The organism is Pseudobutyrivibrio sp. 49, assembly GCF_900100545.1.
Classification (GTDB): Bacteria; Bacillota; Clostridia; order Lachnospirales; family Lachnospiraceae; genus Pseudobutyrivibrio.
In genome coordinates, this window is sequence record NZ_FNDP01000019.1 from 1 (window position 1) to 53,826 (window position 53,826).

The 53,826-nt window shown below is 38.6% G+C and carries 48 protein-coding genes, 8 tRNA genes, 1 rRNA gene and 1 pseudogene; 5 read left to right on the forward strand and 53 right to left on the reverse strand.

What is annotated here, in order from left to right; translation table 11 throughout:
• The 3 genes and pseudogenes from BLP54_RS15670 to BLP54_RS12870 all read right to left on the reverse strand — a co-directional run.
• A pseudogene (locus tag BLP54_RS15670) lies at positions 1 to 152 on the reverse strand (IS5/IS1182 family transposase); the annotation flags it as partial.
• Between the two features lie 228 nt (positions 153 to 380).
• On the reverse strand, positions 381 to 1,742 hold the full coding sequence (locus tag BLP54_RS12865) for a hypothetical protein (protein WP_090170320.1): 1,362 nt from the start codon (positions 1,740 to 1,742) through the stop codon (positions 381 to 383).
• Positions 1,743 to 1,942: 200 nt separating this feature from the next.
• Positions 1,943 to 5,170, reverse strand: a complete 3,228-nt coding sequence (locus BLP54_RS12870; protein WP_090170322.1) for a carbohydrate binding domain-containing protein — start codon at positions 5,168 to 5,170, stop codon at positions 1,943 to 1,945.
• Between the two features lie 182 nt (positions 5,171 to 5,352).
• Here BLP54_RS12870 and BLP54_RS12875 point away from each other — a divergent pair, with 182 nt between their 5' ends.
• Both BLP54_RS12875 and BLP54_RS12880 read left to right on the forward strand, forming a co-directional pair.
• The gene (locus BLP54_RS12875; RefSeq protein WP_090170324.1) at positions 5,353 to 5,952 is read left to right on the forward strand and encodes an HAD family hydrolase; all 600 of its coding nucleotides are present in this window, start codon (positions 5,353 to 5,355) and stop codon (positions 5,950 to 5,952) included.
• An 83-nt stretch (positions 5,953 to 6,035) separates the two neighbouring features.
• The gene (locus BLP54_RS12880; protein WP_090170326.1) at positions 6,036 to 6,518 is read left to right on the forward strand and encodes a hypothetical protein; all 483 of its coding nucleotides are present in this window, start codon (positions 6,036 to 6,038) and stop codon (positions 6,516 to 6,518) included.
• Here the strand turns inward: BLP54_RS12880 and BLP54_RS12885 are convergent.
• The 5 genes from BLP54_RS12885 to BLP54_RS12910 all read right to left on the reverse strand — a co-directional run bounded on the left by BLP54_RS12885 (position 6,449) and on the right by BLP54_RS12910 (position 10,704).
• Positions 6,449 to 6,856, reverse strand: a complete 408-nt coding sequence (locus tag BLP54_RS12885; protein WP_090531142.1) for a UPF0158 family protein — start codon at positions 6,854 to 6,856, stop codon at positions 6,449 to 6,451. The two genes, BLP54_RS12880 and BLP54_RS12885, sit on opposite strands and share 70 nt — an antisense overlap.
• A gap of 40 nt (positions 6,857 to 6,896) precedes the next feature.
• Entirely contained in the window at positions 6,897 to 7,676 is a 780-nt protein-coding gene (locus BLP54_RS12890; protein WP_090170330.1) for a DUF6904 family protein, read from the reverse strand.
• Positions 7,677 to 7,701: 25 nt separating this feature from the next.
• Positions 7,702 to 9,081 carry an ATP-binding protein gene (locus BLP54_RS12895; RefSeq protein WP_090170332.1) on the reverse strand — a complete coding sequence of 460 codons (1,380 nt, stop codon included), beginning with the start codon at positions 9,079 to 9,081 and terminating at the stop codon, positions 7,702 to 7,704.
• Positions 9,082 to 9,699: 618 nt separating this feature from the next.
• Positions 9,700 to 10,236 carry a GNAT family N-acetyltransferase gene (locus BLP54_RS12905; protein WP_090170335.1) on the reverse strand — a complete coding sequence of 179 codons (537 nt, stop codon included), beginning with the start codon at positions 10,234 to 10,236 and terminating at the stop codon, positions 9,700 to 9,702.
• A gap of 18 nt (positions 10,237 to 10,254) precedes the next feature.
• Positions 10,255 to 10,704, reverse strand: coding sequence for a GNAT family N-acetyltransferase (locus BLP54_RS12910; protein ID WP_090170337.1), 450 nt, complete (start codon positions 10,702 to 10,704; stop codon positions 10,255 to 10,257).
• Between the two features lie 371 nt (positions 10,705 to 11,075).
• Between BLP54_RS12910 and BLP54_RS12915 the strand changes: the two genes are divergently transcribed.
• Complete coding sequence (locus tag BLP54_RS12915) at positions 11,076 to 12,104, forward strand: hypothetical protein (protein WP_090170338.1); 1,029 nt, start codon at positions 11,076 to 11,078, stop codon at positions 12,102 to 12,104.
• 104 nt (positions 12,105 to 12,208) lie between these two features.
• On the opposite strand, the gene BLP54_RS12920 is transcribed toward BLP54_RS12915, so the two are convergent.
• The 30 genes from BLP54_RS12920 to BLP54_RS13060 form a co-directional block, all read right to left on the reverse strand.
• On the reverse strand, positions 12,209 to 12,631 hold the full coding sequence (locus BLP54_RS12920; protein WP_090170340.1) for a GNAT family N-acetyltransferase: 423 nt from the start codon (positions 12,629 to 12,631) through the stop codon (positions 12,209 to 12,211).
• Positions 12,632 to 12,657: 26 nt separating this feature from the next.
• Entirely contained in the window at positions 12,658 to 12,873 is a 216-nt protein-coding gene (locus BLP54_RS12925) for a PF20097 family protein (RefSeq protein WP_090170342.1), read from the reverse strand.
• Positions 12,874 to 12,966: 93 nt separating this feature from the next.
• Complete coding sequence (locus tag BLP54_RS12930; protein WP_090170343.1) at positions 12,967 to 14,298, reverse strand: ATP-binding protein; 1,332 nt, start codon at positions 14,296 to 14,298, stop codon at positions 12,967 to 12,969.
• A gap of 220 nt (positions 14,299 to 14,518) precedes the next feature.
• On the reverse strand, positions 14,519 to 14,668 hold the full coding sequence (locus BLP54_RS15680) for a hypothetical protein (RefSeq protein WP_176754558.1): 150 nt from the start codon (positions 14,666 to 14,668) through the stop codon (positions 14,519 to 14,521).
• Positions 14,669 to 14,887: 219 nt separating this feature from the next.
• Positions 14,888 to 15,142, reverse strand: a complete 255-nt coding sequence (locus BLP54_RS12935; RefSeq protein ID WP_090170345.1) for a PF20097 family protein — start codon at positions 15,140 to 15,142, stop codon at positions 14,888 to 14,890.
• A gap of 101 nt (positions 15,143 to 15,243) precedes the next feature.
• A complete protein-coding gene (locus tag BLP54_RS12940; RefSeq protein WP_090170346.1) occupies positions 15,244 to 16,011 on the reverse strand; it encodes a ZIP family metal transporter in 768 nt (255 codons plus the stop codon).
• Between the two features lie 138 nt (positions 16,012 to 16,149).
• Complete coding sequence (locus BLP54_RS12945; protein WP_090170348.1) at positions 16,150 to 17,361, reverse strand: lipase family protein; 1,212 nt, start codon at positions 17,359 to 17,361, stop codon at positions 16,150 to 16,152.
• A gap of 212 nt (positions 17,362 to 17,573) precedes the next feature.
• Positions 17,574 to 18,164, reverse strand: coding sequence for a helix-turn-helix domain-containing protein (locus tag BLP54_RS12950; protein ID WP_090170350.1), 591 nt, complete (start codon positions 18,162 to 18,164; stop codon positions 17,574 to 17,576).
• Positions 18,165 to 18,329: 165 nt separating this feature from the next.
• Complete coding sequence (locus tag BLP54_RS12955; protein WP_090170352.1) at positions 18,330 to 20,900, reverse strand: sensor histidine kinase; 2,571 nt, start codon at positions 20,898 to 20,900, stop codon at positions 18,330 to 18,332.
• A 104-nt stretch (positions 20,901 to 21,004) separates the two neighbouring features.
• Positions 21,005 to 21,715, reverse strand: a complete 711-nt coding sequence (locus tag BLP54_RS12960) for a response regulator transcription factor (protein ID WP_090170399.1) — start codon at positions 21,713 to 21,715, stop codon at positions 21,005 to 21,007.
• An 80-nt stretch (positions 21,716 to 21,795) separates the two neighbouring features.
• Positions 21,796 to 22,725, reverse strand: coding sequence for an AEC family transporter (locus BLP54_RS12965; protein WP_090170354.1), 930 nt, complete (start codon positions 22,723 to 22,725; stop codon positions 21,796 to 21,798).
• A 1-nt stretch (position 22,726) separates the two neighbouring features.
• On the reverse strand, positions 22,727 to 23,704 hold the full coding sequence (locus tag BLP54_RS12970; RefSeq protein ID WP_176754559.1) for an NAD(P)-dependent oxidoreductase: 978 nt from the start codon (positions 23,702 to 23,704) through the stop codon (positions 22,727 to 22,729).
• On the reverse strand, positions 23,701 to 24,771 hold the full coding sequence (gene hisC / locus BLP54_RS12975; protein ID WP_090170357.1) for a histidinol-phosphate transaminase: 1,071 nt from the start codon (positions 24,769 to 24,771) through the stop codon (positions 23,701 to 23,703). Before hisC ends, BLP54_RS12970 begins: the two co-directional genes overlap by 4 nt.
• 25 nt (positions 24,772 to 24,796) lie before the next feature.
• Complete coding sequence (locus BLP54_RS12980) at positions 24,797 to 25,633, reverse strand: dimethylarginine dimethylaminohydrolase family protein (RefSeq protein WP_090170359.1); 837 nt, start codon at positions 25,631 to 25,633, stop codon at positions 24,797 to 24,799.
• A complete protein-coding gene (locus BLP54_RS12985) occupies positions 25,623 to 27,260 on the reverse strand; it encodes a M20/M25/M40 family metallo-hydrolase (RefSeq protein WP_090170401.1) in 1,638 nt (545 codons plus the stop codon). The genes BLP54_RS12980 and BLP54_RS12985 overlap by 11 nt, the downstream gene beginning before the upstream one ends.
• Before the next feature lie 57 nt (positions 27,261 to 27,317).
• The gene (locus tag BLP54_RS12990) at positions 27,318 to 28,061 is read right to left on the reverse strand and encodes an amino acid ABC transporter ATP-binding protein (protein WP_090170361.1); all 744 of its coding nucleotides are present in this window, start codon (positions 28,059 to 28,061) and stop codon (positions 27,318 to 27,320) included.
• Positions 28,051 to 28,779, reverse strand: coding sequence for an amino acid ABC transporter permease (locus tag BLP54_RS12995; protein WP_090170404.1), 729 nt, complete (start codon positions 28,777 to 28,779; stop codon positions 28,051 to 28,053). The genes BLP54_RS12990 and BLP54_RS12995 overlap by 11 nt, the downstream gene beginning before the upstream one ends.
• Positions 28,780 to 28,784: 5 nt before the next feature.
• Positions 28,785 to 29,561 (reverse strand): transporter substrate-binding domain-containing protein, encoded by a 777-nt coding sequence (locus BLP54_RS13000; protein ID WP_330386169.1) that lies wholly within the window; start codon positions 29,559 to 29,561, stop codon positions 28,785 to 28,787.
• Positions 29,562 to 29,764: 203 nt separating this feature from the next.
• Positions 29,765 to 32,341: a PEP/pyruvate-binding domain-containing protein gene (locus BLP54_RS13005; RefSeq protein WP_090170363.1), complete on the reverse strand. Its 2,577-nt coding sequence runs from the start codon at positions 32,339 to 32,341 to the stop codon at positions 29,765 to 29,767.
• A 10-nt stretch (positions 32,342 to 32,351) separates the two neighbouring features.
• Positions 32,352 to 33,491 carry an ArsR/SmtB family transcription factor gene (locus BLP54_RS13010; RefSeq protein WP_090170365.1) on the reverse strand — a complete coding sequence of 380 codons (1,140 nt, stop codon included), beginning with the start codon at positions 33,489 to 33,491 and terminating at the stop codon, positions 32,352 to 32,354.
• Positions 33,488 to 34,771, reverse strand: coding sequence for an MFS transporter (locus tag BLP54_RS13015; RefSeq protein WP_090170367.1), 1,284 nt, complete (start codon positions 34,769 to 34,771; stop codon positions 33,488 to 33,490). Before BLP54_RS13015 ends, BLP54_RS13010 begins: the two co-directional genes overlap by 4 nt.
• 99 nt (positions 34,772 to 34,870) lie before the next feature.
• Positions 34,871 to 35,377 carry an FUSC family protein gene (locus BLP54_RS13020; RefSeq protein ID WP_090170368.1) on the reverse strand — a complete coding sequence of 169 codons (507 nt, stop codon included), beginning with the start codon at positions 35,375 to 35,377 and terminating at the stop codon, positions 34,871 to 34,873.
• A gap of 5 nt (positions 35,378 to 35,382) precedes the next feature.
• The gene (locus BLP54_RS13025; protein WP_090170372.1) at positions 35,383 to 36,372 is read right to left on the reverse strand and encodes a nucleotidyltransferase family protein; all 990 of its coding nucleotides are present in this window, start codon (positions 36,370 to 36,372) and stop codon (positions 35,383 to 35,385) included.
• 30 nt (positions 36,373 to 36,402) lie between these two features.
• Complete coding sequence (locus tag BLP54_RS13030; RefSeq protein ID WP_090170375.1) at positions 36,403 to 37,332, reverse strand: M14 family metallopeptidase; 930 nt, start codon at positions 37,330 to 37,332, stop codon at positions 36,403 to 36,405.
• A complete protein-coding gene (locus tag BLP54_RS13035; protein ID WP_090170377.1) occupies positions 37,329 to 38,306 on the reverse strand; it encodes a M14 family metallopeptidase in 978 nt (325 codons plus the stop codon). The genes BLP54_RS13030 and BLP54_RS13035 overlap by 4 nt, the downstream gene beginning before the upstream one ends.
• The gene (locus BLP54_RS13040) at positions 38,281 to 39,093 is read right to left on the reverse strand and encodes a transglutaminase-like domain-containing protein (protein WP_090170379.1); all 813 of its coding nucleotides are present in this window, start codon (positions 39,091 to 39,093) and stop codon (positions 38,281 to 38,283) included. The genes BLP54_RS13035 and BLP54_RS13040 overlap by 26 nt, the downstream gene beginning before the upstream one ends.
• The gene (locus tag BLP54_RS13045; protein ID WP_028248153.1) at positions 39,090 to 39,764 is read right to left on the reverse strand and encodes an alpha-E domain-containing protein; all 675 of its coding nucleotides are present in this window, start codon (positions 39,762 to 39,764) and stop codon (positions 39,090 to 39,092) included. Before BLP54_RS13045 ends, BLP54_RS13040 begins: the two co-directional genes overlap by 4 nt.
• Positions 39,746 to 41,104 (reverse strand): circularly permuted type 2 ATP-grasp protein, encoded by a 1,359-nt coding sequence (locus tag BLP54_RS13050; RefSeq protein WP_090170381.1) that lies wholly within the window; start codon positions 41,102 to 41,104, stop codon positions 39,746 to 39,748. Before BLP54_RS13050 ends, BLP54_RS13045 begins: the two co-directional genes overlap by 19 nt.
• Positions 41,105 to 41,220: 116 nt before the next feature.
• Positions 41,221 to 43,137: an NAD(+) synthase gene (locus BLP54_RS13055; RefSeq protein WP_090170383.1), complete on the reverse strand. Its 1,917-nt coding sequence runs from the start codon at positions 43,135 to 43,137 to the stop codon at positions 41,221 to 41,223.
• Between the two features lie 123 nt (positions 43,138 to 43,260).
• Positions 43,261 to 44,112: a YitT family protein gene (locus BLP54_RS13060; RefSeq protein WP_090170386.1), complete on the reverse strand. Its 852-nt coding sequence runs from the start codon at positions 44,110 to 44,112 to the stop codon at positions 43,261 to 43,263.
• Positions 44,113 to 44,293: 181 nt separating this feature from the next.
• On the opposite strand from BLP54_RS13060, the gene BLP54_RS13065 reads away from it, so the two are divergent.
• On the forward strand, positions 44,294 to 45,829 hold the full coding sequence (locus BLP54_RS13065; RefSeq protein WP_090170387.1) for an alanine/glycine:cation symporter family protein: 1,536 nt from the start codon (positions 44,294 to 44,296) through the stop codon (positions 45,827 to 45,829).
• A gap of 72 nt (positions 45,830 to 45,901) precedes the next feature.
• Here BLP54_RS13065 and BLP54_RS13070 read toward each other — a convergent pair whose 3' ends face one another.
• The 3 genes from BLP54_RS13070 to BLP54_RS13080 are packed head-to-tail and all read right to left on the reverse strand — an operon-like array spanning position 45,902 to position 49,402.
• Positions 45,902 to 46,390 (reverse strand): NUDIX hydrolase, encoded by a 489-nt coding sequence (locus tag BLP54_RS13070; protein ID WP_090170389.1) that lies wholly within the window; start codon positions 46,388 to 46,390, stop codon positions 45,902 to 45,904.
• Between the two features lie 47 nt (positions 46,391 to 46,437).
• Complete coding sequence (locus BLP54_RS13075) at positions 46,438 to 49,050, reverse strand: heavy metal translocating P-type ATPase (protein ID WP_090170391.1); 2,613 nt, start codon at positions 49,048 to 49,050, stop codon at positions 46,438 to 46,440.
• Positions 49,051 to 49,096: 46 nt separating this feature from the next.
• Positions 49,097 to 49,402: a metal-sensing transcriptional repressor gene (locus tag BLP54_RS13080; protein WP_090170407.1), complete on the reverse strand. Its 306-nt coding sequence runs from the start codon at positions 49,400 to 49,402 to the stop codon at positions 49,097 to 49,099.
• Positions 49,403 to 49,640: 238 nt separating this feature from the next.
• Between BLP54_RS13080 and BLP54_RS13085 the strand changes: the two genes are divergently transcribed.
• Complete coding sequence (locus BLP54_RS13085; RefSeq protein ID WP_090170393.1) at positions 49,641 to 50,591, forward strand: phosphatase PAP2 family protein; 951 nt, start codon at positions 49,641 to 49,643, stop codon at positions 50,589 to 50,591.
• 97 nt (positions 50,592 to 50,688) lie between these two features.
• Here the strand turns inward: BLP54_RS13085 and BLP54_RS13090 are convergent, their stop codons facing one another.
• The 12 genes from BLP54_RS13090 to BLP54_RS13145 form a co-directional block, all read right to left on the reverse strand.
• Positions 50,689 to 51,435 (reverse strand): HAD family hydrolase, encoded by a 747-nt coding sequence (locus BLP54_RS13090; protein WP_090170395.1) that lies wholly within the window; start codon positions 51,433 to 51,435, stop codon positions 50,689 to 50,691.
• Positions 51,436 to 51,453: 18 nt separating this feature from the next.
• Entirely contained in the window at positions 51,454 to 52,200 is a 747-nt protein-coding gene (locus tag BLP54_RS13095) for a hypothetical protein (protein WP_176754560.1), read from the reverse strand.
• Between the two features lie 46 nt (positions 52,201 to 52,246).
• The gene (locus BLP54_RS13100; RefSeq protein WP_176754561.1) at positions 52,247 to 52,525 is read right to left on the reverse strand and encodes an acylphosphatase; all 279 of its coding nucleotides are present in this window, start codon (positions 52,523 to 52,525) and stop codon (positions 52,247 to 52,249) included.
• Positions 52,526 to 52,637: 112 nt separating this feature from the next.
• A tRNA-Arg gene (locus BLP54_RS13105) sits at positions 52,638 to 52,711 on the reverse strand.
• 21 nt (positions 52,712 to 52,732) lie between these two features.
• A tRNA-Leu gene (locus BLP54_RS13110) sits at positions 52,733 to 52,816 on the reverse strand.
• Between the two features lie 20 nt (positions 52,817 to 52,836).
• Positions 52,837 to 52,909, reverse strand: a tRNA-Val gene (locus BLP54_RS13115).
• 20 nt (positions 52,910 to 52,929) lie between these two features.
• Positions 52,930 to 53,003: transfer RNA gene (locus BLP54_RS13120), tRNA-Asp, on the reverse strand.
• Positions 53,004 to 53,027: 24 nt separating this feature from the next.
• Positions 53,028 to 53,101 (reverse strand) — tRNA-Ile (locus BLP54_RS13125).
• A gap of 66 nt (positions 53,102 to 53,167) precedes the next feature.
• Positions 53,168 to 53,240: transfer RNA gene (locus BLP54_RS13130), tRNA-Thr, on the reverse strand.
• Between the two features lie 28 nt (positions 53,241 to 53,268).
• Positions 53,269 to 53,340, reverse strand: a tRNA-Glu gene (locus BLP54_RS13135).
• Between the two features lie 81 nt (positions 53,341 to 53,421).
• A tRNA-Asn gene (locus BLP54_RS13140) sits at positions 53,422 to 53,494 on the reverse strand.
• A gap of 70 nt (positions 53,495 to 53,564) precedes the next feature.
• Positions 53,565 to 53,826, reverse strand: a 23S ribosomal RNA gene (locus BLP54_RS13145); the annotation flags it as partial.

The window sequence follows — 53,826 nt, forward strand, 5'->3', positions numbered from 1 at the left end:
TCTGGAGAATATTTATCTCTGACCAAATCATAAATAAAAGACCAATCAATAGCTTTATCTATAATTCTGAGAAGATGATCTTGAGGAACCAAGTCATCAGTACATACAAATTCAATCTGCTTTCTAGCCTTCTCGTTTTGTTCTGTAATCATTATTCTAACCCCTTATTTTGATAGTATTATTATACCAAAAAAGAGGCGAAAAAGCTTGTAAAATCAAGGTTTCTTTAGACTTTAGAAGGACTAAAAATGAAAGAACTGGAGTCCGCAGACTCCAGTTCCTCCTTATAAAAAAGAAAAGGTCGCGGCGAAAGCCGCGACACTTTGTCTACAGTCTGAGCAGGTAATTGCTTACCTGCTGTCTTTACTTTATACCATTAATTAATCAACTAAATGTGAGCTAGACCAGTAGTATGATCCTGTCTCTTCGTTATAAACACCTATAGTTAAATCTGTGACATTACCTTCTGTTTCTGCTCCTATACAAACAGTGTATTCTGTATCAGCAGTTCCCTTTGGATCTACATCAATCCAGCCATTTTGGCCTCCGCTTAACCCTGTAACTGCCTTAACTTCGTCACGATAAGCATCAGTTAATGGAGTTGTAGGCTGCTCAGAAAGTAAAGTAACATTGCCGCTCTGGTCTTTGGTTCCATCTATATACCAAAGTGTAGAGTTTATGTTTCCATTCATACTAGTACCGTTCACACCTGCTGATGGACTATCTTTTACTGATATGATATTTCCAGATTCCTGTTCATTTACTGCAGTATAATGATATCTTGCAGGGTTATCTCTGTCACCACCACTCTTATAATAAATATCGTTCAATGCCTCACTTTGAGTAGCCTGTCCGTTAACTGTATTTTTTACAGTAGTAATCTCATCTACTATCGCATCAGAGTATTGTGTAACATTTACAGAAATTTTTGTTCTATAATCAGCATCTGTTACCTGTACAGAATCAGATGTTGTAAATATTGCCTGGGAATTCTCATCAATATGCTGCTGTCTATATACAGCTGTACCAGTTGTATTCTTAAATACATAATAGTAGAGTGTTGAATCTCCAACTTTTATAGTATCAACTGCTTTATATCCTTTTAGCATTTCCAAATCTTTAGAGCTGCTGAACACAACAGTACCACTTGGAGTATCAACTACTGCCATCTTATGTTCCACATATGCTCGATCTGCTGCCAAAGCAATTGTTTTGAAGTCTTTTGTACCCAATTTCTCAGAAAGCTGATAAATAGCTGGTGTAATAGAAACTGGCTGTTCACTAAGAGTAGTAACTGTAATACCAGCCTCAGCACATGCCTTTACTGTTGTAAGAGTTCTATTCTCAACTAAACCAACCTTAACATAATGTCTGTAATATCTGATGATATCAAGTCCAAATGCTTCCCTTACATCAGAATATGCACTTGCATAAGCTGCAGGATCAAAGTTTTCATTGCATGTACGTCCTTCAAAGATACCATACTTATAGAAATGCTCGAATAACTTTTCTGGGTCTGTGCCAATCAGCTTAACAATGTCTGGATTAGCTTCCATATAGTATTCTAAATCAAATAAGCCTCTTAAAAGAGTTATGTCATCTTTTGTTACTGTTCCGTAATTTACCTCTTCAGCATTTGTTGCCTGTGTAAGGCCTTCTGCATGAGAAACAATTGTTGGGGTAGCAATGCCACCTACTACAACTACAGACAATGCAACAGCTAAAAACTTCTTCATGTTCATTTCATACCTCCTTGAACATATCTCCCAACTGTTACAGATAATACCCCCCCGTCATCAAATTTTCAATATATAACCTGCAAACAAAAATGAACAATTTGTGTATTGATTAAAAATTCGTGTAAAAAAAGACAGTAGATAACTATTCATTACCTACTGTCTAAAAGAATGGGGTTTATTAGGTTTTACGATTTATAAAAGGGTTATGGAAAAAGCTTGAATATCCAGTCAATAACTTTCTTAACTATCTTAACAACTACCTTTACCACCTTCTTCACTACTGTGATAACCTGCTCAGGTGTTGGAGCTGGCTTTGGTGTAGGCTTTACTTCTGGGGTAGGTGTTGGTGTAGGTGTTACTACTGGTGTTGGAGTTGGTGTTGGCTCAACAACTGGTGCTGGATCTTCACCTGGAGCTGGAGCAGGAGCTGGTGTTGGCTCTTCTGGCTCAGGATCTGATGGGTTACTTGGTGATGGTGCAACAGGAGTTGGATCAGAAGGATCTGTTGGCTCATCGACCTCTACCTCAACTAACTCAATATCATCAATATAAACATCGTGCTTTTCTGTAATTCTAATTCCGTCAACAGAACCCATTGTGATGTTGAATCTTGTGTTAGGGTCTGTCTCATTCTCCATTGTGAATGTGTGTGTAAATGTCTTCCACTCTGGACCTATTTCTACAGAGCCTGTGCCGCTGTAGTTTGTCCAGTTTCCTTCAAATTCCTGGAGTGAGTACTTGATTACTCTTTCAATAGAAGACTTAGCTCTGAATGAAACCTTATATGTCTTGCCCTTCTCAAGATTTACTCCATCCTGATTGAGCTGTACATACCAACAGTTGTCATCTGTATCAGCAACTGTATCCTCGATTGTCATAGCGAATGTGTTGTCGTTGCCATTCATGTTGTCGATAACGTAATTCGCATTTACGGAATCATAGATGTATGGGCTGAAGCCTGCAATGCCTGCATTGAATGAACCATTCTTGATAAGAGCTGCTTCTGTGAAGAATACATTATCAAGATAATATGTGCCCGGCTTTGTAAAGCGAAGCTCTACATTTGAATCTGCACGGTCAAGGTTCTTCTCTACTACAACCTTCTTTGCAAAGTGCTTAAGTGAATCTGTAAGCTCAGGTGTTACGTCATGTCCTGCAACCTCTATAGTAATACCGTCTGATGCTCCATCCTCTGTATAAGCATCAAAGCTGATTTCGTACTGACCAGCTGAGATTGGTGAAAGCTCACCCTGGCTGATTACGATTGGCTTCTTTGCTGATGTGCCCTTAGGTGCAACCACCTTGAGCATACGTGAATTCTTCTTATTTGTAACTGAAACTGCATCCTTGTTCTTGTCATCAATATCCCAATATCCAAGTCTGCCTTCGCCCTGATCAAATCCACCGTTGTAGATGTAGTTTCCATCTGAACGAATTTCCTTTAAATCTCCATCATCAACTGTCTCGCCTGACTTATGAACAAGCTTAACATTTGAAATAGTAACAGGTGCTGTTGACTTCTGCTTTCCAAGGTTGAACTCAAGTGCTGTGTTAGGATCAGTCTTGTCATTCATTGTAAATGTGTATGTGTAAGACTGCTTCTTTGGGCCAACCTTTACAGATGTATCCTGCATGTAACGTGTCCATCCTCTGTCTGGACCTTCAACGTCAACAATGATTTCTCTCTCTTCATCTGCTACAGCATCGAAAGTAAGCTCATACTCCCAACCCTTGTACATTGGGATGCCAGCCTGTTTAAGCTGTACACTGTGATTCTGCGAACCAACATCAGATGGTGTAATCTTAATCTTGTTGTTCTTTACTTTGTATGTAGTGTCCTTTGCATCGCTTTCAAGATGAAGAACCCAATTATCCTTGTCAGCATCCTCTGCTCCATCAAAAGCGATATCCTTTGAGAAATCACCATTGATTACATAGTTGCCTTCTTCATCTGGCTCTCTGTAAGTTACAGGCTCCTTCTCAGGACGCTTGCACTTAGCTTCTTCCTTGGCATACTCTTCTTCTGACTTCTGATATACACGAACGTAATCAACATCGTAGCTATCATCATTCATGTGCTCATATACATCATCAGTAGGATATCCTACCCAGCTACCACCTACCGCAAGGTTTAAGATAACGTAGAAATCCTGATCGAATGGGGCTGGATAAGTGAGCTGGCTTGCCTCATCTGCGCCTGTGTACCAGTCGTTAGTTGTGTAAACCTGCTCATCATCCACGAACCATGTAATCTTTCCTGGCTCCCAATCCATTCTGAATACATGATACTCATCAGCGAAGTCATTCTCCCTCAATGTCTTGCTGCCCTGATTCTCCTTATGACCACTTCCCGCACTGTAACCATAATGAATTGTATGATAAGACTTTGATGTATCCTGGCCCATTACCTCCATAATGTCGATCTCGCCACATTTTGGCCACTGGCCGTAAAGTCCTTCATCTGTTGCCATGAGCCAGAATGCTGGTAAGTATCCCTTTCCTGAAGGAACCTTTGCTCTGGCCTCGAATCTACCGTATGTAAAATCGTGCTTATTCTGTGTTGTGATACGTCCAGAAGTGATTTCTCTCTTACCAGATGATGTAGCACCACCTGCTAAAGCAGAACCCTCGATAGTAGCTGTTGTTCCGCCGTACCATGCCCATCCGTTGTCTGGATCAAGCACGCTGACTTCTACACCTCTGTCTGCTGATGCTGCTGCATCCATTGAGAATGAATAGTGATGATCCTTCTTCAGCTCTACGCCTGACTGCTGAAGCTGGATGTGCCAGTTCTCATCACCAGAATTCTTAATCTCGATTACTGCCTTGCCATCCTCGAATGAGCAAGAGCCCTCTCCTGGGCTTGTAAATCCACAGTTCCACTCGCCGTTCTTGAAATCTCTGTCTGAAAGAACTTCAACATCATCTGTTGTATCTACAAGTGAAATGTTTGAAACCTTAACTGTAGCTGGTGCTACGCCTGCATCTCCAAGAGATGAAATCTTACCGAAATTTACTTGAAGAGCAATACTGCGTGAATCCTCTGCACTAAAATCAAAATCAAACGAAACATTTGTAATCTTCTCCTCTGCTGTCTCCTCATCAACTTCACCTGAAGTCTCTGTCTCAGTTACATGTGGCTTTAATGATAACTTTCCGTTTTTAACCTCGATGTTTCCCTCATCAAGAGCTGTGTATCTCTGAAGCTCTGAGTTTACCCAGCCTGGCTCGTGCTGCTCTACGTTCCAGTCTGATGTGTTAAGTGAATCCCCCTCGAACTCGTCATTCCAAACAAGACTATAGCCTTCATCGGAATACTTGTCGGCGAAGGAATTACTTGATTTTGCCTGTACCCCCATTGGCACGCTTGTCACAGCCATAGCAGCTGACATTGCCAATGCAACGGCATTAAACCATTTTCCCTTTTTCATGCCATTTTCTCCTCCTTTAACATGACTATGTTTATAGCTTAGGAGAATCTATATCAAATTTATATCGAAATTAGATATTTTTTATCAAATCCATTCAAAGCATTTTTCACAAAAATAAAGACCTGTGGCTATGCAATAATTCTAATGGTATAATCAATCTAATTAATTTGGGAGGAAGAAAAATGATTAAAACTATTATTTTTGATATCGGTGGTGTCCTAATTGGATACGATTGGACTATGTATATGATGAAGCTTTTCAACAACGACGAGGCTCTTGTTGCAAAACTGAAAGAGAATATTTTTAGAGATTGGAATGAAGTAGACAGAGGCGTACTTTCAGAAGATGAGCTTCTTGCATTATTTACAAAAGATATTCCTGAATTAAAGAATGAAGTGAAGCTTTTCTGGGATAATCTTGGTGATGCTTTATGGCAGTACGATTTTACAAAGGACTGGCTCCACGACCTTAAGAGCAGAGGCTACCAGCTTTTATTCTTATCAAACTGGTCTCACCATGTAAAAGAATGTGCACCAAAGCAGCTAGACTTTTTACCAATCCTTGACGGTGGTGTTTTCTCTTACAAGGTAAACCTTATTAAACCTGACCATGCAATTTATAAAGAAATTATCAAGCAGTACAATCTCGTTCCTGAGGAGTGTGTTTTCCTTGATGACAGACTTGATAACTGCGAAGCTGCAAAGGAATGTGGCATGAGCGCAGTGCAGGTAGTTAATCATGAGATTGCTGTGGAGAATTTGGAGAAGCTACTTACAAAATAAAATATCTTTGTCGTGTGACACAACTGTGATAATCCAATTGATATTATTACTCCAGACTATAATGAACAATAAAGAAGAACAAGATGAATATCAAAAATTATCTTATCGTTGGAACTATTACTTTAACTGCAGCTTTTGGATTTATTGGCTGTGGAAATTCTAGCCAGTCTGCTGACACATTAACACTTATGGATGTTAGTGAAGATGGCAAGACTCTATATGCAAACTTTGATAAAACAGATATTGGAACTGCTGCTGGCAGCGGCGTTACTATTGATGAGGGTGAGTATCTTATTATTGATAGTAGGATCACAGAAGGTGCTGTACACGTAAAAGTTACAGCTGGCGGTGATGATATAAACGAAGTACCATCATCTGATAATCCAGCTACTATAGACTATGAATTCTCAACGGTTGGAACTACTGAATACCAGGAAATCGCCCCTGGAAGTTATACTGTATTCGCAAGAATAATCATTAATTACATGTGCTACTTTTATTCATATTCCAAGTTGTTTTCTTCACACCACTCTATAGCTTTTCTTTTATTGGCCTCGTCTCTGTAGTTGTACCACTCATCGTCAATACCAAGCCTATTTACCGTGTCTTTAAACCGTCTGAATGCGCCACGACCTTCAATAGCTACACTTAGCATGTCTTTTTCTCTACCAGTTCTGGTATAAACAAAGTCTTCCATTGTGTCATATTCATTAAGGTCACGCTGAGTTGGAAGACGATAAAATCCATGTTCATCTAGTCTGTCATATATTTCTTCCTGTTCTTCGAAGGTCTGAGCCATATCACTAACCCATTCAATTTTTCCCGTTTCTTTATCCAATAAACACTCAGAAGATTCATCTTGCATCTCAATAGCTTCGATAATGTCATCTAATTTTACTTTCATTTTTTGTAACTCCTGTAGTAGGTTTTGAAACAAGCCATATTTACCATTCTCTTTCATCTGGAAATTCAAGTTTAGGATCATGTACCTCATGTATTGAACATCCATATTCTGCAGCACAAGCTGCTACTTCTCTATGGACTTGGTAATAGTTATAATCTGGATTTATTATTCTTTTTGCCATAGTTTTTAGTTTTCCAGCTCTCTTCTCTGGCTTGGTTTTAATAAGCGCAATATCCATCTCATCGATGTATTGGGCAGCGTAGTGAGTATAAGATTCATAAGAACATTGAGTATTTAATACATTTTCAAGACCTACTTCTCCAATGACATCTCCAAGTGCACCCCAAACTTGACCAACGAAATTTCTTATAGTGGCACAATCTCTTACATACTGATTGTATTCATGATAAATAGGCCAGTTCTCCTTTTCCTTTAACTTCTTGCCTGTTTTACCATAATATCTCTTAGCATACTCTAATAATTTTTCAGAAGTAGAAGCTACAAACAATGCCTCTGGAAAAAGTATATTTACACTATAATAAACAGTCTGCTCCGACATAATCAGTTTATGCCATTTCATAACCTCTCTGTTAAGACCGTTATCTCTTACCAAAATATTCCTGTCTCCCTGATAGGCATGGCGAATATCGTAGCATATTCCGAGTAACCTATTACAGCTAGCATAATAAGGATCTGAATAATCCTCTTCTGGCCATATACCTGTTAGCCTGTGAACAGCATCAACAACTCCCTCGAAATCATAATAGTCACCTTGAACATTGATTCCGACAAGATGTTCCGTTGGTTTTATTGTGATCATACCTTTCTCCCTTTATATACGATATTTATATGTATAACTCACTCAATTCAATATGCTTCACTTCATCTGTTTCTTTACCTGTAAAACCTGACCTGGAAATGAATACATATTTATAGCAATTAAGCCCTGTCTCTTTGACCTGATGAATTTCCTCATTAATAACTTCATCGGAAGTCTTCTTATTTCTGAATTTCACCTCATAAAAGACATATCCATTTTCATCCAAAGTAACGACATCAAATTCTCCATTGGTTCGTTCCTTTGGATTATCATAATAATACTTGCCTATCTTTTCTATGACAGGTTCAATATTTCCAAGACGATTCTGTCTGATTAAATACTGTCTACAAATCTCCTCAAATTTATGAGGCACATAAAACTCTTCGAAATCTTTATTAATATATTTCTCATAGAAAACATCTGAATCCATGATTTTTAGCTGAGATGAATACTTAAATATGTATCTGTAATAGAAAAGGGATAGATTATCACAGATATAGTAACCAGCCTTCTTTTTGTTGAATTCGTCGTTGATTGGAACTTTCTTTTCAACAACTTCCATATTCATCAGCTTATCAAGAACATCTATAAGTGTAGGTCCACTTGATACATGAGATTGAGATAAAATATCACTGTACTTTGAAAATCCTCTGGAGAGAGCCTCAAACACTTCATTTGCATTTACGATTTTTGATATCTCAGCATTAAGGTACATAGATACTTCATTTTCTAAACGTGCCCCAGATGAAGCTATAAGTTCTATAATGTTTTCCTTAACACTTCTTTTATCATCAACCAGTCTGTTGTAATATGGGATTCCTCCAAATACAGAATATATTCTTACCTTATCTTCATCAGACAAGTTAGGATAAAATAAAGCTGACTCATAATAATCCATTTGCTTAAGATCAATAACCAAATCTACTCGTCCATATAAAGGATTTGATTCTGATAGCAATGATTTCATTACATCCACATAAGAACCAAGTATAATGAGCTTTAACTTTGAATTGTCTCTATATTTATCTACAAGTGCCTGAATTATGCTATCTAGCCCCTTTACAGCCCCTCTAAGGTATGGATATTCATCCAATACAAAAACAATGTTTTCATCCTTTGAAAGCTTAAAAATGTAATCTACTATTTCCTCTACTTTTGTATATCCCAATTTAGGAAGATCCAATGTATCAGAAACTACCTCACATATGCTCTGCACATTGCTTTCTTCTGTTACCTGCTTGCATTCATAATATATTGCTTTAATATTCGCTTCTTTTATTGCCTGCTTAACAAGTTCGCTTTTACCAATTCTTCGTCTTCCATATATAAGAGTCATACGCATGTCATCTGCATTTAACTCTCTTTTCATACGCTTAAGCTCAGTAGCTCTTCCATAAAACTTCATTTTATTCGGCTCCTTTCGACTCGGTTGTCATCGAACTAACTATATTATATTCCTTACCAATGTTTATGTAAACAATATTATTCGGTTTCAATCGAGTCGAATTGTTTCGAATAAAAACAAACTGTAAAACTTTAATGAATCGTAAGCGCTTAGTGTTACCCCGTAGAGTATAAATGAAGGGGCTGTTAAAAAACTCTCCTAAAAAAGGTAAGGAGTGAAATCCTCGGTATAACTCCAGGACTATAACCGTAATTCAACCGAGTATCGTATAATTCTCGCTCTTATTCAAGCAAAAACAACCTCATTGATAGAGGTTGTTCCTGCGATTTGATATGTATTTAAATGAAAATTACTTTAATCCATACCATGTTGATACAGATGCATTGCGCGGCTGTGTCTGAATATATGCGGATATACTCTCCTAGGTATTTCATCACAGCTTTCTCGTGCCTTATCGGCATAATGCTTAAGTCTAAGGCGAACTTATGGAAAAAGAACCTCCCATCGAGGCCGTTTATGCAAACCTTTCCCCATAACCCTCTTTTTTTGAAGGTTATGGGGAAAGGTTTCGTTGATTTAAAATATTCATACATCCCTCTATAAATTTGAATTGTTAAATTACACTCCTGGTTTTTGATTCAGTATTACAGGACAGATCATCTGAAGGTCATATGGTTCCTTTTCAGCAAGTTCTTTTATAGGAATGCTTGCCAGGCCACCTCCCATTGCTCTGTAAAATGCAATCGTCTCCTTAGAAGAACAGGCAGATATGTACAAAGCCTGTGCACCAGCTTTTATTGCTTCCGCTTTTCCAAATTCAAATAATCGTCTGCCAACACCTTGGCCTCTGCATTCAGAAGATACCTGCATCATATCAAGAATCATGTAAGGACCGTTTAGTTTCTTTAATAACCCAATAAAGCCAACAACTTTATCATTTTCTAATGCGATGTATGTAATATAATCATCACTGCTTATTTGCTTTGCCACAGAACGCTTTTGGCTCAAGTCCCAATCTTCGGTATATTTGCATTCTACTAATGCATATTCTCCGTCTATTCTTCGATATACTTTATTTACATTCTGTTTTCTGTTATATGAATCTAATGATTCTAACCAGAAATTTGTCTCTGATAATAATTCGATTTTTATCAAATGATAATTCCTCTTTCATCACTCACATTTCTTAATATAATAAATGAATTCATTATCCCGACTCACTTCCACATATCCCAGCTTGGTATAAAAGGCGTTTGTTCTGACATTCCAAATGGGCGTATCTAATACAAATTCCTTTACATTTGAAAACATTGTCTCAATTTCCTGCATCATGTAGACACCATAGCCTTTGCGATAATGCTCAGGGCTTACAAAGATCCTTCCGATGTTCAACTTGTCTTTTTCCAAAAATAGAATCGCACCGCCAACAATTAGTCCATTGTCCGTGAGCTTATACAAGTGATTTGTTCTGGCCATCTTTGTGTGATAAGAAACAGACATATATCCAGGTGGCCCACCAACTGAAGGTGCTCCAACCTGAACATCGCTATCAAAGGCTCTTTTAGATATTCCATTAAGTGTCAAAGCATCAGAAGTGCTTGCTTTTACAAATTGTAGGCTCATATCTTTACCCTCTTCTTTCTATACCCATCCATGCCGGATATCATCCCTATTATTCAGCTCGACAAACTGCCGATTTGTTGAGTTTAATTATACTTGATTGGGAGATTGATAACTATATGAAATGCAAAAAAAGGGGAGAGCAGAAGCTCTCCTGAATGATATATCTTAGCAAGTTATATTAAAATACTTTTTAGTGTGAAATGTCTAATAAAGTAAGAAAAACATTAGTAACGTTGCTGATTATAAATAAAGTGAATCTGTCGATAGCATAATTGTAGATATTGTTATAAGTCTAGGGAAGCATCTATTTCAACGGAATGAAGTTGAAATAGGTGCTTTTTTATAGGCATAAATAATCTGGAGGAATGACGATGTCTGTAATCTATGATGTAAATAGAGAATCCCTATGGGCGCATCGAGTAAATGAGATTAGTTCTTTGAACTATAATGTCGAAGATAATAAAGCCGTGTTTGATATTGATGCAGGAGCTAATATTACAGATGCTTCTCAGAACACACCTAGAATATCATATTTTGATGTTCAGAACATAAACATACATGCGTGCACATTCGATGATTTTTGTGATGTGGCGGAATTTCTTAGGGGAAGCTGTAATGCATTTGATTATGATAAAAGTCTGTTAGAAAGTTTTAGAAATCAGTTTGAACCTGAGCAGATTATAGATTTTTATGAATTTTTTGATGACTATAGGCTACAGTGTGCACAAAAAGGAAACATGGTTTTGTATCACGAAGTAGTGCCATTAGCTCAGATGGCAGAAAATATGATGTGGATGAGTAATAATGAAATTATTGGCGAGTTGACGTCTGATGGATTTTTTACCACTAATATTTTTTCTGATGTCTGTAGCTTGGGATTTTACGGAAATTATCGGTTGGGTGAAGGAGCATATGATATTGGTGGTAACTTATACGATTTATACGCTGAGTATGATATAGAATCAACTGAAGAGAATCCTATTGTTGCAGTAACAATTTCGGATTTTGGTTCTGAAAATAGAATCTCAGGTAAATATGTAGTTGAAATAAATTCTATAGACCTTAAGAAAGCTACGCCTATAGAACTATATGCATATTTTAGTTACTACGACTCTAAGAGCAATGAGGATTGGTATAATGACTATAATTACGACAGTACATTTAGAAGAATATACAATAGTAATGCATTTGAGCTAGAAGGAATTGAAGATTTTACAGACAAACAGGTTAATCTTTTTGATGTCTTAACAAAAGCAAAAGCGGGGATTATATCTCAAGAAGATTCAGCTATAAAGGGGAAACTCAATTTCTCCAAATACCTAAATGCCTACACAAAAAAATATATAGAACGATGTCTTGAAATTTATGATGAAATCCTGACAAGGCTAGGAGAGGAATAACAGTCAAAAATGTAATGAGCCACTAACTCAAATCTTGAGCTAGTGGCTTATATTATGTATGTTAAGAAATTCACTATTGCATTATTTTAAGATATTAGAAATAATTATTCTCCCAATACCAGCCACTGATTCATTCCTGCACCAGCTTCTTCATTCGGCCGTTCTATGAATCCGAGTTTTGCATAGAATGGTTCTTTTCCTTTGGCAGAATTAAGATTAAGATTAACCATATATCCAGGCTTCATTTCTCTCTTAATTCTGTTAATCACAGCTTCAACTAGCTTTTTTCCTATTCCCTGTCCCTGATATTCAGGGATAACGATAACATCTGAAATAAAAGCTACATATCCGCCGTCCCAAGACAATCGTACTACACCTATGGCTCTTTCATCATCCCTGACACAAAGAACCATATAAGCTCTTTCAACACAATTCTTTGCTTCCTCGAGTGGGAAAAGCCTCCATCCGACTAATCTACGTAATTCTAAATATTCTTCAGGTGAAATATTTTCCTCGTATCTAATCACTTGTTTTCTTTCCTCCAATCCTCGATTTATCTCTGATTAAAACTTGCAAACACAGTCATGCATTCATCACAATATTGACCTTCCGCTTGCAATGAAAGTGTTACTGGTTCCTTCTTAATAAATTTGCCTGTATATTCCTCAGGATACCAGGTGACCTGTGTAAAAGCCTGCGTAAGACTTCCTGCACTCTTTGCCTCAACAAATCCTGTTCTCATTTCTTTTCCGCATTTAGGACAGTTCATAACAATTCTCCCTCCAAAATCATTTTTATCTACTATTTCTTTTTTTCTGCGTATAAAATAATGACATTGCCCATTAGGGATGCCTGTAAATAATTATATAAATAAAACAAAGTAATGAGGAAGTGTCTCCTTCACTCCTAAAATACCATTTCTATTAGCAATCAACTTATATGCCTTGCTAGGTGAAAAATCATTTATAAAGTTATTCAATGATACAGAAGCTGTGTTTCCTGCTTTCACTTCAATTGGTATTACTTCTCCTTCCTTTTCAATCAGAAACTCCAACTCATGATCATCATCAGGCTTGTAATAATGCAAGGTATAGCCTCTTTTTACTAAGCACTCAGAAATAATATTCTCATATATTCCGCCCCTTGCATTTCCTTTGATTGTATTATTAAGAATAGCCCTCTTTGTTTCAAAGCCATACATGCAAGTTAATAGTCCAGTATCATTTATATATAGTTTGAACTGTTCAACCTTTTCATTGGCCATTAATGGGATATATGGTTCAGAGATGTTATAACACACTTTTACCAAGCAAGAATGTTTTAGCCATTTTACACTGCCACCATATTTTCTGCTTGTCTGCCCCTTCTCCACGGTTGAGTATTGAAAATTTTTAAGTTCTTTAGCTAACTGTCTAGGAACCGCATCATAACACATTCTTACGAGCTGCTTTTCACGGCCCTTGGCATGTTTTGAAATATCGTCTTGATATTGAGAAACAATATTCTGCTGAATCTCCATTACTCTAGCAAAATCTTTATTCTCAGCGAAATCAGCTACAACCTCTGGCATACCTCCCACAACCATATACTCTCTGAACAACTCTTCAAATTTATCATGAATGCTTTCAGGTATCTGATTATCAGTACCCAAGTATTGCTTCAAATCCTCTATTACAGAATCATCATATCCATAAGCCCAAAGAAACTCTTCAAAATCGAGTGAGTACATGGTAATCTGAGTTTCATAACCTACAGGCAATGATGTTGGTTCTTCAACTTCCTTATCATCATCCTGTCCATACGCTAGTCCCAATAATGAGCCTGATGCTACAACATCATAACGCATGTCCTCAGCCAAAAACTTTAATGCTGTACGCGCATTTCCGCAGCACTGAATCTCATCTAAAAAAATAAGAGTGTTTCCGGGTATAAACTTAATTCCTGGAATATTTGCTGTCATTCTCTTATAGATTTCTGCTGCAGATAACTCGCCTTCAAAAATCTGCTTTAACTGTTTTTGTTTAAAAAAGTCTATGCTTATAAAAGATTCATACTCATTATTGCCAAACTCTTTAACAATATATGACTTACCAACCTGTCTAGCACCCTTGATTAGAAGACATTTTTTTAACTCGTTATCTCTTCTTTGTTTTTTCCAGCTTACTAATTCGTTATATACTTTTCTCTTTAGCATAGATTTTAGTACTCCTTTTCTATGTTTTGATAATATCCCCTTATTTACTGGGTTTGTCAACATATTTGCATAAAATCGGAGGGCTAATCATTTGTTTTTTGCATAAAATCGGAACATTGATAATCTTATTTTTGCATAAAATCGGAACATTGATAATAGAAAAGAAAAAAACAACCTCCATCACTTCGATGTGATAGAGGTCGTTTCAACAGACTGGAAGTTATCTAGCTTTTCCTTCAGAATCAAATCTTCTTGACAATACATATTCTGTAGGAACTATTGCACCAATAAGTAGAATCAATTGGAAGAACATAATGATTGCACCAACGATGCCAATAGATTCTGTATCTTTGCCTATCACGAAAAGCATTTCATCCTCCACAACTACTTCCGATTTGCTCACATCAATAGTTTATCTAACTCCCTAAGAAGAGTTGCTTTCATATCCTCAAGTTCTTCGTTGCTAGGTCTGTTATTATCTGAATACATTTTTTTCAGCTCCAAAACCTTTTTTATCTACTATATCTCATTTCTGTGCATCAAAAGAGTATAAGAACAAATATCTCTTTTGAGATAACTGCTAATAACCCTAATACTCCTTATCAAATATCTTGTAAAATAAACGTTCAACAATTCCGAATTCTTTATTTTTGAAACTTGCAAACGCAGTCATACACTCATCACAATAGTAACCTTCCGCTTCTAAAGAAAGAGCTACTGGTTCCTCATTAATAATCGATTTATTTTTATAATTCTCAGGATACCAAAAAACTTTATTATCTCGTAGAGGCCTTGCCTTGACAATTCCCGGTCTCATCTCTTTACCACAATTAGGACAATTCATAACAATTATTCCTCCTAGCTATCTAATTTCTGTCGAATCCTCTCTAGTATCTATAAAACAATATTATTTACTAAATCCTTTTTCTGCGTATTTAAAAACCCTCACCCCAATCCTACATCCAAAGCCATCATAAGTATGAACCCCATGGCAAAAGAGATTGTTCCGATATTCGAATGCTCACCCTCAGACATCTCTGGGATAAGCTCCTCAACTACGACATATATCATGGCTCCGGCAGCAAAACTCAATAGATATGGCATCAGCGGAATAAACAATCCTGATGCAGCAATGACTAAAAGTGCACCTATCGGTTCAACAACTCCTGACAGAACACCATAAAGGAACGTCTTTCCTTTTGGAACGCCCTCACTCAAAAGCGGCATTGAAACTATTGCACCCTCAGGGAAGTTCTGTATTGCAATACCGATTGCCAGAGCCAATGCTCCTGTAAAAGATATTGTGCTGTTCCCGTAAAGCCAACCTGCACATACTATTCCAACCGCCATTCCTTCAGGAAGATTATGGAGAGTTACTGCCAGGACAAGCTTTGTTGTTCTCTTAAGCCCGCTCCTTGGACCTTCCTCGCATTTGTCCAGATGCATGTGAGGCGTCACCATATCCATTACCAAAAGAAAAAGCATACCTATCCCAAATCCAACTGAAACGGGAAGAAATCCTAGTTTTCCCATATCTGCTGTCTGATCAAGTGCAGGTAGCAGCAGGCTGAAAAAAGATGCAGACACCATCACACCAGATGCAAACCCAGTCAGGGCACGTTGCATCTTTTGTCCCATTTCTTTTTTTAATAAAAATACACTGGCAGCGCCTAGCGCTGTTCCCAGAAACGGAATGATGATTATATTCCACATAGCTTACAGTTCCTTTTTTCATCTCAGCCATCGCTTTATCAATAACTTTTTATCTACTATATCTCTTTTTTGTACATAAAAAAAGACCAGGATCAAAATCCTGATCTCTTTTATGAATATTATATTTATAAAAAGAATTTATTCTGCTACAGTTTCAGCCTCAACTGCTTCAGCCTCAACAACTGCAGCTTCATCTGTCTCTGCATCCATAGACTCAACAGTTCCAGTTTCAACAACTGCAGTTTCCTCTACCTCTGCATCAATAGACTCTTCTACCTCAGACTCCATTACCTCAGAAACTTCTGTTTCAACAGAATCCTCGTTAGTTGCAGGAACAAAAGTTGTAAATTTAGCAAGAACATCCTCAGTGATATATCCATCAGCAACTGCCTTCTTTGCTAAGTCATAGCAAGCAGCTGTTGTCTGTGTAGGAATAATTGATGTTCTGGCTACAGATGTTGTTCCATAAAGTGAAGTATAGAATGATGTTGTAGCGAAGTTTAAAGTAAGCATTCTAGTACCTGTTTGTACCCATAAAGTACTTCCTTTCTTCTCACCACAGCAATCATAGCTTCCCCAAACGTCTTCGCGTAAGTAGCTATCACAATGAGCAGCTGAAGAATCGCCATTATAACCGCCATCTTCGTGATTAACACCGGCATACTGCCAAGCAATATTAAGAAATGTAGAAATACTGTAGAATGGATTCTTATCACTAGTATCTCCAAGTCTCTTTACCATACCTTCACGAGTGAAGCCCTTGATAAGAGGTGAACCAAATGTAACTGTATTAAGTACTTCGTAATTGTCCTTAATATACTTATCAGCTGCCACTTGCTGTGCAATCATTCCACCAAGACTATGACCTGCAAGAATAATATTGCTACCTGCTGGAATTCTATCAATGATAGCATTCTTTACATTTGTCTTATACTCATTACTTAATTCAAAGCCTGATAAAAGATCTTCCTTAATAGTTGTAGTCTGATTATCAACGATTGTCTCTGTTCCTGAAAGTGCTACTACATAAACTTCCTTATCTTCAGTACCCCAGTAGGTATTATAAGTCATTCTACCCTCTGTGATACAAATAGGACCAGCTGACTGATAATCTGCATAACCAACCTTTGTAAGTGTTGCCATCTGAGCGGCATTCTCAATAGTTACTGTCTCACCATTCTGAATTTTATAAACCATATCCATGATTTTAAAATCTGTTTCTGTGTGAAGAATGTAATTTGTATCTCCACCTGCTGGAAGAATTGATCCAGCCTCTGAAACGATTGGATTTGCAAGAACAGTTGTAACAGCAAGAGCTGTAGCTAAAAATCTTAAAACTCTTTTCTTCATTGTTTTTCTCCTTTTCTAATGCGGAAACTAATATATCAAGATTAGTATCCGAATGCTTGCCAAAATCAAATCAATAAAAAGAGTTATTTTTGTTATTATTGCGATTTGTCACACATTCTATATTTTCAAGTCAATGTTGTTATTATTTCAATCTTTTATTTCATAATTGCTTTTATACATAACGCCTTGCAATTATCCTGCTTCTTTTTCTTTTATAATCCAAAATAGTTTTTACATACAAAAACAACCGCAAAACTAACTACACCTGCTATCAGTCCTGAAGCTATTGTTATAATCGCAGTCTGATATGGACGCTTTCCAATCTCCTGCTGCTTGGTTGCCTCATCGAGTGTTTTACCATTCATGAAGGATACGATTTCTTTATAAGTACTTACATCGTTTTCTTTTTGAAGCTTTCCAAGCTTCATTGCGAAATAAAATGTCACTAAAATAAGTACCCCCATTGGAATCAATGACAAAAGGCCAATTAATAAATACAATGGTCCAAATGTCAAAGCCAAAATTAGTATGCCAAGCAACATTGCTTTTCCGTAAAACTTCATTTGATTTACATCTTGTTCATTAATAATCTTCTGCATCTTTTCTACATCTCCTTTGACTAATTGATCAATAGAGACATCAAATAGAGTACTAAGTAAAAGTAAGCTTTGGATATCTGGATAACTTTTTTCGTTTTCCCAATTAGAAATTGTCTGACGTGATACAAACATCTTCTCTGCCAGTTCATCCTGATTCCAATTAAGTGAAGCTCTGTAGTCTTTAATTCTTTTTCCTAGTTCCATTTGAGTCCTCCCTGTTGTTGTCTCAATAGTATTCAAAGTGAGATGTATTTTCTATCAAAAGCCTTTTACATTGGCTTAAAATCGGCATGTAAAAGGTCTTTTACATAATACAATAACAAAGGCGGAGCATACAAGCCCCGCCAATATAGCACCTCTAAATATTTTTTATTCAGTAATCTTATTAAATTCTACAACCGCCTTAAACAAATCTCCATCGATAGAAAGCTTAAGGGTTCCTCCCATTGCCTCTGTAAGACTTTTGGCAATTGAAAGACCAAGTCCATTTCCATCTGTGTAGCGTGATTTATCACCGCGGACAAATCTTTCCATCAGCTCATCTGCTGAGATGTTCAATTCCCCTTTGGAAGTATTTCTGAAAACAAATCTAAGCTTGTTCTCATCCTGAACCAAATCCACATAAGCTCTAGTATTTGGCTGCGCATACTTCACAATATTACTCATGAGATTGTCAAATACGCGCCATAAGTATCTGCTGTCTGCCTGAAGATAAATGTCCTCAGCTGGCAGGCTTGTTACTACTGTAATTTTGTTAGCCTCAAGTCTGTCAGTAAATTCTCCAATAGACTGATTCAAAAGAGTTACCGCATTTACGTTTTCAATATTGAAACTCACATTTCCAGTAGAAACCTTTGATGCCTCAATCAAATCTTCGATTAGCTTCTTTAATCTCTTTGACTGTCTATCTAAAACTTCAAGATATTCCTGAGCCTTATCATTTTCGATTTTTTCCTTTGAAAGCAAATCTACATAATTGATTATTGAAGTAAGTGGAGTCTTGATGTCGTGAGAAACATTTGTAATGAGCTCTGTCTTCATGCGCTCACTCTTGGTTCTCTCTTCAAGTGCAACAGTAATTCCCGACTGAATATCATTCATTGCCTTAGCATGCTCTTCAAGAAAAAGTGGCATTCCTTTTAAATCAACCTGAGCTGTGGTATCACCTTCTGCGAGAGCTAAGGCTGTGCCCTTGATTCTTGCATAGCTTCTTAAAAAGATATGAAGAATAATTCCAAAAGCTACTTTTTCCAAAAACCACAGGAATAATACATCCTGTGCATCTGTAGCCATAATTCCAAACCATTCAAGGATTACAATGATTACAAATATCGCCCAGATTCTGTAAGTCCACTTTATCGTGGAGCGTATATATTTTGTCTCCTGGTGAAAAACTCCAAGCCACTTTTTTATTATGCCTAATATCTTGCATATCAGACTATTCTTCCATACATGACGAAGCTTAACATTTACCGCAATATTTGAACTCCAAAGGAATCCTATAAGCACAGCAGCAATACCTGTAGCCGCAACAATCATTCCTATTAATCCAAAGGCTGATGAGCCTAAGGCGTCTACAATTGAAACACAAACTCCAAACACAATAGACTCAGCAAATATAAATAACACAATCGCTAAATCAGCTGGAATTTTTTCAATAGGGCCTTCAACAATTCCTTCTACTCCCTTCTTATGTCCTGCTGCACATAAGAACATAATCCAAGAGCCAAATGCAATTGCAAAGGAAAGAATAGCTGCCAATGGAAGAATAACTTTCAAGGTTGGTGCAAGGGCTGCAACCGCCTTGGCCTGTGCATAAAAATCATTTGTGTAAGTGTTTGCTGCAAGCTTTGTCTCATTAGGGAAGCATACCACTGTATAGTAGGTTAAATCTGGATTATCTTCATATATACCAAAGAATGAAATATTATCTATTGAAACCTCATGCTTTAATTGAGTAAGTTCTCCATGGATATCTGATAAGTCAGCAACATTATCAAGACTAAGTTTTCCTGTAGCTCCATCATCAGTGTTTAAGGCTAAAACATAACCCTGAACTGAGTCAGATAAAGGCTTGTAGCCCTTGCCATCTATATAAAGTAGATTAGTATCTTCACCTGATGCGCCACTTTCAATAACAGTTTCTTCTGGCAGATAATCTGTAGTAACTTCTGTTTTTTCTGTATCTTCTGATGATTCAGTCTCCTCAGAATCTTCAACTACATAATAGTTTTCATCATCCTGAACTTCCTCTATTGTAGATGAACTATCATAGTTTACATATTCTCTTCCAGCTTCTAAATCTGCTTTATTATTATCCCAAATTCTAGAATAAATATTATTAGTATTAGGTGTTCCCTCAGGATGTTCACTAGTAACATAGCTACAATAATATTCCTGTATGGGATAGAATCTTCCGTTACCAAAAACATATGCCTTCTGGCCAATTAAATCATATCCAATACCTTCAATGCTAACACTAGTGTACACACTTGCATAATCAGTACCAATGTAATTAGGTGTCCAAAAATCTAAAAGCTTCTCGCTTAATTCAATCTCTGTATCACTATCAATTCCATAGTAATTTTTAAAAGCATTCTTAGGTACTTTTACATCTTTAAAATTTCGATATATGTAGGAGCTATCAGAATTGAGATCTATATCTTTAGTCTCCTTACCAGCGATAACACCATAGTAGCAATTCATTCCTTCAAGTCGACCAGAAGTAAATCCGTTATCTGCATTATAGAGAATCCAGGTTGCATAATCTCTTCCGGCTTCCTTATATAGCTCGTTTTTGAACTCGCTGGTATTGCTTGAAAACAATCCCCAGTTTCCTAAAATACCACATGCAAAAATACTAAACGCAAATATAAACGTAAATACGGTACAGGTTATACCTAAAAATATCTTTCCAGCTCTGCTGTAAAATCTTTTCATACCACCCTCCTAAAATCTCATCATTAGTTACTATTCACAGCAACTCCCCTCCATTCATAATGGAAGTCTTTCAGACTTCTTTCTCGGTGCTAAAGCACCTAACATTATGAATCCATCTTATACCCGTGCCCCCAGACAGCTTTTAGGTATCTAGGGTTTGCACTGTCATATTCCAACTTTTCTCTGAGATGTCTGATATGAACAGCCACAGTGCTTTCTGCACCTATTACTGTTTCCTTCCAGACATTCTCGTAAATATCTCTTGGGGAGAGTACTTCGCCCTTATGTGTCATAAGAAGCTTTAAAATATCATATTCTAATGGAGTAAGTGATACTGGATTTCCATCTAAGGTAACTTCCTTGGATTTATCATTTAATTCAATACCACCTATTGTGATAATATCCGTATTTACGATATTCGTATTTCCGTTCTGAGAACCAAGCATGGTGTATCGTCTAAGCTGAGACTTTACTCGTGCCATAAGCTCCACTGGATTGAAAGGCTTTGTAACATAATCATCTGCACCAACTGTAAGACCGATAACCTTATCAACATCCTCACTCTTTGCTGTAAGCATGATGATTGGCACATTTGATTCCTTTCGAATCTCAGCCATGGCAACTATACCATCCATCTCAGGCATCATCACGTCAAGTAAAATAAGCTGCATAGTTTCGCCTGCTGGACTTCTCATGATTTCAACCGCCTCTCTACCATTTGAGGCTGATGTTACGTTCATCCCTTCACTCTCAAGATAAATTCTAAGAGCAGATACGATATCCTGTTCGTCATCACAAATTAGAATATTATTCATTTTTTCTCCCATGTAACTCCTGTAATTAATTACAAGGTTATTGTATTGAATAAATTTTTAAGTTCCAAGTAGGTAAATCTTTAAGAATTGATTAAGAATCTCTCACACAGGTAAATAAATGCTGGCAAGGTTAAAAGCATGATAATCGTATTTTGCATAATTGTTGTGGCAGCATATTTTACATCTGCATCATACTTGCGCCCTATGATTACATTAAGTGAGCCTGATGGCATTGCTGTCAACAGAACCATTGTCATAGCAAGTGACTTTTCCACATGTAAAAGAACTAAAACCACAAGTGTAATAGCTGGCACCAAAATCATTCTAAAGAAGGATGTAATGTAAGCCACCTTATCTTTTAGTACTTCGTCAGGCTTTATAGTATAAAGCTCCGCACCAATAATCATCATTGAAACTGGAAGCATACATCCGCCTAACACATCTACTGTCTCTGTTAACACTACTGGGAAACGATATGGAATCACATAAAGAATAATTGCAGCGATAGCAATCCATATGATTACATTCTTCATGATAGCGTAGATAGAAATCTTTTCCTTCTCGCTCTGTAAAAGCATTACTCCTATAGAAAAATACACTACGTCGAAAATGCAATTATATACTGCTGCATATAAAAGACCTGAGCCAGCCACAGTTTCTCTAATAATAGACATGCCAATAAAGCCCGTATTGGCAAATGCGATAAGCAAAGCAAACATTCCACTCTTAGTCTTTTCATTAAAGAAAGGGCGACTTCCAAAATAACATAATGAAATAACAATGGCATAGTACACTAACGTAAATACGATAGTATAACCTATTCCTATCATCTGCTTAATAGAAAAATCTGCCTGTGATGATACAAACAAATTGGCTGGAAGAAAGATATATATCAGCATTTCTGATAATCCTCTCTTCACAGCCTCATCCATAATTTTAAAATGCGCAGCAAAAAATCCTGCCGCCATCAAAACAAAAATTTTTAATGTAATTGAAACTAATACACTCATCTTACCTAACTAATTCAGTAATCTCCTCATTTTTTCCAGCGAGGAAATATCCGAGATTCGCCCCACTGATTCTTTGCAGTTTCTCGATAGACTCCTGACTATAGAATGCACTGTGAGGTGTTATGATTACATTTTTTCGGCGAAGCAGACTACATTTGTTTAAATCTGGATTCTCTTCTTCAAGAACGTCTATGCCCGCACCTCTAATCAATCCCCTATTCAGAGCATTTACCAGAGCCTGTTCATCAACACTGCCACCGCGGCCCACATTGATGAATATCGGTCTACGCTTCATTTTAGCAAAAGCATCCTCATTAAAAAAGTGTCTGTTTTCTTCGGTAAGATTCATATGATTAGTAATAATGTCAGCTCTGGAGAAAGCCTCCTTCTTATCTACAAACTCCACTCCAGCCACATCATACTCACTGGCAGCGTATGGATCCACAGCCAAAACCTTCATTCCAAGGGCAATAGCTATTGTTGCCACACGTCTGCCAATTTTCCCAAATCCAAATATTGCCAGAGTCTGACTGCATAAATTGGGATTTCCATCTATGGAATAATACTTCCATTCCTTCTTATCATTTATCTGTCTGTCATAAAATTTTAGATTACGATTCAGGGCGCACATCAGGGCAATGGCATGCTCTGCCACTTCCTGAGTGCAATATTCCTGAATATGACACACTGCAATATCATTTTGTCTGGCACTTTCAAGATTAATATTGGAATAGCCTACGCCACTAACTGAAATACATTTTAAACTTGGGCAAGCAGCAAGTATCTCTTCATCAGTCTCAATAAATCCAGTAACCAGCCCATCTGCGTCCTGCAGTACTTTGATAAAATCATCCTTATCCTTATAGGCATGCACTACAGTATCAACTGGCTCACCAAGTGCCTCTTCGATGCTTTCAATTGTGATGGAATAATCATCTTCCAGTGCGCTTTCATAATCCGCAATTACGATTTTTTTCAAACCTTTACCTCCGCTAAAATCTCCTTGATTGCAATCAGTACAACAGCCATTTCCTGTTCTGTTCCAATGGTGATTCGAAGATATTTATCTAGTTTTTTATCAGCAAAGTGACGAGTGAGAATTCCTTCTTCTTTCAGCTTCTCACAAAGCTGCGATGAAGAAATTGCATCATGATAACAAAATACAAAGTTTGCCTTTGATGGAATTACATGGAATCCCAGCTTCTCCAAATCTGATTTAAACTGCTCTCGATTGGTTACAATTCTGTTAATACATTTATCCAAATAATAGGTATCCTTCACTGCTGCAATTCCAGCTGCCATAGTAACTGAATTAAGATTAAATGGATTAAAGGAAAATTTTATGCTGTTCATATCTGCAATAATCTCTTTTGAAGCAATGGCAAAACCAATATGTGTTCCCGCCATATTTCTAGATTTTGAGAAGGTACGAACAACAACAAGATTTGGATACTTGGTAGCAAGGGGCAAACAGGTCTCCCCCCAGTAATCTGCATACGCCTCATCCACTATTACCATTCTCTCAGGATTCTTCTTAACAAGCTTTTCAATATCCGCTATTGGAATTGCTCGTCCCGTTGGATTATTTGGATTTGCAAAAATAATATCCCCCTCTAAATCCATGTAATCATTTATATCGATTGAAAAATCATTCTTAACTGGAATTTCTTCCATATCAAGTCCATAAGTCTTTGCATAGGTACGATAGAAACCGTATGTAATATCTGGGAAATAAATCTTCATTCCTCTTCTGAAGAAACTCATTAATACAAAGGAAAGAACCTCATCTGCTCCATTTCCAACAAAAACCTCTTCCTCTGTTACTCCATATACAGTTGCCACTGCCTTACGAAACTCATGACAATGTGGATCTGCATAATAGCTCATATTCCAAATTTCACTTTTTGAAATTGCCTCAAATACCTTTGGTGAAGGTGGAAGTGATGTCTCGTTTGCATTTAATTTGATGTACAACTTATCCTTTGGCTGCTCCCCTGGAACATAAGGCTCCATCTCTTTATATTCATCTACTAAAAATATACTCATTACTGTAGCGTCCCTTCATAATTATTTATATTCGTACAAGCGGAAATGTCATACAGTGTGGACCTCCGCCTGCTTTTAAAATTTCGGTAATATCCATCTCTATTACCTTCATGCCTCGCTTTACCAATTCCTCATTAACCTTTTTATTCTGCTTAAGCGAAAGCACAGTATGATTTCCCAGAGCCTGTAAATTGCATCCATGTAAGAAGATTGCTTCCTCTGGAACAGGAATAAGTTCTATTCCTCTTTCAGCAAGCAAATCCTTAAATTCCTCTGGTAATCCATCCACATAAGCCACAGCCAAATGATCATCAACCAAGTTGAAACACATATCTAAATGTAAATATTCTTTCTTTAAAGGAACCCCTGTAACTTCATATCCAAGTGGCTCCAATATAGCCTTCAGCTCCTTCAGCCCCTCTTCATCAGTTCTGTCAGCCATACCTACTGCCACCCATTTTTCACTCATAAACATGAAGTCGCCCCCCTCAAAGAGACCATTCTTCACTTCTCCGATTTTAGGAATCCCCAGCTCTGCCATACGCTTCTCATAATCAACATGTTCCTTGTAGCGCATGTCCAGCTTGAAGTTTCCAAGGATATATCCTTCCTTTACACACCCACCAAAATCTCTTGCAAAAACTGAGTTTGGGCGCTCATCATCCGCGTCTAAAAACTCAACCTCAACCCCAGCATCCTCATAGCTTTTTACAAACTCCTCATGCTCACGAAGCATCACATCCACATCCATAGTGGTATCCTTCCACTTCTTTGCTATCTCATTGATTGGAGCTGGCTTCAGATATTCCGGTCTTGAAACCAAAACCTTTTTTAATTCCCCCGTACCATTTTTAACAAACATTTAAAAATACCTCCGTAGTTTTCATAATCAGCTCTGGTAGTACCCCAAAGCTGTATGGCACCTGCAGTCTTTCTGTGCTTTTATGTGCATCCTTTCCATAGACTCCAAAATTGACTGCCTTAATGTTTAACTTTTTAATCTGCTCCAATGGCAGCGGATACAACTGCTGCATCTGTGGAAAATTCTGCTTAAGTGTCTCTATAGATTCCATTGAATCATCCAGTGATAAGTAACTGCTGTCCGACAGGCTAGGGAAAAATCCATCCATTCTGTATTCAATGTTATTTTCTTCCTCCACTACCTTGAGAATCTTTTCCAACTTTTCTACCGCCTCATCGTTCTTCTCTAAAGTATTATGTGGACAATAAGGTGTGGCATAATACAGCACCACAACTGGATGATATATATTTGCCCTTGCAAGCAAAATTCGTATATACGATACAGGGATTTCTCTTTTATCTACACCTGCCTCCTGAAGCTTCAAAGTCTCTTCTGCAAGTGTTTTATCTATAGATTCATCCTGCATTTTTACCAGCTGATACAAATCCTCATAAGACATAACCGACCAGCTGTTTTCAATCTGCTGAAAATCTTTTCCAGACTTCTCACAAAAGGCTTTGTACTTAATATTCAAATCTGCCGATGCTCTTCTCACTGCCTTTTCTCCTGCAGTCACAAGCTTTTTAGTAATGTCTCTGACATCTGCATTCAGCACAAAATAATTGAAATATACAAGTGCTTCCTTGGCTGTCTGTACGTTATACCAGCCCTTCAAGTCCTTACTTTTTAATAAAGTAGGTGGCAACGCATATTCACCCTCGTAGGAATCCGAATACTCAGAATTCAAATTTAATTCCTTTATTAGCTCAGCCATTACTGTGGTAGGATCATAACCTTCGAAGCACTGTCCTACATGAGTCTCACGTCCCTGAATATAAAAACAAGGTAGAAGCTTTCCACCAACACCTGTATAAATATAATGATGCTTGTCACCTGGATACATTGGACATGTGTAATCATTATTTATAGCAAGCACATAATCTAATCCGTATTCTTCTTTAAGCTTCTCAATTACTTCTATTCCCTCAATGATTCCAGTATGAAGATTCTCCTCAACAGGATTCAGCGATAAAAGAATATTTCCAGATAAATCACTGACATGCTCTGAAAGCTCCTTGAGCAGTACCATAAATACTGCATCTCCGCTTTTCATATCGCAGGCACCACGACCAAACAAATACTCACCAGAATCCAAATCCTTTTTTACTTCCTCAGGCAGTTCAATCTCCTTTAACTGTTCTGCCAATCCATCGCAGTCAAAGGCATAACCAGAAAGCGCCCCATAATCTTCCACCCCGACGGTATCTGTGTGACCGTGGAAAATTATAGTTTTACTATTTTTATCCTTCTGGCCAAGTAACAGTGCAAACACATTTCTTCGTTCCAACTTATCGTTCTTAAGTGTCTGCACAATAACCTGATCGGGATGTTCTTTAAAATATGGTATCGCTCTTAAATAATCTTCAATGAAGAGCCCTATATCCTTTTCTCCCTTTGTTGTATTTACGCTGCTTACAGCCACCATATCTTTTGTCAGCTGCAACATTTCTTCATTTATTTTCAACATTTTCCCAAAATAAAAAGGCACTACATCACCATGAATGTAAAGCGCCTTTGCTTTCTCCTATATTACTTTGTCTAAAAATGTTTTAAGTCTTTCTGACTGTGGATGCTCAAAAATCTGTTCCGGTGTTCCCTGCTCGATTAGCTGGCCTGCATCCATGAAAACTACCTTGTCTGCTACTTCCCTTGCAAAGCCCATCTCATGGGTAACAACTACCATGCTCATTCCCTGGGCAGCCAGCTCCTTCATTACATCCAAAACTTCGCCTACCATTTCTGGATCCAATGCAGATGTAGGTTCATCAAATAGCATAATCTTAGGATTCATGCAAAGTGCTCTGACAATAGCAATACGCTGCTTTTGTCCACCTGAAAGCTGACTTGGATAGGCTGCTGCCCTGTCCGCCAAGCCTACTCTCTCTAAAAGCTCCATTGCATACTCTGTTGCCTCTTCATTTGACTTTCCCAAAAGTCTGGTTGGAGCGATGGTAAGATTTTTCAAAATGTTCATGTTTGGAAACAGATTGAAATGTTGGAATACCATTCCCATTTTTTGACGATGCTTATTTATGTCCGTCTTTGGATCAGTAATCAAAACATCATCTACAAATATGTTTCCCTCTGTTGGAATCTCCAGTAAATTCAGCGAGCGAAGAAGTGTTGATTTTCCTGAACCAGATGGACCAATAATTACAACGACCTCACCCTCATCTACATTAATAGAAATATTATCAAGTGCCTTTATTGCTCCACCCTTGTAATATTTCTTAAGATTTTCCACTCGAATGATTTTATTATCTTTCATTAGCTCGTAACCTCCTTTCAAGCTTTCCAACAAGGTATGTCAATACAAGTACTAAAAGAAGGTAGATGAATGCCACTCCAAAAAGTGGAAGGAACGCCGAAAATGTGCGACCTCTTATTAAGTCTCCAGCCTTTGTTAAATCCGTAATTCCGATATAACCTGCAATTGATGTCTCCTTAATCAATACGATGAACTCGTTGCAAAGAGCAGGCAAAACATTCTTTACCATCTGTGGGATGATTATGTGAAACATAGTCTGAACATAATTAAATCCCAGTGAACGACCTGCCTCAAACTGTCCCTCTGGCACAGCCATGATTCCTGCACGGATGATTTCTGCCACATAGGCTCCCGAGTTAATTCCAAATGCAAAAACAGCTATCTGTACATCATTGTTTGATGTAGCAAATACTATGAAATAGGCAATTAACAGCTGTACTACTGTTGGCGTACCTCTAATTACTGTTAGATATATTTTGCAAATTACATTGCAAACACATAACAGGTAGTATCCTAAATTTTTTCTTTTCTTCAGACTTTCAATGTTCTTATCATAGGTTGAACGAATCGATGCTACCACGGTTCCAAGTGCTATACCGATTAGCACCGCAAACAGTGTAATTTCAAGTGTTACAAATAATCCTTCGATGATTAGCTTATATCGTTCGCTCTCCAAAAAAACAAATTTGAAATCTGAAATAAAATTACTAAGCCACATCATCTTTAGTCCTCAGCCGAAATATATTTACTTACGATTTCATCAATAGTTCCATCGGATTTGAGCTTAGCCAAGGCTGTGTTAATCTTTTCAAGAAGCTCATCATTTCCCTTTGCAACACAGATTGCATATTCCTCCTCAGCATATGCTGATTCAAGCAACTCTAGTCCATCATTTGCTGCTACATAAGCCTTTGCTGGCTCCTTATCGATGATTACACAATCAACCTTTCCTGAAGCCAAAGCCTGAACTGCATCTGGGCCCGCCTTGTATCGAACAATTGCATCATCGCCATAATCGTCTGTAGCATAGATATCACCTGTTGTATCCTGCTGCACACCAATCTTTGTGTCAGCAGAAATATCATCGATTGATTTAATTGGTGAACCAACTGGAACGATTACAGACTGAACTGCTACTGCATATGTTTCAGAAAAGTTTACGCTTTCTTTTCTCTCATCTGTAACTGTCATACCAGCCATTCCCATGTCATATTTACCACTCTCAACACCTGCTATGATTGAACCAAACTCCACATCCTCAATAACAAGCTCAAGATTTAATTCTTCTGCAATCTTTTCTGCTATTTCAACATCAATTCCCTCGTACTCTCCATTCTCCACAAACTCGTATGGTGGGAATGTAGCATTGGTAGCCATGATTAACTCACCTTCATACTCCCCAGCCTTTGCTGAACCTGCTGCCGAACCACAGCCTGTCATCATTGCCATCGTAACCACTAGTGTCATAATCAATGCTACTAATTTTTTTCGTTCCATCATACCATTACCTTCCTTTTCCTTTATTAACGTAAATGCGTTTTTGAATATAAAAAAAGAGGCACATGTCAATCGACATATGCCCCTTTGCACATTCACGCTTTATTTATGTGCAAAATTATATCTATCCTTTATTTTGTTTGTCAACAAGAATGTTTATAACACATTTGTGTATATTTATACTGCGTTAGAAATAGATTTTATTGTTAATTCTTAAAGCAAATAATCCTTTCTTTTTTCATATCATTACACAGCATAAATCCCATTTCTGACACATCGTATATACGAATTATATCCCTGAGCTTTTCATACTTCTCATCAAACTCTTCAAGAATATTTTTACAACCAGCAAGTAAATCCATGTTGAAAACCTTCGTCTTTTCATTTTCAAAAATAGCATTATAAAGAATTCCTGACTCCACCAAATCCTGGAAGAAATGACTGCCATATGAAAGTTCAGGATTGTACCCTGCCTCAGAATTTGCAATCTCGCAGATGGCTTCAAATTCACTGATATCCGCAAAGGATGTTGGCACGCCAAGCTCTGGTGAAGTGGTACCAATGCGCCCCGGCACCATAAGAAGCATCTTCTTGCCGGAATCTCTCATCTTCCAGTTAATAGTGCCTATGGCATTTGCAATGGTGTATTTATCCTTGTAGTCCATGTTGTAGTAATTTACAGGGTCTACATATACAATCATATCCAGCTTCTCCGAACGGGACAGTCCCATTGCCGACTTCTCGCATTCGAACAGTACCTTTTCAGCTCCAATCTCATCAGGCATTTCAAAGTCTCCCGAATCCTCGAAAACCTGTAGTGGTCTGCACTGCAGAATGTTAATTACATAATCTCCATCCTCGGAAAAATTAATGGTAAACTCAGTATCCACAGGGTAGTCGTATTCCTTCTGAATTGTCCCCAAAATATCCTTCATCTGAGCCATAATTTCCTGTTTTTCCACAATACCCTGACAGGATATAAACTGAATATCACGGTTATGTCCCTGCTCCCTGAACAGTCTCTCCACATCAAAGTCATGCTCCAACAAAAGTCGCTGAAGATAATATGGCATAAATGGCTTAATAACATCCAACTCCACCTGCTGCAATTTACCTTCACCTCTGTTTATCAGTTCCAGCTTCTTCTGTGAATATTTATGCTTCTCCCCACTGTCTCTTGCAGTGGTAGCCTTTGGATTATCCAAACTTACAAGTCTTGGATAGGAGCCTTCCGTTCTATCTACTGCAGATGTTCCAAGTCCCATTACAAGACGCAGCATACCTGCCTCAGGATCAAGGCTTTCCATAAATCTGTATGGACTGTAGGAATAGCCAACACCTGCTGCGCAAGGCATATAATATTCCCCATAATAAGAGCCTGAAACTCTCTGAATCAAAAGTGCCATCTGCTCATCACGAGCCTGCAAGCCTCTTCGATTTCTGTAATCCAAAGCAGATTTACTCATGGTGCTGGCATAGACTGTTCTGATGGCATCCTCCAGCTCATTTAATCTCTGATCCATGTCCCCTGCATTTGGACAGAATACAGATTCGTATTTTCCAGCAAAGGCATTTCCAAAGCCATCCTCAAGAATAGAGCTGGATCTGACTATGATAGGATCTTGACCATAGTACTCCAATAACTTAACTAATTCTTCCTCCATATCTCTAGAGAATTTTCCATCTAACAATCTCTGGGCAAATTCATCGGCCAGTGTAAAATATTCTTCTGGCTTTCTCTGACGCACTCTGATATCCCAAAAATGATTTTCCACAATAAAGGTATAGAACACATCAGAGCCTACATAAAAAGAATCATGGGGCTCGAACTTTTCAAATATATCAGACCTGTTATTTTCTATTATCTTTCTTGCCAGAAGCATTCCGCAGGCCTTGCCACCAATCATTCCTGTGCCTATCATCCTCTTTTTCACATGAAGATAATCCTCAGGCTTAAAGTTCTCCTTTATCATGACACGCATCCGCTCATCTCTGGACATCATGATATTGCACATCCTGCTGCACTGCTCAGTGACATCCATGCCATTTTCATTCATGGTTGCAGTCATGTCGAAAAATCTATCCCAGCTGTCTTTGTTATCCCTGTCGGCACTGTTTGTTTCTTTTTCCAAAAGCTGATAAAAATGGCTGGCTCTCACACCGTCAAGCATCGGTGCAAACGTCCCTGCCTCTGGCTCATAAACGTGTGGTAAAAACATTGTTTCTGAATAACGGTTCCACACCTTATCAGGTCTTACAAATACATTGTTCTTATCAGTATAAACATCTAAAAATAGTTGAGTTGTATCACGAATTTTTGCAATAGCTTTAAAAGAATGTTTTCCACGAATCAGCGGGAAGAATGCCACTGTATCCAGTTGGAAAAGATATGGGCAGGTTACCTGAAAGAAATTGCCCATCATAAGGTCTGTGGCCCAGGCAGTCTGCAGCTCAGAAAGGCAGTCAAAAACATAGAAGGCGTCGAAGCCTTCCTTTTCAATTATCTCATGTATATCCACCGTAAAGGTTTCAAAGCGATGTGAAAGCTCCACATTTACAATCTTCAAACCTTCCTGTGGTTCAAACAGCGGTTCATGGCTTGCAAACCTGATATAAATCAGGTTTCTTCCCTCCTTTATAGCCTGCTGTACATAAGGCTTGGCAAACAGCTTGAAATCCTCCAGCTTATCCACGCGCCAAACCACGTTATCCCCCAGTCGAATGTTATCAAACTGTTCATCCATCTGTGGAATTCCCGAACACACTCTGTCAAAGGCTGCCATAGAAACCTCCCTACTCGTGAAGTAATGTCTCCTGTAAATATTGAATCAGCGCGCGAATCATTACTGGATTGGCACGATAATATATTTTTGTATCCACCTTATCTAAGGTTAACAAATCTTGCTCCAGTAAGGCCGATGTATGGTGTGAAATGGTGGCTGTGGTAAGACCAAGCATGCTTGCCAGCTGTGAACCGTATGCAGGCTCATCCACTGTTGCTGTAAGAATCTGTAACTTACTCTTATCAGCTAAAAGCTTCAGCATGGTCATAACCTTATCTTCACTGAGCTGAGCACGTTGCTCCAAAAGATTGCGGAAACTCATTTCCTTGCTAAAAATCACACCAACTACTGCAACATGCTCTGCAGATTCGATTTCATCTCCCTTTAAATAGAAGCCCATATATGCACTCTTCAGGTATGATAAATATATCTCACAATCTCTGTTGTCAGTTGGAATCGACATGTTACCATAGAACTCTTTGAGGATGAAATCAGACAGCGAACGTCCCTGTAATTCTCCCTCCACATAGTCCACTAGTTCCTTGCCAAAAACCATAAGCTTCTTCTCGTACTTCTTCAGAATCTTCTCTGCTCGAAGCATCAAAGCAATCAGCTTCTTAATATGTTCCTTACGATGTAAAAACAACTGCTGTAAACATAACTTACGGGAATCTGATATTTCCATCTGGAAAATGATATCCATCACATCAGTGACAGTATTTTTATCATCATCGCCGTCATCAACTGTGGTCGCTCCATAAGCCTTTACTAAATCATAAAATGCTGCGTTGTACTCCTGGTCTGAAAGTTCATTCAGGTATGTCTCATGCTCTGCTACAGAACGGTCATTATTATAGGTTTTTCCTGCAAGTAAAAGAATATTAGCAAAAGAATCAGCTTTTCCGATATCTTCCTCCATCTCACAATAGAAACGAAGTGTCTGCATATCCTTTGAAAATTCTGCTCGTGCTACATCTTCTATCTCCTGTAGCAGGTCCACCACTTTTTTGGCTTTCTCATCAGGAGTCATTCCGTAACGTGCTGCCAACTGATACATATAGTCAGTAATATATTGTTCCTGATGAGCCGCCATATTTAACAAAGTGACGCTTTCCGAAACATATTGTAATTCTATATGAAATCGATTCATGCTGCCTCCAAAGATTCATTTTTATCCACTGCCTGTGGCTCTTCATCATCCAAACTATGATTAAGAAAGAGTACGCCGCAAAATGCAACTGCAATCAAACCTGCACCTACAAAAATTGTTGGAACACCTACAAAACGAACTGCAATACTAACAATAAATGCTGTCACTGGCACGATAGCTGAGCCAAGTGCATTACCGATGCTGGCTGCTCTTGCCAAATACTCACGGTCAATCATTCGTATTGTCTCTATACCTAAGAACATATTTCCTACACTGATGATAAGGCCAAGCATTGCTGCCAATACAACGATAGTTGACATAGCAAAATATAAATTAGAATAAAGTCCTTTTCCTGCCACCATCAGCAGATAGAATCCAGCGATTCCTGTGCAAATCATTACAAGAACCATTTTAACATTTAATCTATCCTGAATCATTGGGTAAATTACAGAACCTAATAACATTGAAATAGATAATGTAGTTCCAAATACAGATAAGTACCATACATTACCACGGAACAGCTCTGTTACCATAGGTGTCTGTAAACTATTCAAAGGAACGAGAATACCATTTAAGAACAATATCATCATTGTGATAGCTACTAAACGCTTCTTTGATGCACAGTATACGAAGCCACCCTTCAAATCTGCAAAATAACCTGATACGCTAAAGCCGTTAGAATCCTTATGAACATCCTCATGTAACTCTAATGACATAATCAACAGTGCTGATAATACGAAGGTTACCATATCCACATAAATAGCACCGGCACTTCCAATCAGTGCAATAATAGCTGCTGCTACACCTGTTCCTATCAGCTCTACCACACTAGAAGAAGCCTGATTTACTGACATTGCTGTTCCATACTGTTCTCTTGGCACAATCTGTGGAAAAATAGCTGTGCCTGCTGGAATACGGAATGCCTCAGCACTGGAAATGATAAAGCTAAGTACTGCAATAAGTGGTGCGCTTAAGAAACCAAGTAACAAGCCTGTTGCCAAAACGCCAACACATAAAGCACGAATCAAATCAGTTACCACCATAATCATCTTCTTATTATGACGCTCAACCCATGGCCCAGCTAGTGGAGTTAAGAAAATTGTAGGTAATCGATTGATAGCGTAGATGATTGCAGACCAGCTAGCCTCACCAGTTAATTCATAAACAATCCATGATGAAGCAATGGCATCAATAGAATCACCAAAACGATTGATAAGTGATGCAGCTAAATCCTTTCTGAAATTACGATTTGCAAATAATTCTTTGTATGCTACTTTCATGACAACCCTCCAATATTAGATGCTTATCTTATATCTCCTTCGATACATATAAAATATCATTTTGTATGATGGTTGTCAACACTAATATTAGATATTTATCTAACATCCCCAAATATTTACCAAAACACCAATAGCAATACCTATTACTGTATCCAAAAATCTGTTGCAGGCAAATAAATATGGATTTGAATCTCCTATGTGATTAACAACAATACTTAAAAATACTACACAGGAAAAATAAGACGCCTGCTTTTTCTTAATCAATACCGATGTGTAAATAACAAGCACAATCATCCCTGAAATTAGGACCGAACCCACATAGTCATAGCTGATAACTTTAGGCAAAAATATATGCTTTATAACAATATAAAGGAACCCATAAAAGGTTCCTATAAAAGTTCCAATCATCCTCTGCTTGGCATTTTTGATTGTGCTTTCCCTGGTTGCCTGCATGCACCATAGAGCAGACAACTGTGAATAAAAAACAATTCCTGCCCCATTTCTATAATAATCCACTACAAAGCAGAGTAGAACTGCTATAGCAGATTTTATTATTCGCATTCCAATTCTTGGAAACTCTAAGTTTAATTCTTTAAGCTTCTTCAATTCTTCTAGTCCACCAATCCATTTTGAAATCTTGATAAATGTTCAAATGGTAAAATCTGTCGCCCCCTAAATAACCCACAGCCATCATTAATTAAACTGTTATTAACAGCTGTAAACATATTTACATCAAGCTCAGATAAATCTAAATTTTCCAATGATACAACTCTCTCATAGGCCTCATCAAAGAATACACATTCCCCTTCAGGAATCTCTAATCTTCTGTTTTTCTGCTGCTCCTGAGACTCCACATATCTCAGATGATTAGACTCTCCAATTTCAGCACTATCATCCATAGATTTCGTTCTAAGCTGCACCTCAACGTGGCACCTTGCCTGCTCATCAAACAAGGTTAAATGTAAGGATCTATATCCAACATTGGTTGGCTTATGAACATAATCTCTATAGGTATCCCACAAACTTTTATCCAACAATTCCGAGCATTCACGCCCTTCCAAATTTGCCTTAACAACTGTAAAACCCTGGGATTCCAAGAACACAGGCATTTTATTGGCAATTTCATATAAAAGCTTAATCTCTTCCTCTTCTAAATCCTGCCCCTCTTTTAAATGACACTTAGGTAAAGAGATAACAATTCGATAAGCGAGTACATCCCTAAAACAACTTAATTTTTCCTTTATCTCCTGAGTCGCTGGGAAATGATGGTACTTCTGATAGTATTCATATATGAAGTCCACAATGTATCTATTAAACTTTTCTTCCGACCGGATAATAGATTTAATTCTCCCCTTAAAGGTGAATGCCAAATATGGATATGCTACTACCATATATTTATAGAACTCACGAATTCTTTGGGACTGAGAGGTTAAAAATTCGTTGTGCTCTAAAATCTCATATATAGTATCAAGAAATGCGCAGTGCACTAAGTCTACCTGATTATGAGTTGTTAATGCGTTTTCCTCCAAATCATCTATATATTTCTGTAATATCCTAAAAATTGTCTCTCCATCATATAAATAATCATTTAGTTTAATCATGCTGTCTTCCCCAATTGTCTCCTTCTTTTTTTATGATAACGGAATAAGCTTAAAAGCCGCTGTATTCTGATACACTATCGGACTATCGTACTCAAAAGCTATAATCCCATCTGTACTTGCAGTCACTGTCTGAATAACTTCTCCAGTATATGGATTAGTAACATATGCCATCACCTGCCCCTTGATCACTACATCACCAGCTTGTACTATTGGTTCCATAAATCCAGCATTAGCTGTTCTGATACTTATAAATTTGCCACTTTCTATGACTTTTGAAACACAGCCTTCTGTACTTTCGTAATCAATAACTCCTTCTTTTGCCAGGAAATTCAGCACAGCATGTACACCAATTTCAGCGCTCTTTTTATCTATCTTTTCCGTACTGGATGTATAAATAGAGAAGGCCTCGGTGTCCCAAATTTGCCAATTGTAGTTTAGGGTTGCTGTATCAAAGGGTCTTGGGTTGTGGATAACTACAAAGGGTAATCCAAACGCCTTGGCCATCTCTACGTTTTCATTTCCAGTTTTCATAATCCTTACCTGGGGCACAAAATGCCCAGGCATATAGAAGGACGCAAACTGGATTCCAAACTTATAATCTTTTATCTGCTCAAATATTCCTGCTGCGATTCTCTGTGTTGTTTCCCCTTTTTCGTATCCAGGAAACATTCTGTTTATATCAGTATTATCAATACTCCAAAATCGTTTTTTTATATTCATGGAATAAGGATTTCCACTGGGCACTACCATGATGGACTTGTCCTTGGAAATCTTTCCACACTCTTCTAGTTCCTTCAGTTTCTTTATCAACAAACTGCACACGTACACCTGTTGATATTCATTTCCTCGTAGGCTACCAACGATACATGCTGTCTTTTCACCTTCTCCAAAAACATAGCCTTTTACCCTGAAATCGTCTCTGTATAATCCCTTAAACGAATATATAACCTCTTCTCTCATACCTGATTCTCCAATAATACCTTTTCCTTGAGAATTCTTCCCATAAGCGAACCTTCCTCCACTACAGGATATTCTCTAACTGTAAAAATCATCCCCTTTTCTGGTGCTTTGATTTCAGCTATTACTTCTCCACTTAACGGATTAATAATCTTTCCTACTAATTCTCCTTTTTCTACCACACTTCCATGTTTCTTTTCCTTCATATATATACCTGAACAAGGCGCGTTCAGATAACAAACATCATCTCCATCTGCATCATAGGCAACAATTGCTTCTTTCATATCAGGAACTGCTCCCGTCCATATTCCCAGCTCCTTCATGAGAGAAAAAATGCCGTCCGTCAGTTGATTACCATACTCTTCAGTAATTCTCATACCCACTCCCATTTCCACAACAAGGGTATTCGTTCCTTTGCTGTTAAGAGAATAAGCTAGAGTGGATTCTAAAACTGTGCTGGCACCATGTACCCATATCAAATCCATATTTGCTTTCTTTGCTATAGGTACAAGTGCATCAGCATTCAATTCGTTTATACGAATCTGTGGAACCTCTGTAAGGAAAATATTGCTGGCATGAATATCTATTACAAGGTCTGCTCCCTCCAGTTCCTCAATAATTTTATATGCCAGATACTCGTTCATATCTCCATCAAGATTGCCTGGAAAAATTCTGTTCATATCCAGGTCAAAAGCTGGAATTCCTCTTGTAATGGAATCAATTCCAAAGGGATTCATCGCCGGATATATGTCTACTATGCCGTTTAAGCTATCAACCTGCTCCCTAATCCTCCTTGATAGCTCATAGCACACATACTGTCCTTCCAATTCATCCCCATGGATTCCGGTCACTATGCATATTCTTTTCTGTCTCTTCTTCCTGTCAGCCACAAATCTATGCTTCGTAATTACGAATTCCTCATCTACAGGAAGCGACAGCCTCACTACATCTTCAATTGATTCCAACAATTCCTTCATCAAAAACCTCTTCCACAACCACATTTATGTCCTGAATCTGAGTAACATTTCCGGTGAATATTCCCTGATTTACAAGACAATCCTCTGAATCTCTTCCATTGGATATTTTGATATATTCATCTCCCACAAGCTTATAATTGGTAGGATCAAACCCAAGCCATTTTCGTTCGTTCCATATCTCTACCCAGGCATGTGATAGTCCCTCACCCATCATCATGCCTGCAACATAGCGACAGGGTATACCTTCCATTCGACAAAGAGAAAGCATGATATGTGCATAATCCTGACAAACACCGCTCCCGCCAACAAGTGCCTCCTCCGAGGTTGTAGACATATTTGTAACCCCTTGCACATACTGAAAAGAATTACTTAACCCTTCCATAATGGCTGATGCCTTATCAAGAGCTGAATCAAATCTTTTCAAATCAAGCTTCTGATAATACTCCAAAGTCTTAAGTCCTGGCTTTGTCTTTGGCGTTTGATATTTAAATATACCTATCTTGTGAAGTTCATCTGCTTTCTCGTACTCTTCTCTGCCAGTTACGGCAATTCCATTTACATCAAATCCGAAACTGTTATGGAGCTCATTTGTGTATCCAAATAAGGTAATGTTTCCGTAGGAATCCTCATCCTCACTGGTCACATTATCTGGATATACCTCCACCGCCAAATTTTCGATTTTTTGTAAATCAGTATCATGTGGAACACACTTAAGTGAAAATCTATGATTTTTTACGTAGTCACTAAAAGTGAGCTTCATATGATAGCCAAACTGTAGCTTTTTCAAAGCTCCTCACCTACCAATTGTTCAATCTCATCTGTCAACGTCTCATAAGGCATATCATCCAACTGCACTAGATAATTTATGTGCGCCATCCTTGTACTGTCATATCGCATGGTGCTTTTATCGATACGATTAGTAAGTCTTCTTGTCTCCTTACGAATCCTCTCAGGAAATACTTTTAGTCGTGAATATAAATCAATTCGTTCCACAAGCTTACCAACCCGTATCATGTTCCGTATTGAGGACTCCTCAATGTCATCATCCGCCATTCCCCAGAATGCAGCTATATTATCCGTCACATGCTGTAAGCCAATTAATGGTGATTTGTTGATTGCGGCCTGATTCATGGCATATACCGCCAATTGGATATATGAAAGGGATTCACTTCCGATTTCTTCCCTTAGAACAATCGCGTTATCATAGGCCCTCATCAGGTTAGAAAAGATTGAATTCTCATCCTCCAGGGAAAAGCAATATCGAGCAACAAAATCCTCCTTGCTCTTATAGATGTTTGGAATATCCTGACTTTCGCAGAACTTTTCGTACTCCAAATCATCAATATCAATCATTGAATCAAATCTGGCCTCAAAAACCTTTATGGTGGTATACACTCGCTCTGTATATCTGCCAAGCCAGTATAATCTGTCTGTGTTCTCTACTGAGATAATACCCATGTATCTTTAAATCCTCCTCCCTGCGAAGAATTAACAATAAATGAATCTGGATTTCTGGAGAATCTGGTCAATCCACTTTTCCATACCATTGGTTCATCCCCCATAAGTACAAAGGCTCTCAAGTCCGCTTTTCTTGGAAGAAGCTCGCATTTTTCCATGATATCGATATCCAGAAAATCTATAACCTCCTGCGCAATGAATCTTCGAGGCTCACTCTTCAACATCTCCTTGAAGTTTGCTTTTTCCTCTGAGTTCATCTTGCTGCCGAACACTACTCCATATCCACCAGCCTCTGCCACATCCTTTAAAACCAGCTTGTCAAAATTCTCCAGCACATACTTCATATCCTCTTCATAGTATGGAAGATAGGTTGGGGCATTATTGAGAATTGGCTCCTCATTCAGATAATATTTCACCATCTTTGGAACGAAATAATATATTCCCTTATCATCTGCCACACCATTTCCTGGTGCATTGATAAGTGCAACATTTCCCTTTCTGTAAATATCAAAAATGTGAGGAATGCCAATTACTGAATCCTTCCTAAAGGTCATTGGGTCAAGATATTCATCTGATATTCGTCTGTATACAGCTCCTACTCTCTCTTTACGTCCCGAATAATCGATAAAATACAAGTGGTCATTTTCAACTATCAGCTCGTGCCCAGAAGCCAAATGCGCACCTGTCTTTTCTGCAAGATACGAGTGTTCAAAATAAGCTGCATTATATCTGCCTGGAGTCAAGATGACCGTGTGTCCTCCCACATTCACATGGTCCATAGTACGACGTAGCATAGCGGCATAGTTTCTGTTGTCTTCAACATGTTTTCCCGTAAAAAGATCCGGTGAGCTTCTTCTGGAAATCATTCGCGCAATCATTGGGTAAGATGCGCCTGAAGGGATTCTTAGGTTATCCTCCAGAACATACCAGTCTCCATCCTTCGCCTGAACTAAATCAATACCTGCTATGTGGGCATATATTCCCTTGGGTGGCTTGATTCCATCGCACTGAGGTAAATATCCACTACCGGCGTAAATAAATTCCTCCGGTATGATGCCGTCTCTAACAATATGCTTGTCGCCATAGATGTCGTTAATAAAACAATTTAGAGCAACAACTCTTTGCTTCAATCCTTTTTCAAGGTAGGTAAACTCATCCTTATCAATGATTCTTGGAATCATATCAAATGGAAAAAGCTGCTCTTTGAATTCATTGTTTTTATAAATTCCAAACTTAACACCATACCTGGCCAATTGCTCATTAACAGCCCCAGAACCTGCATAGATTTCCATATCCTCGACCCGTTCTTTTTTACTAAAAATGTCTGCGTATGTTGTCATGCTCTCTCTCCTCCTTTCTGTAAAATAAAAAGGCGCCTCAAGCCACAATTGTGACTCAAAACGCCTTTGTTTGATTAAAGTATACGGAAATTTAAAGAATATGCAACTGTTTTCTATCAAATCATCTCAATTTCTTTCATCCAGAGATTTACTGCTGCATCACTTGGCATTCTGAAATCTCCTCTTGGAGATAATGTTACTGTACCAACCTTGGGACCATCTGGCATGCAGCTTCTCTTGAACTGCTGAGTGAAGAATCTCCAGTAGAACTTCTTCAACCATTTAAGGATTTCTTCACGACTGTAGTCACCCTCAAAAGATTTTTGTGCCAGCCTGAAAATCTTTGATGGTGAAAATCCAAAACGGAGCATGTAATACAGGAAGTAATCGTGAAGCTCGTATGGTCCCACCAAATCCTCTGTCTTCTGTGAAATCTTTCCATCCTCGTCTGGTGGCAAAAGCTCTGGGCTGACTGGTGTATCAAAAATATCTTTAAGTGTACTGCTGAGAATTCCCTCTGTTCTGTTTGCCTCATATTCCACCAGCCATCTCACAAGTGTCTTTGGAATTGAAGAATTAACAGCATACATTGACATATGGTCGCCATTATAGGTAGCCCATCCCAAGGCAAGCTCCGACAAATCACCTGTGCCAATTACAATTCCACCAAGCATGTTTGCCTTGTCCATAAGAATCTGGGTACGCTCTCTTGCCTGACCATTCTCGTAGGTGACATCATGATTATTACTGTCCTGACCAATGTCTTCAAAGTGCTGGCTGACACTTGCCTTGATATTAATCTCCTCAAGGGTTGTGCCATATGCTTCTGCCAGTCTGCAGGCATTGGTGTAGGTTCTGTCTGTAGTACCAAAGCATGGCATGGTGATACAGTGAATTCCCTTTTTATCAAGCCCTAGTCTGTCAAATGCATGGACTGTTACGATAAGAGCAAGTGTAGAATCAAGTCCTCCTGACAAACCAATAACTACATTCTTACAACCAATATGTCTGATTCTTGTCATGAGCCCTACTGCCTGCATGGTAAGAATTTCCTCACATCTACTATCCAAATCATATTTTACTGTAGGAACAAATGGTGTCTTTGCTGGGGCAACTGCAAGATTTGTCTCTGTCATCTTTAACGAGAACTTTGATTCATGGAACTGACAATCCGTATTTACGATAAATGTATTCATACGTCTTCGTTCGTGTACAAGTCTGTCCACATCCACATCTGCGATTATCATCTCATTATCAAAGATTTTTGATTCCGCATATACGGTACCATTTTCTGCAATAATGTTGTGTCCGGCGAAAACCATATCCTGTGTGGACTCTCCCACACCTGCATCTGCATAAGCATAGGCACAAAGAAGACTTCCTGATTTTGCCTTAATAAGATTTTTTCTGTAATTAGCCTTTCCAATCACTTCATCACTGGCTGAAAGGTTGAAAATAATAGTAGCCCCGCTTTTTGCCAATTTTACTGATGGTGTATCTGCAACCCAAAGATCCTCGCAAATCTCGATACCAAATTTCAGATTGCTTATTTCTTTGCAGGCGAATACGTGATTACTACAAAGAACTGCAAAGCCTGCAGCGTCAAAGCAAATCTCTTCCATAAGGCTGTCACCAGCAGGAGTGAAATGTCTCAGCTCATAAAACTCACTGTAGTTTGGAATGTTCTTTTTAGCTGTAGCTCCGAGAACTTTTCCACCTTTAATCACTGCTGCAATGTTGTATAGCTTGCCTTTCACCTGATATGGCAATCCAACTATAGAAACGATGTCCAAATCTGCTGTGGCACCAGCAATATCCGCCACTGCCTTCACTGCACCTTTAAGCAAAACATCTTGTAAAAATAAATCTCCACAGGTGTATCCTGTTATACCTAATTCTGGGAAACAGATAATCTTTACACCTTTCTCATTTGCTTCCCTGATTAATCTAATTATCTCAGTTGCATTGTGCTCAGTATCAGCTACCTTTATATCCGGTGTAGCACATGCAATTTTTATAAATCCGTCTTTCACTTTTCTTTCCCTTCCCGAAAAAAAATAAAAGACGCCCGCTAAATAGCAGACGTCTTTGTCTTTTAGAATTTTAAATCTTTTTACTGGATTTGGCAACATTTCGATATGCTGGCAAATCGAATTCTAAATTGATTTTATATGACTTCCCACCACCTCTGAAACATCAGAAATCGTGGTAAATGTACTGCCTGGAAAATCATTGAGCAGCGATTTCAATTCATATATTTCTGCACGTGTTACCACGCAATAAAGAATATCCTTCTCATTGTTGGAAACAAGACCTTCTCCATGCAAAAATGTTACTGTACGCCCAAGCTTCGTGAAAATCTCATCTGCCAGCTTCCCGCCTTCATCAGTAATAATCATTACAGATTTTGCACTGCCAAAACCAATTTCAACAACATCAATCACCTTGGAAGAAATGAAATACATCAGCAGAGAATACATTCCCCTGTCAAAATCAAACACCATCCCGGCAATTGTGAAAATGAAAACATTAAAAATCAAAATAACCTGGCCTGTGGATATTGAGAAATTTCTGTTCAGGATAACAGCCACCACTTCGGTTCCATCCAGACAGCCACCACCCTTTAGCACCAGACCGACTCCAAGTCCCAGCAAGACTCCTCCGTAAGTTATGGCAAGCAACATTTCATCAGTGGCCTCTTCAACTGGTTCAAAAACTCCTGTCATAATTGAGAACAGAATAATAGCATAAATCATTCTCACAACCAGCTGATGCCCCATTTTTCTATAAGCCACTATAACAAAAGGCGCATTTATCAAAACAATCAAAATTCCTAGAGGAAGCGGAAGGAAGTGTGACACAATCATACTTATACCTGTTACGCCTCCATCGAAAATTCTATTTGGAACCAAAAACTCTTCAATAGAAAATGCAGCTATGATGGCACCTAAGGTAAGCTCCACATAGTAAATCAGCAGATTTCTCTTCTCTTTCATAGTATTTTTCATACTCGGTCCCTCTCATGAATCTCGCCCCACAGTTATCTGTCTTAAGAAGTATAATATCATTCTAATCGTACAACTTCTCCTTTTCAAGAAAACTATCTGTTAAAATTTCTTGTAGACTTTGCTACTTTAATGTGCTAAACTGTCCGTAATTTATTATGGCTTTAATTTTGGAGGGTTGTATATGGAAAATTTTCTATCTCGCGTTGAAAACATCAACAACGCAGTAAATGGTTTCGTCTGGGGACTACCTATGCTTATCCTTTTGGTAGGTACTGGTATTCTTATGACCTGTCTTACAAGATTCTTTCAGATTTCACACTTTAAGCATTGGATTAAGAACACAATCGGTGGTATCTTCAAGGATTCCCACGTAACTGCACACACTGACAAAGAAGATACTCAGATTTCACAGTTCCAGAGCCTTTGCACAGCCTTAGCTGCAACAATCGGTACTGGTAACATCGCAGGTGTTGCTGCTGCTATCGCTTCTGGTGGTCCTGGTGCAATTTTCTGGATGTGGATTGTTGCCTTCTTTGGAATGATGACAAACTTCTCTGAAAATGTTCTCGGTATCTACTATCGTAGAAGAAACGAAAAGAACGAGTGGTGCGGTGGTGCCATGTACTATCTTCGCGATGGTCTTGGCGGAAAGAAGGGCTATAGACATCTTGGTTCTGGCCTTGCAGTTCTGTTCTCAGTTTTCTGTATTTTAGCTTCATTTGGTATCGGAAACATGGGTCAGATTAATTCCATCGCTGTAAATTTGAACTCCGTATTTGGAATTCCTTACATTGTTACTGGTATTTGCCTTATGGTATTCGCTGCTCTTGTAATTGTAGGTGGTTTAAAAAGAATCGCTGCAGTTACAGAAAAGCTGGTTCCATTTATGGCTCTTATCTACATGATTTGTGCACTTATTGTATGTGCCTTCCATATTGACCAGTTCGGAGCAGTTTTCACTTCTATCATTAAGAGTGCCTTTGGTATGCGTGCTGTTGGCGGTGGTATCGTTGGTAGTGGTGTTGCAATGGCGGTTCAGTTTGGTATGAAGCGAGGCGTTTTCTCAAATGAGGCAGGTCTTGGTTCTTCCGTAATGGTTCACTCAAGCTCAAACGTAAGAGAGCCTGTAGTACAGGGTATGTGGGGAATCTTCGAGGTTTTTGCTGATACAATCATTGTTTGTAGTGTTACAGCTTTCGCTGTCCTTTCAAGCGGCTTGGTAGATTTGGAAACTGGAAAGGTAATTTCAGATCAAGTTTCTACTGCACTTGTTGCAGAAGCTTTCTCTACTGTATTTGGAAAATTTGGTTCTGCTTTTATTGCTATCGCAATCATTCCATTTGCATTTTCTACTGTTCTTGGCTGGAGCCAGTACGGTAGCAAGGCTTTTGAGTACCTTTTTGGCAGAAAAACAATCAAGTTCTACCATATAGTTTTTGTTGCATTTATCGTGGTTGGTGCCACTATGGATTTGACACTTGCATGGGATCTTTCAGATACATTCAACGGACTTATGGCTATACCAAACCTTATCGGTGTAGTTACTCTTAGCGGTACTGTTATGAAGATTACACACAACTATGTTCAGAGAAATATCCTTCATATGAACGTAAAGCCTATGCTTTCTGCTTTAGATGATATTCAGGAATTACATGAGAAGGAGCTCCTTGAAAAAGCTCTCCAAAAAGAATTAAAAGAAAAAGAAAAAACAGCCTAATTAAAATCATAAAAATTAAGAGCTAAGACATTTGCGATTTACATTGTCTTAGCTCTTTTTATTTTCTTAATTTTATATATTCTGTTCATGAAGTAATTTCATGGCTCTGTAAGAAATCAGCTCATCCTCTTTCATGGCTAGAAGCTCATCTCTTGAAATCCATCTGTAATCAATGGTCTCACCATGCTGCAACACCACCGAATCCTTATCACAATCAGTCTCACAAAGGTAAAGTACATAAATAGAATGATTCTTATCAATTACCATTCTACCAATCTCTCTTAAGGTTCCTTCGATGCCTGTCTCTTCTTTAAGCTCTCGCTTTGATGCCTCATCTGGTCCCTCGCCCTGTAAAGCAGAGCCCCCTGCGGAAAGCTCCCACTGACCACCATGAGTCTTCTCATGGTCTCGCTGCATTATAAGGTAGCTTCCATCTGTATGCTTCACGATAATGTCGCAAACCAAATGGTAGATATTGTCAGGAATATGCTGACCTCGCACAAGCGTTGCCCCATCTATTCTAGTAAAATCCCTGTTGTACGCATCCCATAATTCTGCCATAAAAGCTCCTTTCAGCTACTACATGTAAGACTACGAAACTAATGTCATTATAATATACCGCCGTACTCGTATCCAGCCTCTTCAACAGCTGCCTTGATAGCTGCCTCATCAACATCCTTTGAATTAGTGATTGTTACAAGATTCTCCTCGTGTGATGCTACTGCGCTATCGATACCATCAATTGCCTCAAGTGCCTTCTTTACGTGTGCCTCACAATGCTGGCACATCATTCCCTTAACTGTAATCTTCATTTCTCCTGCTTCCTTTCTATCTTCATTTTTTGTTGCTTGTTTTATTAAAATCCCTTTTATTGGATTCTTAATCATTTTATCTTTCGAGCTGTCATATGGCTTAATCCAATTAAGTCTTAACGCATTGCTAACTACACAGAAGCTCGATAATCCCATGGCTGCTGCACCAAAAATCGGATTAAGCTCCCAGCCAAAGGCTGCCACATAACATCCTGCTGCAAGAGGTATTCCAAGGATATTGTAGAAAAATGCCCAGAAAAGATTCTCGTGAATATTTGTAAGAGTCTTTCTTGAAATCCTTATAGCCGCTGCAACATCTTTGATGCTACTCTTCATTAATACTACATCTGCAGCATCAATTGCAATATCTGTTCCTGCACCTATTGCTATTCCAAGATTTGCCGAGGTAAGTGCTGGCGCATCATTAATTCCATCGCCTACCATGGTGGTCATGCCATGCTCCATCAGCTGTCTTACCACAGCCTCCTTACCATCAGGCTTTACCGATGCAACCACTTCATCTACACCTGCCTGCTCTGCTATAGCAGCTGCCGTGATTTCATTGTCGCCTGTAAGCATTACCACGTGGATTCCCATATTCTTAAGCTCTGAAATAGCTTCCTTAGAATCTTCTTTAATTACATCTGCTACCGCTATTATTCCAAGAAGCTTTCCTTCCTTGGCAAATAATATTGGAGTCTTTCCACTGCGAGATAAATTATCTACTGTCTTTTCCACCTCAGAAATAATTCTCTCTGATTCTTGTGGATTAGTATTCTCTGCAAGGATTTTGCTGATAAATTTAAAACTGCCTCCATAAATCAGCTCACCATCCAGCCTAGCCTTAAGCCCATTTCCTGAAAGTGCTTCAAATTCTGTAGTCTCTTTCAATTCTAATTGCTTTTCAGAGGCATATTCTGTGATAGCCTTTGAAATCGGATGTTCGCTCTTTGATTCCAGAGCATAGGCTGTTGTTAATAACTTGTAGGCCTCTCTGGCAGAAATCTTAAATTCAACATGTCCCTCATCTGAACTTTGTATTACAGGCATTATGTCTGTAATTTTCATTTCGCCAGTGGTGATTGTTCCTGTCTTATCCAGTGCCACTATCTGAGTCTTACCAGCCTGCTCCAGTGATGCCGCAGTCTTGAATAATACTCCTGTTTTTGCAGCCACACCATTTCCAACCATGATAGCTACTGGTGTTGCAAGCCCCAATGCACATGGGCAGCTGATTACAAGAACTGATACGGCTCTTGCTATAGCGTAGCCCACAGTCTGACCTACAAGAAGCCATGAAATAAATGTAATTACCGAAATGGATATTACAGCTGGCACAAACACTCCTGATACTCTGTCAGCAATCTTTGCGATAGGTGCCTTAGTGGCTGCCGCATCGCTTACCATTTTTATAATGGCTGAAAGTGTGGTGTCCTCACCAACTTTCTTTGCCTCGCAGACCATATAGCCTGAAGAATTAATTGTGGCAGCATAGACCTTGTCACCCACAGCTTTCTCCGCTGGTACGCTCTCGCCTGTAAGGGCCGCTTCATTTACCGCGCTTTCCCCTTCTACTACAATACCATCCACGGGTATGCTGTCTCCAGGTCTTACCACAAATCTGTCGCCCACCTGCACCTCTTCAATAGGCACTGTGATTTCTTCACCATCCCTAAGGAGCACTGCTGTCTTAGGTGCAAGCTTCATTAATCCCTTTAGGGCATCGGTAGTCTTTCCCTTTGATTTGGCCTCAAGCATCTTACCAACTGTAATAAGGGTAAGAATCATTGCCGCCGCCTCAAAATAAAACTGATTCATAAAATATATTATTTGCTCTTCATCATTTGCTAACACCGCAGAGGTCATTGCAAACAATGCTACTACGCTATACACATATGATGCTGTAGCACCTAATGCCACCAGCGTATCCATATTAGGAGATTTATGAATCAGCCCTCTAAACCCACTGATGAAAAACTTCTGGTTAATCACCATAACAAGCCCAGCTAATATCAGTTGATACAATCCCATTGCTACATGATTACCATCCAAAAATCCTGGTAGTGGCCAATCCCATAGCATATGTCCCATGGACACATACATAAGAGGAATCAATAGAATAATTGAAGCAATCAATCTCTTCTTCATCTTTGGCGTCTCTGTATCCTTTAACGAATCTTCTGAGGCTGCCTGTTCTTTTGCACCACCTTCAGCCTTAATGCTTGCACCATAACCTGCTGCCTCAACAGCTGCTATGATTGCCTCGGGAGAAGCAGTTCCCTCTACTCCCATTGAATTTGTTAATAAGCTGACTGCACAACTATCCACGCCTTCCACAGCGCTAACAGCCTTTTCTACTCTGGTCTGGCATGCAGCACAGCTCATTCCTGTTACTTTGTATTGTTCCATATAATCACCTATAAATTACCTGTTACTATATGTTCCTGTTTTTCTGTTACTTCATAAGCTTCTGCAAGGTGCATACAAGCTCATCGATAACCTCATCATTTCCTTCTCTTATGTTATCAGCCACACAGGTCTTCATATGATTTGCAAGTAATACCTTATTAAAGCTGTTTAAGGCAGAAGTGATGGCTGACACCTGAACAAGAATATCTGTACAGTATGCATCATTCTCAAGCATGTTCTCTACGCCTCTTACCTGCCCCTCAATTCTCTTGAGTCTGTTCATGAGATCCTTAAACTCTTTGTCTTCTCTCTCTTTTGTCTTTCCTGAACAGCAGCAACATTCCTCCTGCATAGTCTTTTCTATATTTGTATTCTCTACCATAAAGAATATCTCCTTTTACATTTCTAACCGAGTTCTCAACATACCCCTACGGGGTATCATTGTTGAATGGATTATATACCCTATAGGGGTATATTGTCAACACTATGATAATACACATTTTTTTAATTTTATATACATATTATTTTCACATAATAAGACTACACTTATGCCTATGTTGTGTAAGAAAAATAAAAAAGGAGAGATGCTTATGAGTTTTGACATCCAGTATTTACTATGGTTACAGGATTTAAGAAATGCCACTGGAGGAGCCTTTGATGAGTTTTTCAACGCTCTATCAAAATTTGCAGTAGATGTATTACCATTTTTACCTTATATAGTTTTTTGGGGATGTAATAAGAAGTGGGGATACCGCTTTATGACCGCTTTTTGGAGTGGTGAACTTGTAAATGGCCTTCTTAAACTTACGGTATGTGCTTACAGACCATGGATAAGATCAGAATTAATTGAACCAGCTGGTGATTCTAAAGTTGCAGCCACAGGTTATTCTTTCCCTAGTGGCCATTCAACAAATGCCACCACCATGTACGGTACTTCTATAGCGTGGCAAAAGGACAAGAGACGCTGGCTTGCTATTACACTTGGAATAATTCTTTTCCTGACCTGCTTTTCAAGAAATTTCCTTGGAGTTCATACCCCACAGGATGTTTTGGTAGGTTTCGGATGTTCAACAATCATCGTTATTCTCGTAGGCTTTATTCAGAATAAAGTTGGCGATAACGAGACTTTGAGCGATAAGCTTACATTAGCCGGTATTATCGTAGTTATAACCACTCTTATCTATATTCAGGTAAAGCCTTATCCTATGGATTATATAGATGGGCAGCTTCTTGTTGACCCACAGAAAATGATGAACGATACCTTCAAAGCCTGCGGCGGAATGACAGGATTCTTAGTTGGCAGCTACATCGAACGCCACTATCTAAAATATGAAATTCCTGTTGGCGATGCAGCTCTTCGACTTCCAATGCTTACTACTATTGGCGCTGCAATCATGTTCGCATGGAAAGAATTATTTGCTGCAGCAACAATCGTCCAGTTATTCGGTGGACACTGGGGCAACTTTATCGCAAGATGCCTTATGACATTATTTGCTCTAACTCTTTGGCCATTAGTTATTAAGAAAGAATGCCATAGTTAAATCCTTCCAAAATTATATTTTATATTCAAAAAGAGATAGGCATCGACCTATCTCTTTTTGCTATAAACTTTATTAAGTTCATTACTCATATTTTTTACTAAGCTATAATATTGGAAGGTGTAATAAATGTAGGTTCTAAAATAACTTTAACCTTATCCATATCTGCACCACATCTCGCGAAATCTCTCTTTAAGTCCCAGCTAGGATGATTGTAGGTGTTAAGAAGTATTGCATCAATTCCCACTGCAGTAGCTACTCCCACATCAGCAAGAACTTCATTTCCTATCATCACACACTCATCTTTTATAAGGGAATGCTTATCAAGCAATTCCTGAAGGAAATTACCATCAGGCTTCTTTATCCCCTTATCTGAAGAAATAAAAATATCATCAAAATACTTAGTAATATCAGTATCTTCCATTTCCTTTTCTGTATATAGTCTCTGGGCGTTAGACAGTAGATATATCTTTCCGCCAGCTTCTTTGATGGCAGCCAAAGTCTCTGCCACTCCATCATATCTTTTCAGCTTTACGCGGGAAGTTTCCCTAAAGTCATTGCAAAACCTTCTCATTTCTACATCTGAGACTGGCTTTCCAATTAACTTTTCCCATACCCACTCGATTTTAATCTCTGGATGCTTACTGCCATTTTCTTTAGCAAGTCTTTTCTCCTCAGACTTACAAAGCTTAAAATACTCTTGGTTTAATTTCTTGGAATCGATGACCGTACCAAAGTTTGTTTCAAAATAATCCGAGGTATACTCCCAGAGCTTTGGATTTTTCTCATCTGTATGTATATCAATTAATGTTCCATATAAATCAAAAATATAGTTCTTGTACTTCATAACTCTAGTAAAAATCTCCTAATTATCTCCAAAAACCTTTTGATACAGTGCTTCATACTCTGCTTCAGTGATCTCGTTTTCACCCTGATAATATGTCTTCACACCAGTGTCTTCCCAGTCTTCCCATCCGAAGCCAAGAGAATCCACCACCTCAAGGTTTCCATTAAACTTTGTTAACTCATAAGTGCATCTGCCACCATGTGTTGTATCACTGTGAACTATCCAATAGGCACCATCATACTTTGTGTAAGAACACATAGCTGCTGTGCCTTCGCCCTGGGCAAAGCAAACTACCTTGCCACCCTTACAATCAAAGCACATATCTCCGTATACAGAATTCTGTAAAATGAACTCAACTTCACCATCATTATCCAAATCAACAGGCTCCAATTTTTCTACAACCATGGTGACATCTAACTCATCCTCTGGAGTGGAATCTTCAAACTGAAAGTAAGTATTATCCATTGTCCATGTAGTGTCATCATAGTAAGAACGTGCTTCTGCTGTAATCTTTCCATCACAAAAGGCCTGAAATAATTCTTCCGGTGACATCCCGACGTCATCAGTATCCGCTGATTGCTCACCAGCCATAGGTACTTCAGAATCCTCCAAAGTAACATCCTGCTTTTCGTGATTCTGTGCTATATCTGTATTGTCTTCTACATTATTTGATTGTAAGAAAAACCATGCCCCGCATCCACCAACCAATAGTAGTGCCACTATTATTGTTGTTATTGAGACTATTCTCTTTTGCCTTCTTCTCATTATTTCTTAATTATTCTCCCTAATCATTTCTAATAACACAAACCGCTTAATATTGTATTATAAAACTCCGCTCATCTTCTTCAAGTGGCATTTTTTCTTTTTCAAGTTCATAAATATCTATGAATCTATCTGATGCCAGTGATTTAAGAAACATATATATTTCCTGTTCAGAGCCCTGTATTTCCGCTGTAACAGAGCCATCATATTCATTCTTTACATACCCAGTTAGACGATATTGATTAGCTATATGACTAGCCTTGTATCTAAAACCTACACCCTGTACTCGCCCTGTGAATATCATTTTATATCTTACTATATCACTCATAGTATTCCTCTAATTCATATATAAAAATCACATAGACTATAATACAACAATTCATAATCAAATTGGGAAAAAAATAAGAGATAGGAACCATTTCCTATCTCTTATTACTAAGCGTGCGTGAGAGGATTCGAACCCCCGACACCTTGGTCCGTAGCCAAGTGCTCTATCCAGCTGAGCTACACACACATATTTACTCAATAGAGTAAATGCCGTAGACCGGAATCGAACCGGTACGATGTCGCCACCACGGGATTTTAAGTCCCGCGCGTCTGCCAGTTCCGCCACTACGGCATAGTCTATTAAAAGACTAATGGGACCTACAGGGCTCGAACCTGTGACCCCCTGCTTGTAAGGCAGATGCTCTCCCAGCTGAGCTAAGATCCCATAATGTTAAAACTGGAAAACGACCCCAGAGGGACTTGAACCCTCGACCTCCGCCGTGACAGGGCGGCGCTCTAACCAACTGAGCCATGAGGCCATATTAAATATTATAAATAGAAAGTGGACCCTCAGGGACTCGAACCCTGGACCGACCGGTTATGAGCCGGTTGCTCTAACCAACTGAGCTAAAGGTCCATATTGTAAGACTAACAAGCAAGACCTTTATAAAAAAAATTGGCCTCTTTCTACTCAATAGAAAAAAGCCGATGATCGGACTCGAACCGATAACCTGCTGATTACAAATCAGCTGCTCTGCCAATTGAGCCACATCGGCTTAATACTAAGTATTGCCTAAAGGCAAATGACTCCGACGGGAATTGAACCCGTGTTACCGCCGTGAAAGGGCGATGTCTTAACCGCTTGACCACGGAGCCAAACTAGCTGAAATCCAACGCCTGAATTCAGCGACTGATTAATAATAACATACAAAGTTGAAATAATCAACATCATATGAGCTCCCCAAGTAGGACTCGAACCTACGACAACTCGGTTAACAGCCGAGTGCTCTACCAACTGAGCTATTGAGGAATATTATCTTTTGGCTGCTTTAGCAACCTCAAAACTTCATACAGTGTTCGAGAACACGCTTACATCTTTTTAGAATAAACCTTCGATCTATTAGTATTCATCAGCTGAATGCGTTACCGCACTTACACCTTGAACCTATCTACCTTATCGTCTTTAAGGGATCTTATCTCCTTGAAGGAGGGGATATCTCATCTTGAGGGGGGCTTCACGCTTAGATGCCTTCAGCGTTTATCCCGTCCAGACTTGGCTACTCAGCTATGCCGTTGGTCGACAGCTGATACACCAGTGGTCCGTCCACCCCGGTCCTCTCGTACTAGGGGCAGCTCCTCTCA

What these genes read in the sequence shown, in the direction of transcription:
- hisC (WP_090170357.1), bottom strand. Translation starts at nt 24,771, where the DNA reads ATGAGTATATTTTTAGTAGATGAATATAAAGAGATGGAGCCTTATGTT.
- BLP54_RS13025 (WP_090170372.1), bottom strand. Translation starts at nt 36,372, where the DNA reads ATGATTAAACTAAATGATTATTTATATGATGGAGAGACAATTTTTAGG.
- BLP54_RS15680 (WP_176754558.1), bottom strand. Translation starts at nt 14,668, where the DNA reads ATGCTTTTCGTGATAGGCAAAGATACAGAATCTATTGGCATCGTTGGT.
- BLP54_RS12990 (WP_090170361.1), bottom strand. Translation starts at nt 28,061, where the DNA reads ATGAAAGATAATAAAATCATTCGAGTGGAAAATCTTAAGAAATATTAC.
- BLP54_RS13010 (WP_090170365.1), bottom strand. Translation starts at nt 33,491, where the DNA reads ATGAATCGATTTCATATAGAATTACAATATGTTTCGGAAAGCGTCACT.
- BLP54_RS13070 (WP_090170389.1), bottom strand. Translation starts at nt 46,390, where the DNA reads ATGGCAGAATTATGGGATGCGTACAACAGGGATTTTACTAGAATAGAT.
- BLP54_RS12995 (WP_090170404.1), bottom strand. Translation starts at nt 28,779, where the DNA reads ATGTGGCTTAGTAATTTTATTTCAGATTTCAAATTTGTTTTTTTGGAG.
- BLP54_RS12985 (WP_090170401.1), bottom strand. Translation starts at nt 27,260, where the DNA reads ATGTTGAAAATAAATGAAGAAATGTTGCAGCTGACAAAAGATATGGTG.
- BLP54_RS13005 (WP_090170363.1), bottom strand. Translation starts at nt 32,341, where the DNA reads ATGGCAGCCTTTGACAGAGTGTGTTCGGGAATTCCACAGATGGATGAA.
- BLP54_RS12895 (WP_090170332.1), bottom strand. Translation starts at nt 9,081, where the DNA reads ATGAAGTTTTATGGAAGAGCTACTGAGCTTAAGCGTATGAAAAGAGAG.
- BLP54_RS13035 (WP_090170377.1), bottom strand. Translation starts at nt 38,306, where the DNA reads ATGAAGGAATTGTTGGAATCAATTGAAGATGTAGTGAGGCTGTCGCTT.
- BLP54_RS12980 (WP_090170359.1), bottom strand. Translation starts at nt 25,633, where the DNA reads ATGTTTGTTAAAAATGGTACGGGGGAATTAAAAAAGGTTTTGGTTTCA.
- BLP54_RS13065 (WP_090170387.1), top strand. Translation starts at nt 44,294, where the DNA reads ATGGAAAATTTTCTATCTCGCGTTGAAAACATCAACAACGCAGTAAAT.
- BLP54_RS12890 (WP_090170330.1), bottom strand. Translation starts at nt 7,676, where the DNA reads ATGATCACAATAAAACCAACGGAACATCTTGTCGGAATCAATGTTCAA.
- BLP54_RS12875 (WP_090170324.1), top strand. Translation starts at nt 5,353, where the DNA reads ATGATTAAAACTATTATTTTTGATATCGGTGGTGTCCTAATTGGATAC.
- BLP54_RS12915 (WP_090170338.1), top strand. Translation starts at nt 11,076, where the DNA reads ATGTCTGTAATCTATGATGTAAATAGAGAATCCCTATGGGCGCATCGA.
- BLP54_RS12885 (WP_090531142.1), bottom strand. Translation starts at nt 6,856, where the DNA reads ATGAAAGTAAAATTAGATGACATTATCGAAGCTATTGAGATGCAAGAT.
- BLP54_RS13000 (WP_330386169.1), bottom strand. Translation starts at nt 29,561, where the DNA reads ATGATGGAACGAAAAAAATTAGTAGCATTGATTATGACACTAGTGGTT.
- BLP54_RS12910 (WP_090170337.1), bottom strand. Translation starts at nt 10,704, where the DNA reads ATGAGCCTACAATTTGTAAAAGCAAGCACTTCTGATGCTTTGACACTT.
- BLP54_RS12925 (WP_090170342.1), bottom strand. Translation starts at nt 12,873, where the DNA reads ATGAACTGTCCTAAATGCGGAAAAGAAATGAGAACAGGATTTGTTGAG.
- BLP54_RS12935 (WP_090170345.1), bottom strand. Translation starts at nt 15,142, where the DNA reads ATGAATTGTCCTAATTGTGGTAAAGAGATGAGACCGGGAATTGTCAAG.
- BLP54_RS12945 (WP_090170348.1), bottom strand. Translation starts at nt 17,361, where the DNA reads ATGAAGAAAAGAGTTTTAAGATTTTTAGCTACAGCTCTTGCTGTTACA.
- BLP54_RS12950 (WP_090170350.1), bottom strand. Translation starts at nt 18,164, where the DNA reads ATGGAACTAGGAAAAAGAATTAAAGACTACAGAGCTTCACTTAATTGG.
- BLP54_RS12940 (WP_090170346.1), bottom strand. Translation starts at nt 16,011, where the DNA reads ATGTGGAATATAATCATCATTCCGTTTCTGGGAACAGCGCTAGGCGCT.
- BLP54_RS12955 (WP_090170352.1), bottom strand. Translation starts at nt 20,900, where the DNA reads ATGAAAAGATTTTACAGCAGAGCTGGAAAGATATTTTTAGGTATAACC.
- BLP54_RS13085 (WP_090170393.1), top strand. Translation starts at nt 49,641, where the DNA reads ATGAGTTTTGACATCCAGTATTTACTATGGTTACAGGATTTAAGAAAT.
- BLP54_RS12870 (WP_090170322.1), bottom strand. Translation starts at nt 5,170, where the DNA reads ATGAAAAAGGGAAAATGGTTTAATGCCGTTGCATTGGCAATGTCAGCT.
- BLP54_RS12865 (WP_090170320.1), bottom strand. Translation starts at nt 1,742, where the DNA reads ATGAACATGAAGAAGTTTTTAGCTGTTGCATTGTCTGTAGTTGTAGTA.
- BLP54_RS13060 (WP_090170386.1), bottom strand. Translation starts at nt 44,112, where the DNA reads ATGAAAAATACTATGAAAGAGAAGAGAAATCTGCTGATTTACTATGTG.
- BLP54_RS13080 (WP_090170407.1), bottom strand. Translation starts at nt 49,402, where the DNA reads ATGCAGGAGGAATGTTGCTGCTGTTCAGGAAAGACAAAAGAGAGAGAA.
- BLP54_RS13050 (WP_090170381.1), bottom strand. Translation starts at nt 41,104, where the DNA reads ATGACAACATACGCAGACATTTTTAGTAAAAAAGAACGGGTCGAGGAT.
- BLP54_RS13045 (WP_028248153.1), bottom strand. Translation starts at nt 39,764, where the DNA reads ATGGGTATTATCTCAGTAGAGAACACAGACAGATTATACTGGCTTGGC.
- BLP54_RS13090 (WP_090170395.1), bottom strand. Translation starts at nt 51,435, where the DNA reads ATGAAGTACAAGAACTATATTTTTGATTTATATGGAACATTAATTGAT.
- BLP54_RS13075 (WP_090170391.1), bottom strand. Translation starts at nt 49,050, where the DNA reads ATGGAACAATACAAAGTAACAGGAATGAGCTGTGCTGCATGCCAGACC.
- BLP54_RS12960 (WP_090170399.1), bottom strand. Translation starts at nt 21,715, where the DNA reads ATGAATAATATTCTAATTTGTGATGACGAACAGGATATCGTATCTGCT.
- BLP54_RS13030 (WP_090170375.1), bottom strand. Translation starts at nt 37,332, where the DNA reads ATGAGAGAAGAGGTTATATATTCGTTTAAGGGATTATACAGAGACGAT.
- BLP54_RS12930 (WP_090170343.1), bottom strand. Translation starts at nt 14,298, where the DNA reads ATGCTAAAGAGAAAAGTATATAACGAATTAGTAAGCTGGAAAAAACAA.
- BLP54_RS12965 (WP_090170354.1), bottom strand. Translation starts at nt 22,725, where the DNA reads ATGAGTGTATTAGTTTCAATTACATTAAAAATTTTTGTTTTGATGGCG.
- BLP54_RS13095 (WP_176754560.1), bottom strand. Translation starts at nt 52,200, where the DNA reads ATGAGAAGAAGGCAAAAGAGAATAGTCTCAATAACAACAATAATAGTG.
- BLP54_RS12880 (WP_090170326.1), top strand. Translation starts at nt 6,036, where the DNA reads ATGAATATCAAAAATTATCTTATCGTTGGAACTATTACTTTAACTGCA.
- BLP54_RS13015 (WP_090170367.1), bottom strand. Translation starts at nt 34,771, where the DNA reads ATGAAAGTAGCATACAAAGAATTATTTGCAAATCGTAATTTCAGAAAG.
- BLP54_RS13100 (WP_176754561.1), bottom strand. Translation starts at nt 52,525, where the DNA reads ATGAGTGATATAGTAAGATATAAAATGATATTCACAGGGCGAGTACAG.